Origin of the sequence: Pseudomonas sp. FP2294 (assembly GCF_030687625.1) — a bacterium.
In the GTDB taxonomy this organism is placed as follows: Bacteria; Pseudomonadota; Gammaproteobacteria; order Pseudomonadales; family Pseudomonadaceae; genus Aquipseudomonas; species Aquipseudomonas shahriarae.
The window spans coordinates 5,027,548-5,083,676 of sequence record NZ_CP117441.1 but is presented as its reverse complement, the minus strand read 5'-3'; the positions used below and the strand labels follow the sequence as shown (position 1 = coordinate 5,083,676).

The window sequence follows — 56,129 nt, the reverse complement described above, 5'->3', positions numbered from 1 at the left end:
ATGCGTTGGGCTTCGAGCAACAATTGCGCCCAGCGTTGCGCCGAGTGCCGTTGCAGGGCCTTGCTCATCAGGGGCTTGCGCTTGTCCCACACCGGCGGGCGGGCCTGGCTGAAGGCCTTGTCCAGAGGGGTGCCCTGGCTGTACTGCAGGGCGATATTGGCCAGCAAGCGCAGTTCCCGGGCCAGCGCCCAGAGAATCACCGGCGGCTCGACCCCTTCACCGCGCAGCCCTTCGAGCATGCGCAAGGCGTGGGCCGCATCACCGTTGAGGATTGCGTCCACCAGCCCGAATACGTCAAAGCGTGCGCTGTCGGCCACCGCGCCCTGCACGGTCTCGACGGTGATCTGGCCACCTTCGGCCATCAGCTTGAGCTTTTCGATTTCCTGGGCCGCCGCCAATAGGTTGCCTTCAACCCGGGCCGCGATCAGTTCGACCGCGTCCTGGCTGGCAGACAATCCGGCTTGCGACAGGCGTTGGCGAATCCATTGCGGCAACTGACTGCTGTCCACCGGCCAGATCTGGATGAACTGGGTCTGTGCCCCTTCCACCAGCGCCTTGCCCCATTTGGTTTTCTGCGCGCTGCCATCGAGCTTGGGCAGGCTGATCAGCAACAGCGTGTCCTCGGCGGGGCGGGCGCAGTATTCCATCAGGGCCGCCGCGCCTTTGTCGCCGGGCTTGCCCGAGGGCAGGCGCAGTTCCAGCAGGCGTTTTTCGGCAAACAGCGACATGCTGGCCCCGGCCTGGAGCAGGGTGCCCCAGTCGAAGCTGGCGTCGGCGCTGAACACCTGGCGTTCATCAAAGCCTTGCTGGCGCGCAGCCTGGCGAATGGTGTCGGCGGCTTCCTGGCACAACAGCGGATCATCGCCACTGACGATGTACACAGGCGCGAGGTTGCCTTGCAGGTGTTTGGCGAGTTGGGCGGGGGCGAGTTTCATAGGCTGGATGGACGGGGCGCATGACGCGCCCCGTCTGGTTTACTCGGCAGGGACTTCAACAGGCGATTGCTTGGGAATGCTGTTTTCATAGTCCTGCGCGGCTTTCAGCGCCTCGGCATCCGCCTTGGCCTTGGCGTCGGCAGTCTGCTGCAGGGCATCGAGCTGGGCCGGGCTGATCATCTGCAGGCGCAGGACCATACGCTGGACCAGGTCACGGCGCATTTCACTGAGCACCTGATTGACCTCAGTGTCGGAACCGACCAGGTTGTTGCCGTCATGCGTCACGACTTTCTGCACCTGCAGCTTGTCGCTGATCAGCGGCAACTGGTCGCGGCCCTGGATCTGGAAAAACAGCACGTTGCTCATCTCGATATCCGAAGAGCGGCCGGCACTGGCGTAGCTGAGGTTACGCTGGGTTTCTTTTTCGTCGACCAGTACCAGCTTGTAAGGCGCTCCGGTATAGACTTTGACGCCGCTGTTTTCCAGGGTTTGGCGCAGCTGGGTCACGGTTTCGCCATAGGCGTTGCGCGCGCTGACATCCAATTCCTTGATCGCCAGTTCCGTGGTGCCGGTGCCGCGCAGCTGGAAGCCGCAAGCGCTCAGCAGTACGGCAAGGCCCATAACCAGCAGGTTGCGTTTGATCATTTTATTGCTCCCCTTGAAACCATGTGGGCCTTATCGAGGCCCTGGAGGTTTTGTTCGGCGCCAGGGCTCTTGCCCTGGCGCCCGATCCGATTAGCTAGCGACGATATTGACCAGTTTACCGGGCACTACGATCACTTTGCGGATCGTCAGGCCTTCGGTGAAGCGCAACACGTTCTCATTGCTGCGCGCGGCAGCTTCGACTTCTTCACGGCTGGCGCTGGCAGGCATGTCGATCTGGCCGCGCAGTTTACCGTTGACCTGAATCACCAGTTGCAGCGTGTCCTGGACCAGGGCGCTGTCATCCGCGACCGGCCATGCAGCATCGATCACCGCGCCGCTGTGGCCCAACTGGCTCCACAGGTCGTGGCTGATGTGCGGGGTGATCGGCGCCAGCAGCAGGACGACTGCTTCCAGGCCTTCCTGCACCAGTGCACGATCCTGTTCGGTAGCCTGCGGGGCTTTTTCCAGCACGTTCATCAGCGTCATCACCTGGGCGATGGCGGTGTTGAATTTGTGGTGCTGGCCCACGTCCTGGCTGGCTTGCTTGATGGCCAGGTGGGTGCTGCGGCGAATGAGCTTCTGCTCGTCGCTCAACGACGCCACGTCCAGTTTGCCCGGCAAACCCTGGCTGATATGGCCATGGGCCAGGCGCCAGACGCGCTTGAGGAAGCGGTGCGAACCTTCGACGCCAGAGTCCGACCATTCGGCGCTCATATCGGGCGGCGAGGCGAACATCATGAACAGGCGGCAGGTGTCGGCGCCGAACTGGTCGATCATCGACTGCGGGTCGACGCCGTTGTTCTTCGACTTGGCCATCTTCTCGGTACCGCCGATTTCCACCGGCAGGCCGTCGGATTTCAACTTGGCACTGATCACCTTGGCTTTGCTGTCACGCTCCAACTCGACGTCCGCCGGGTTGAACCAGGTGTAGGCGCCATTGGCTTCGCGGCGATAGTAAGTCTCGGCGATCACCATGCCCTGGGTCAGCAGGTTCTTGAACGGCTCGTCGGAGCTGACCAGGCCTTCGTCACGCATCAGCTTGTGGAAGAAGCGCGCGTACAGCAGGTGCAGGATCGCGTGTTCGATACCACCGATGTACTGATCCACCGGCAACCAGTGGTCGGCTGCGGATTTTTCCACCAGGCCGCCTTCATAGTGCGGCGAGGCGTAGCGGGCGTAGTACCACGAGGACTCGACGAAGGTGTCCATGGTGTCGGTTTCACGCTTGGCAGGCTGGCCGCATTTCGGGCAGTTGCACTCGTAGAACTCGGGCATGCGCGCCAGCGGCGAACCGGCGCCGTCCGGCACCACGTCTTCGGGCAGGACGACCGGCAGTTGGTCTTCCGGCACCGGCACGTCACCACAGGTTTCGCAGTGGATGATCGGGATCGGGCAGCCCCAGTAGCGCTGGCGGCTGATGCCCCAGTCGCGCAGGCGGAACTGGGTACGCGAGGCGCCGAGGTTTTTCTTGATCAGGGCGACTTCAATGGCGTCGAAGGCACCTGCGAAGTCCAGGCCGTCGAACTCGCCGGAGTTGATCAGGGTGCCGTGTTCGCCGTAGGCGTCTTGCCATGGGGCCGGGTTGGTATCACCGGAACTGGTACGCACCACAGACTTGATCGGCAGGTTGTACTTGGTGGCGAATTCGAAATCGCGCTCGTCGTGAGCGGGCACTGCCATTACTGCACCATCGCCGTAGTGCATCAGCACATAGTTGGCGACCCAAACCGGCAGTTTTTCACCGGTCAGTGGGTGCTCGACGAACAGCCCGGTCGGCAGGCCTTTTTTCTCCTGGGTGGCGACGTCGGCTTCAGCCACGCTGCCGCCTTTGCATTCGGCGATAAAGGCCTGCAGCTCAGGGTTGTTCTGTGCAGCTTGGGTGGCCAGCGGGTGTTCGGCGGCCACGGCGACGTAGGTCGCGCCCATCAGGGTGTCCGGACGGGTGGTGAAAACTTTCAGAGCGCCCGTTTCACCGATGGAATCGACGTTGTACGGGAACTGCACTTCCATGCCCTTGGACTTGCCGATCCAGTTGCGCTGCATGGTCTTGACCTGTTCAGGCCAGCCCGGCAGGTCGTCTAGGCTCGACAAGAGTTCATCGGCGTAGGCGGTGATCTTGAAGTAGTACATCGGGATTTCGCGCTTTTCGATCAGCGCGCCGGAACGCCAGCCACGGCCGTCGATCACTTGCTCGTTGGCGAGGACGGTCTGGTCGATCGGGTCCCAGTTCACGGTGCCGCTTTTTTTGTAGATCACGCCTTTTTCGAACAGGCGGGTGAACAGCCATTGTTCCCAGCGGTAGTAGTCCGGCTTGCAGGTGGTCACTTCGCGGGACCAGTCCACGGCCAGGCCCAGGCTGCGCAGCTGGGTCTTCATGTAGGCGATGTTCTCGTAGGTCCACTTGGCGGGCGCTACGTTGTTTTTCATCGCGGCGTTTTCCGCAGGCATGCCGAAGGCGTCCCAACCCATAGGTTGCAGGACGTTTTTGCCGAGCATGCGCTGGTAGCGGGAAATCACGTCGCCGATGGTGTAGTTACGCACATGCCCCATGTGTAGTTTGCCGCTGGGGTAAGGGAACATGGATAGGCAGTAGTAAGTCTCCTTGCCTGGCTGTTCACTGACTTCAAAGGACTTTTGCTCGTCCCAGAAAGTTTGGGCGGCATTTTCTATTTCACGGGGCTGATATTGTTCGTGCATGGCTACTTTTGAACTGAATAGGGGTGGCCTAATCCTCTTCGGTGCATTGTCCGGGTTGAGCGACACCAAAAAGCGGCGCGTCCGTGCCCAAACCCTGCGGGAAGTGGAGTTACAGGAAGCGCCGTAGCATACATGACCCCACTCTATCGAGGGAAACCCTGATTGCGCTGCGCAGGCCGTTGGTCGCGGCGCGCGGTTGGTTGCGTCAGCGCAGCTACGCTGTTTATTGGGGAGTGAGACTTATCTTTAATGAGGTGAGGGGATGGTTGATTTGCAGCGAATGAGAACGAAACCGGAAGTGTATGAAGGACTGATCGACCGCTTGGGTCGAGCACTGGACGCAGCAAGAACCGCAGGCCGATTGCGTGACGAACGGCCTGATGAGCTGGAACTGCGAGGCTTGAGCCCTGCAGAGTTTGAAGTGATCAAGGCCTACCTGGACTTGAACGCGCGCCCGATCCCGCAATGGGTGGCTCCTGTGCCAGCCAGGGAAGCGGTGCGATCGTCCAAGGTGGTATGGCTCAAGGACTTGTCGGCCGGCCGCGGCCCGGAAAAGCTGCGGTCTGTGCGATTCAAGTAACTTGATCAGCGTTATCCACCGCTGGTAAAGATTGTCGCTAAACCCCGTTACACCTTAGGCTTCGGGCATCTTTGGAGATGCTCGATGCCTATTCGTTATTTCATCAAACAATTATTGCTGCCGCCCGGCATTCTCTTGCTGCTGCTGGCCCTTGCCTGGTGGTTTCGCCGCACCCGTCCACGTTTGGCCGGCGTGTGCTTTGCCCTCGGGTTTGGCGGGATGTGGCTGATCAGCTTGCCGGTGATGGTGGAGTGGGGCGCACGCGCCTTGGAAACCGAGCCGCCATTGGCCGTGGAAGACTGGGCCAGCCTGGCAGAACGGGCCGATGCCATTGTGGTGCTGGGCTCGGGCCGCGAGCGCGGTGATCCGGCGTGGGGCGCCGATCAGCCGACCGGTATCGGCCTGGAGCGCCAGCGCTACGCGGCGCGATTGGCCAAGGCGTCCGGGCTGCCGGTACTGACCAGCGGCGGCCTGCACTACGGCACGCCGCCCAGCGAGGCGCAGTTGATGGCGGTGTCGATGCAACAAGACTTTGGCGTGGCCGTACGCTGGAAGGAAGAGCGCAGCCGCACCACCTGGGAAAATGCGCAGATGAGTGCCGAGATCCTGTTGCCCCAGGGCGTCAAGCGCGTGGTAGTCGTGACCCAGGCCTGGCATATGCCGCGTTCGGTGTGGAGCTTCGAGAAGGCCGGCTTTACCGTGGTGCCGGCGCCGGTCGGCTTCCTGGGGGTGGACAATGCCCGGCCGCTGGGCGGCTGGATGCCGGAATTCAAGTCGATCTGGCAGAGCGGGCAGTTGATCAATGAGGCGGTGGGGCAGGTAGGTTACCGCCTGTTCTATCGTTAACGCCGCAAATCAACATATGGGGCTTGTGTGGGAGCGGGCTTGCCCGCGATGGCGGTGGGTCAGTCACTAAAAATGCTGACTGATACACCGCCATCGCGGGCAAGCCCGCTCCCACAAAAAGCCCGCTGCCACATTGGGTCTTGGGTGTCTGTCAGACGGTCTTGGCCATGCGCCCGGCCAGCAGGGCCCAGCCAAACAGCCCCAGGCACAGGATGATCAGCGGCCACGAACGCCATTGCAGGTACGGCGTCAGGTTGTGCATCGGTACGACCTCGCCGTAGAGAATGCCGCGCTCGAACTGCGGGATCTGCTCGGTAATCTGCCCGAACGGGTTGATTAGGCCGGTCACGCCGTTGTTGGTGGCACGGATCATCCAGCGGCCGGCTTCGAGGGCGCGCATTTGGGCCATTTGCAGGTGCTGCAAGGGGCCGATGGAGGTGCCGAACCAGGTGTCATTGCTGATGGTCAGCAGTAAGTCGCTGCGGGCGGCGAGGCCGGCGGCGAACTCCGGATAGACCACTTCGTAGCAGATATACGGCGCGATCTGATAACCCTTGGCTTGCAGCATGGCCTGGTCCTCAGGCCCGCGGGCGAAGTCCGACATCGGCAGGTCGAAGAACGCGATCAGCCCGCGCAATACATCCTGCAGCGGTACGTACTCGCCAAAGGGCACCAGCTTCTGCTTCAAATAGGTGCCATCGCCTTGACCGACCACGGTGATGCCATTGAAGTAGCGCTTCTCATGGCGTACTTCCTGGCGGATCGGCACGCCGGTGATCATCGCCGCGTTCCGGTCGGCAGCGAATTTGCCCATCATCCCCAGGTAGCCCTCGACGGACTCCTTGAGCACCGGCACGGCGGTTTCCGGCCAGATCAGCAGGTCCACGCGCTTGGAGGCAAAACTCATGTCGCGGTACAGCGCCAGTTGCGCGTTGAGCTGGGCCGGGTCCCACTTCATGCTCTGCTCGACATTGCCCTGGATCGCCGCGACGGTCAGCGGTTCACCGGCGGGGCTGGTCCAGGCGTAGTGCTTGAGCCCCAGGCCAATGGCCCAGGGCGCAACCAGCAGCACCAGGCCTGCGCCGATAAACGCGTTGCGCCTGGCTGCCAGCAAACGCGGCAGGTTGACGAGCAGTGCCGCGCTCAAGGCCAGGGCAAACGAAATCAGCCACACCCCGCCCAGCGGCGCGAGCCCGGCCAGCGGGCCGTCGAGTTGACTGTAACCGGAGTACAACCAAGGGAAACCGGTGAGGAACCAGCCGCGAAACGCTTCCTGGCCCACCCATAGCGCGGCAAACGCCAGGGCATCGGCCAGCGGCGCTTCGTTACGGCGCAGCCAGCGCGCCCAGAGCCAGGCGGGCAGGGCAAAGAACAGCGCAATCGCGGCGGTGAACGCGAGCATCAACAGCCCGGCCAGCAACACCGACGCGCCGCCAAAGTGATGGATGCTGTAGTAGATCCAACTGGTGCCCGCGCCAAACAGGCCAAAGCCGAAACACCAGCCACGCCCGAAGGCCTGGCGGGGTGTCAGTTGGCGCATCCCGGCATAGAACACCCCGACCGCCACCAGCGCCAGCGGCCATATATCGAACGGCGCCAGCGCCAGGGTGGTGATAGCACCGGCCACCACGGCCAGCAGGTTACCGGGCCAGCCGGGTGCGGTGAGACGGCGCATATCAGTCCTTAGCGGGCAATAGGTGTCAGGCGGATCAGGTGGATGCGACGGCTATCGGCATTCAGGATGCGGAAGCGATAGGCGCCGATCTCGGTGGTTTCGTTACGCTTGGGCAAGTGACCAAACGCACTCATCACCAGGCCACCGACAGTGTCGAACTCATCGTCGGAGAATTCGCTGTCGAAGAACTCGTTGAAGTTCTCGATCGGCGTCAGCGCCTTGACCAGGAAGTCACCGCTGGGCAGCGGCTTGATGTAGCTGTCTTCTTCAACGTCGTGTTCGTCTTCGATATCGCCGACGATCTGTTCCAGCACGTCTTCGATGGTCACCAGGCCGGCGACACCGCCGTATTCGTCAATGACGATGGCCATGTGATTGTGGTTGGCGCGGAACTCGCGCAGCAGCACATTCAGGCGCTTGGATTCAGGCACGAAGGTCGCAGGACGCAGCAGGTCCTTGATGTTGAAGCTGTCGCCGTTCTCCTTGAGGATCAGCGGCAGCAGGTCCTTGGCCAGCAGGACACCCATGACGTCGTCATGGCTCTCGCCGATCACCGGGTAGCGCGAGTGCGCCGAGTCGATCACGGCCGGGAGGAATTCCCGTGGGGTCTGGGTCGCCTTGATGCTGATCATCTGCGAGCGCGGGACCATGATGTCCCGAACCTGCAGGTCAGCCACCTGGATGGCGCCTTCGACGATGGCCAGCGCTTCGCTGTCCAGCAACTTGTTCTGATGGGCCTCGCGCAGCAGCTCCAGCAGCTCCTGGCGGTTTTTCGGCTCGTGGGCAAAAGCCTGGGTCAGTTTACCCAGCCATGACTTTTGCCCGTTGCTCGATCGGTCTTCGCTCATAGCGATTACTCTAAATCCTTGATTGTTTCAGTTGAGTGTCGATTAGTGTTCGTCGTCTGCATAGGGGTCAGGATGACCCAACTCTGCAAGCAACGTTCGTTCCAGTGCTTCCATTTCTTCGGCTTCTTCATCATCTATATGGTCGTAACCCAACAGATGCAAGCAGCCGTGCATGACCAAGTGGGCCCAGTGGGCCTCCAGGGCCTTGCCTTGTTCCTTTGCTTCGCGCTCCACCACCGCGACGCAGATCACCAGGTCACCCAGCAGCGGGATATCCAGCAGTTCATCCGGCACATCGGCGGGGAACGACAGTACATTGGTCGCGTAGTCTTTCTGGCGCCAGGTGTGATTCAGCTCGCGGCCTTCAGGTTCGTCCACCAGACGGATGGTCAGTTCCGAGTCGGCGCTGCGCTGGCGCAGGGCCAGTGTGCACCATTGGCGGAACTGTTCTTCGCTGGGGGCTGGCGCTTCAGTGGCCAGTTGCAGATCAAGCTCAAGCATCGCGGCGGTTGTCCTTCGACAGCCCGTCGTCGCGGTGTTCGAAGCGCTCGTAGGCCTCGACAATGCGCTGTACCAGCGGGTGACGCACCACATCCTTGGGCATGAAGTGGGTAAAGCTGATCCCCGGCACGTCCTTGAGCACCTCGATCACCTGGCCCAGGCCCGACTTGGTGCCCTTGGGCAGGTCGACCTGGGTGATATCACCGGTGATCACAGCGGTGGAGCCGAAACCGATACGGGTCAGAAACATCTTCATCTGCTCGACCGTGGTGTTCTGGCTTTCGTCGAGGATGATGAAGCTGTTGTTCAACGTGCGACCGCGCATATAGGCCAGCGGGGCGATCTCGATCACCTGGCGCTCGATCAGCTTGGCCACATACTCGAAGCCGAGCATTTCATACAGCGCGTCGTACAGCGGGCGCAGGTACGGGTCGATCTTCTGGGCCAGGTCGCCGGGCAGAAAGCCCAGTTTCTCGCCAGCTTCCACCGCCGGGCGCACCAACAAGATGCGTCGCACCTGTTCGCGCTCCAGGGCGTCTACCGCACAGGCTACGGCCAGGTAGGTCTTGCCGGTACCGGCCGGGCCGATGCCGAAGTTGATGTCGTTGCCGAGGATTTCTTTGACATAGCGCTGCTGATTCAAGCCGCGCGGGCGAATCATGCCTTTTTTGGTACGCAGTGCCACGCTGGCTTCGGCCACCGGGTTGTTGGCCAGGTCTTCCACGGCGGATTCCTGCAGGTACAGATGTACGGTTTCCGGCGACAGCTCGCTACCCTTGGTTTCGCGGTAGAGGCGACGCAGCAGGTTTTCTGCAGACGTGGTGTTTTGGGGGTCGCCAATCAGCTCGAATTGATTTCCGCGGTTGCGGATCTCGATGCTCAGGCGTTGTTCGATCAGGCGCAGGTGCTCGTCGAACTGTCCGCACAGATTGGCGAAGCGACGAGCCTCAAACGGCTCGAGGAGGAAACGATGGGGTTCTGCTATGGGTGCGTTCAAGGTTGCTTTTAGCCGCCCTTTGGCTGTTTAGGTGAAATAGAGGATAACGCCAGCCGCCGGTGTGCGAAAGCACTTAAGTTATCGGAATGCTGCGCGGTTCCCATGTGGGAGCGGGCTTGCTCGCGAACGCGGTGTGTCAGTCAATGCATCTGTCACTGATCCACTGCCATCGCGAGCAAGCCCGCTCCCACATTTTGATCTCCACCAGTCAGGAGTATTGATGGGTTACTGGATCAGTGAGCCGCGCAGCGAGTGCGGTTGCGCCGCGTCGATGTGCACGTCGGCGAACTGGCCGATCAGCGTCGGGTTGTCGCAACGGAAATTGACGATCCGGTTGTTCTCGGTACGTCCCTGCAACTCGCCCGGGTCTTTCTTCGAGTAATCGGTGACCAGGATGCGCTGGGTCGAGCCGACCATTTGTCGGCTGATCTCGAAACCTTGCTGGTTGAGGCGATGCTGCAAGGCGTTGAGGCGCTCCTTTTTCAGCTCCTCCGGGGTCTCGTCGACCAGGTCGGCAGCCGGAGTGCCGGGGCGCTGGCTGTAGACGAAGGAGTAGGAGAAGTCGAAACCGACGTCTTCAATCAGCTTCATGGTCTGCTGGAAGTCCTTCTCGGTCTCGCCAGGGAAACCAACGATAAAGTCCGAACTGATGCAGATGCCCGGCACGGCGGCGCGCAGTTTGCGCAGCTTGGACTTGTACTCCAGGGCCGTGTGGTTGCGCTTCATCGCCGAGAGGATGCGGTCCGAGCCCGATTGCACCGGCAAATGCAGGTGCTTGACCAGCTCCGGCACTTCGGCGTGGGCCTGGATCAGGCTGTCGGAGAACTCCAGCGGGTGCGAGGTGGTGTAGCGAATCCGCTCGATACCGTCTACCGCCGCGACCACGCGAATCAGCTCGGCCAGGTCCGCCAGGCGCCCATCGTGGGTCTGGCCGCGATAGCCGTTGACGTTCTGCCCCAGCAGGGTCACTTCACGCACGCCGTTTTCGGCCAGGTGGATGATTTCCGCCAGCACATCGTCGAACGGTCGGCTGACTTCTTCGCCCCGGGTATAAGGCACCACGCAGAAGGTGCAGTACTTGCTGCAACCTTCCATCACCGACACATAGGCGCTCGGGCCGTCGATGCGTGGCTCGGGCAAGTGGTCGAACTTTTCGATTTCCGGGAACGAGACGTCCACCTGCGGCAACTTGGTGATACGCGCAGCGTCGATCATTTCCGGCAGGCGGTGCAGGGTCTGCGGGCCGAAGACCACGTCGACATAGGGTGCGCGGTCGCGAATGGCCGCGCCTTCCTGGCTGGCCACGCAACCACCGACGGCGATCACCATGTCCGGGTTGGCCAGTTTCAGTTCACGCCAGCGGCCCAGCTGCGAGTAGACCCGATCCTGGGCCCGTTCGCGGATCGAGCAGGTATTGAGCAGGATCACGTCGGCATCTTCGGCGCGAGCCGTGACTTCCAGGGCCTGATGTTCACCCAGCAGATCGACCATGCGCGAGCTGTCGTACTCGTTCATCTGGCAACCGTGGGTTTCGATGTAAAGCTTCTTGGCCATGGGAATCGTCAACTGGTGGTAAAGAACCGCGCATTATAGGGGGCATGCCCATTGGTTCCTAGCACTGTGCATCGGGTGCCATGCTATAGTTCGCGCCCTCATTTATATCCGCCGATGTGCTGCCCGCCCCCCATGACCAAACGTGAAGCTCCAATCTACAAGGTGATTTTCCTTAACCAGGGCCAGGTGTTCGAAATGTACGCCAAACAGATCTATCAAAGTGATCTGTGGGGCTTCCTGGAAGTGGAAGAGTTCGTCTTTGGCGAGCGCACGCAGCTGGTCGTCGATCCGGGCGAGGAAAAGCTCAAGGCCCAGTTCGAAGGCGTGGTGCGCAGTTTTGTGCCGATGCATTCGATTGTGCGCATCGACGAAGTCGAGCGCCTGGGCACGCCCAAGATCAGCGAGGCGCGGGGTGTGAGCAATGTCATGCCGTTTCCGATGCCGATGCCGGAAAAGTAGAACGCTGGGCTCCAGACCCTGATTTGTAGGATTGTTCTGATAGTTATCTGTCACGTATTGACTGAGTGATAGAAAAATATCAGTTTGTGCTCATGCGCAGAGGACGCCATGAACACACCTATAAAAACACGCCTCCAACAGCAGCTGTCATCCAGATCGCCTTCCTATCGCGCGCTGGCGGCTTATATTTTGTCGAACTTGAGGGATCTGCCCTTCGAGAACTCGGCGATGGTGGCGCAGAAGCTTGCCATCAGTGAGTCCACCGTTGGCCGCTTCTGTCGCGCCGTGGGCTACAAGCATTTCAAAGACCTCAAGAACGAACTCAAGGATGACTTGGGCGATAGCCCCTGGTTGATCGGCGACCGGCTGCGCGCTTTCCAGCAGGAGGGTTCTGATAGCCAGCGTTCGTTGGCCCGCAGCCTGGAGTTGGAAATCGCGGCCCTGGTGCGGGTTTATGAATACACCCGTACCGTTCCCTGGCAGGCAGTGACCAGCAGGCTTGCGCAAACACCGCAGATTTTTGTCGCCGGTTTCGGGACTGAGCGCGGTACCGCCTGTTCCATGGCTCATATGCTGCAGTATCTGCGCCGTGGCGTGCATCTGCTGGATGGCGCCTCCGGTCATTTCGGCGAGGTATTGCTCGCTTCCCCGGCCGGTTCGATGCTGATTGTCTATGAAGCGCGACGTTATTCGCGCCAATCACTGCTGTTATGTCGCGAGGCTCGCAGCCGCAATATTCCCGTCACGCTGATTACCGATAACTTTTGCGAGTGGGCCGAGCAAAATGCCGACGAGGTATTCCGGGTGTCCACGGAGCTTGAGCTGCTATGGGACTCGACGTCGACCATGTTGTCCCTGACCCATTTGTTGATTAACGATATGTCGAAAAAGCTCGGTCCAGAGATGGAAGAGTATTTGCGTTCAATCGCACAGTTGCATCAAACATTTGTAGGTTATGTACAAAGTTGAACCTGCGTTGCAATTCGACTGTTAACGCACGACTGATTTTTATATAGCTCTTTGAGCCTTTATCAACGGACTTATTCGTTCGGGAGTAGCCCTGTGCGCGATCCTCGGTATGACATTCTTTTTGAATCAGTTCAAATAGGACCGGTTCGCACCCGTAACCGCTTTTATCAAGTGCCTCATTGCAACGGTATGGGGCATGTGCACCCCTCCGCCATGGCGAGTATGCGTGGCATCAAGGCCCAGGGAGGATGGGGCGTAGTTTGTACGGAGGAGTGCGAGATCAGCCCATACAGCGAGTTTTCTCCTTATATAGAAGCACGGTTGTGGGACGAGCGAGATATACCGGCGCTGGCGCGCATGTGTGAGGCGGTCCACCAGCACGGTTCACTGGCAGGCGTTGAACTGGCGTTCAATGGCTACTCCGCGCCGAATCGCTACAGCCGCGAAGTGCCGTGGGCCCCCTCTGACACTCCAGTGCGAGGGTATGACCCGGTCCAGGCGCGGGCCATGAGTCTTGCGGATATCAGGCAACTGCGTCAGATGCATCGGGCGGCCGCCTTGCGGGCGCGCTCGGCGGGTTTCGATATCGTCTATGTGTACGCCGGCCACGATCTGGGCTTGCCGTTTCATTTTCTGACACCGCGCAACAACCGTCGTACCGATGAGTACGGAGGGGTGTTGGAGAATCGCGTGCGCTTGTTGCGCGAGTTGATTGAAGACACTCGGGACGCGGTGGGCGACCGGTGTGCGGTCGCTGTGCGGTTGGCGGTGGATGAGCAGATCGCCGCTGGCCTGTCCCACGAAGGGGAGGGGGCCGAAATCTTCACCATGCTGGCTGACTTGCCAGACCTGTGGGATATCAATGTGGCCGACTGGTCGAACGACAGCATGACCTCGCGTTTTGCCAGCGAAGGTTATCAAGAGACCTTTTTATCCGGGCTGAAGGCGTTGACCAGCAAACCGCTGGTGGGTGTGGGGCGTTTTACCTCGCCGGATACCATGGTTTCCCTGGTCAGACGTGGCGTGCTGGACCTGATCGGTGCTGCCCGCCCGTCGATTGCCGACCCGTTCCTGCCCAAGAAGATTGAAGAAGGGCGGATGGATGAGATCCGCGAATGCATTGGCTGCAATGTCTGCGTCAGTGGCGACCACACCAGTACGCCCTTGCGATGCACGCAGAACCCGACCATGGGCGAAGAATGGCGGCGGGGCTGGCACCCCGAGTCGGTGAGCCCTGCACGCAGCTCAAGCCGCGCCCTGGTGGTCGGTGCAGGGCCCGCCGGGCTTGAATGTGCGCGTGTGCTGGGCGCGCGCGGCATGGAGGTCGCCTTGGTGGAGAGCTCGCGGACCCTGGGCGGGCGTGTGGCGCTTGAGTCAAAATTGCCCGGGTTGTCGAGTTGGTCGCGGGTGATCGACTATCGGCTGGATGCCCTGAGCCGCATGGACAGGGTGCAGATCTATCGGCAAAGCCCCCTGGAGGCTCAAGACGTACTGGACTTCGCCGCCGCGCACGTTTTTATTGCGACCGGCGCTCGCTGGCGTCGTGATGGCCTGGGCAGGGCGCTGCGTCAGGCCTTGCCCGGACTGGAAAGCCTGCCGATCCTGACCCCGGATGATGTGATGGGCGGTGCGCTTGCCCCTTCGCCAGTGCTGTTGTTCGACGACGATCATTACTACATGGGCAGCGTGCTGGCCGAGCGGTTGGTGGCCCAGGGCGTGGAGGTTGTCTTCGTCACCCCGGCAGCGGATGTTGCGGCCTGGACCCATAACACCCTTGAACAACATCGCATCCAGCGTCGCCTGCTGGAACTGGATGTCACCATCATCGCTTCCCACTCGCTGATGACGGTGACGTCTGATGGTGTGATTGCCAGCTGTGTCTATACCGGTCGGCCTCGTGTGATTGCTGTGGCCTCGCTGTTACTGGTGACGTCCCGCGAGCCCGAGCAGGCTTTGTTCCGGGCGCTCGACCGGCCTGACGAAGAGTTGCGAGAAGCCGGTATCCAGACTCTGCTCCCGATAGGTGACTGCCTGGCGCCGGGGACCATAGCGGCGGCGGTGTATGGCGGTCATCGCCAGGCGCGAGAATTTGACGCCCCTGCCGGCTCATTATTCATGCGTCGAGAAATTACATGTCTGGAGGTTATGTAGCGTTCTGTTGTTCTACAAATAACGAGGAATAAAACAATGAAAAAAATAGTCCTGATGTTATCGCTGTCTATTATTTTTTTATTCAATGGTTCGGTACTTGCCAAAAACTACGAAGTTATTCGCTTTGGCGTTGACCCCAACTACGCGCCCTTTGCCTATAAAGACAACACCGGTCAACTGGTCGGTTTTGAAGTTGATATCGGCAACGCTATCTGTGCACACCTGGATGTCCGTTGCCAGTGGGTCGAGATTGACTACGACGCTATGATCCCAAGCCTCAAGGCCGGGAAGATCGACGCCATACTGGCCTCGATGAGCATTACTGCCGCACGTCTGAAGGTGATTGATTTCACTTCCGAAGTGTTCTCCAGCCCGACTGCCATGGTGTACAGGCAAGGTACCCGCCTGGAGGCGCCCAGCGGTCAATCTGTCGGCTATTTGCAAGGCTCCATCCAGGAGGTCTATGCCAAGCAAGTGCTGGCCAAGGCGGGCATGAAGGTGGTGGCCTATCCCGACCAGGAGCAAGTCTATGCCGATCTGATAACGGGGCGTTTGCAGGCTTCGCTACAAGACGCACAGCAAGCCCGCAGCGGATTTTTACGCTCGCCCCGTGGTGCCGGTTTTGTCCTTGGTCCTGTGATTGAAAGCGAATTGATGCCAGCAAAAAGTGCCATCGGTCTCGCCAAGGGCAACGCCGCCTTGAAAGGCATGCTGGACCAGGGGTTGGCGGCGCTGCACACGGATGGCACCTATGCCCGCCTGCAAGACCAGTACTTCGACGGCATGGACATGTTCAGCGGCAATTGACCGCTCTTTATCAAGTAAGGAGCGGGCACTTATGTTTGAACCATTATTGCCGGTCGCCGCGCACTTCATTACGAGCCTGCTGGGCTATGGCCCCCTGTTGCTGCAAGGCATCTGGCTCACACTCAAGCTGGCGTTGTTATCCCTGCTGCTGGGGCTGGTCTTTGGCTTGATCGGGGCGTGCGCGAAACTGTCCAGAGTGTGGGGCTGGCGCTTCTCGGCCCAGCTTTACACCACGCTTATCCGAGGGGTGCCGGATTTACTGCTGATGCTGCTGATTTTCTATGGTCTACAAACCGGGCTGAGTCGCCTGACAAACGCCTTGGAATGGGCCTACATAGAAATCGACCCGTTTAGCGCGGGGGTTATTACCCTGGGGTTTGTCTATGGGGCTTACTTTACCGAGACGTTCCGTGGGGCCTTGCTGGCGGTACCCGGTGGGCAAGCGAATGCTGCCAAGGCATTGGGCCTGACTCCCTGGCAGGGCTTTGTGTATGTGGTGTTCCCGCAGATGATGCGGTTCGCTTTGCCAGGCCTTGGGAATAACTGGATGGTCTTGCTCAAGGCCACGGCGCTGGTATCGATCATTGGCTTGGCCGATCTGGTGAAGGTGGCGCAAATGGCGGGCAAGGGCAGTCAGCAGCTCTTGGGTTTTCTGCTGTTTGCGGCGCTGATCTATCTCTTGCTGAGCAGTGTGTCCAACGCGCTGTTGCGTTGGCTTGAGCGCCGTTACAGCAGCGAGAGCCGGCTATGATCGAGCTGATCCAGGAGTACTGGCGACCCTTTCTCTACTCCGACGGCGAACAGCTCACTGGGCTGGCGATGACCTTGTGGTTGACCAGCCTGTCGCTATGCCTGGGATTCATCGCGGCGCTGCCCTTGTCCATTGCCCGGGTTGCATGCCGGCGGCGGCTGCGCTGGCCGGTGCAATGCTTCACGTACCTGTTTCGTGGTTCGCCGCTCTATATCCAGTTATTGATCTGTTACACCGGCATTTACAGTATTGCTGCAGTACGCGAACAGCCATTGCTGGATGCTTTTTTTCGCGACGCGCTCAATTGCACCGTACTGGCCTTTGCCCTCAATACCTGTGCCTACACCACCGAAATATTCGCCGGGGCCATTCGCGCCATGCCCCGTGGCGAAGTCGAGGCCGCTCGAGCCCTGGGGTTTGGCGGCTGGAAGCTCTACGTTTACCTGGTCATGCCCGCCGTGGTGCGTCGTTCATTGCCCTACTACAGCAATGAAGTGATTTTCATGCTGCATTCTACGACGCTGGCCTTTACGGCCACGGTTGCGGACCTTCTGAAAGTGGCGCGGGATGCGAGTTCCACGACGTTCCTTACGTTTGAGTCCTTTGCCATTGCCGCGCTCCTTTACCTGTTGACCACGTTTGCCCTGGTGGGGCTGTTCCGCCTGGCGGAGCGGCGCTGGTTGAGCTTTTTGGGACCCGGCCGATAGGAGGTCGATATGCAAATAGAACGACATGAACTGTTGGCGGCGGTGCCGGGCATGTCCCGGCAGATTTACAGCTTTCATTACGGACCGCCGGCGTCCTGCGGAAAAATCTATATCCAATCTTCCCTGCACGCCGATGAGTTGCCGGGCATGTTGGTGCTCTGGCATCTCAAGCAACGGCTGGCCGCCCTTGAGGCATCGGGCGCGCTGCGTCGACACATTGTGTTGGTACCCGTCGCCAACCCGTTGGGTTTGGAGCAGGTGTTGATGGACGTGCCCCAGGGGCGCTTCGATAACGAAAGCCGGGAGAACTTCAATCGGTTTTTCCTCGACCTCAGTCAGCAGGTGGGCGATGAAGTGGGCGCGAAACTGACCGATGACCCTGTCCGCAACCTGCATCTGATCCGCGCAAGCCTGAAAGCCGTCCTGGCCCGTCAGGTCCCCACGACGCAACTGCAATCCCTGCGCCTGACCTTGCAAACCCTCGCCTGTGACGCGGATATGGTGCTGGACCTGCATTGCGACTTCGAAGCGGTGCAGCACCTGTACCTGGCGCCGGACTTCTGGCCACAAGTCGAGCCTCTGGCGCGCTACCTGGGTGCCGAAGCCTGTTTCATGGCGCACGAGGCGGGGGGGCAATCGTTCGACGAGTGTTTCACACTGTTCTGGAGGCAGATGCAGGCGCGCTTTGCCGGACGTATTCAGCCGCCGGGCTTCGCGGTAACCGTGGAGTTGCGCGGTGTGGCCGATGTGGATCACGGGCTGGCGCGCCGGGACAGCCAGGCGCTGATTGATTACCTGACCTATATAGGAGCCATTGAGGGCTTGGTACCGCAACTGCCCCCTCTGCTTAACCCACCCACACCGCTGGCGGGGGTGGAGCCGATAGTGAGTCTGGCGCCTGGGCTGATCGTGTTTTGCGCCAGGGTTGGCGACGCCCTACAGGAGGGGCAGCGGGTCGCCGAGATCATTGATCCGATCACCGACCGCTCGACACCGGTGGTCTGTGCTCATGGGGGGATGTTGTATGTGCGCTCGTTACGGCGGATGGCGACGGCGGGTATGACGATTGCCCATGTCGCGGGTGTCAGGGCCTATCGACAGGGCGACCTGTTATCGCCTTGACAGGTCAGGGCAGCGGCGAAAAGGGCGAACGCCCATCCGCACTCTGCAATTCCTGCAGGTAATTGCGGAAAATCTGCCCCAGCACCTGGGTCGCCACTTCCAGCTCATCGCGCTGCATGTGCTCGGCCACTTCGTCTGCGGTGTCGAGGGCATCTTCGGCGCCGTTGACCGCCGCCATCTTCAGCACGATATACGCCTGCACGTTGTTGGCCGGCACGCCTTCGCCATGGAAGAACATGCTGCCCAGCTTGAATTGCGCCTGGGCATGACCCTGCAGCGAGGCTTTTTCGAAGAAGCTCAAGGCTTTGTTCAGGTCGCGGGCAGGGTTTTTGTCGTCGTAGAAGAATTCGCCCAACTCGTATTGCGCCTGCGCATCCCCGCCATCGGCCAGGGTTTGGCAGGCGCTCAGCGCCTCGGCCTGGCTGTCGGACTGAGTATTGAGGGTGCAACGACCCATCGCTGGGATCAACAACGAGTTGCCGCCCGCTTGTGCATGTGCAAGCAGCGGTTGAAGGAGCAACAGGCAGCCCAGAACCAGGGTGCGGCCGGTGCGTTTCATGGGAATCGACTTACCTCTGACGGGGCGCGTGGAGCCACGTGGGGATCCAATAAGCGCGCATTATGAAATAAGCAGGCCTCTGCTTACAAAGTCTTTACTCGTTTTTCTGCTGCGTGGGCAAGTTATCTGCCGGATTGCAGGTGTTTTCTCGAAAAAACGAGGAAATTTCTGTAAGCAAGGTAACAAATCTGACGCCGCCAGGGGCGACGTCAGGTTATGGCTGTCTTACTTCAGTGCGGCGAAGGCGCGCTCGGCAGCATCCAGGGTCAGTTTCAGCTCGGCGTCGCCATGGGCGATGGAGGTGAAGCCGGCTTCAAAGGCACTTGGTGCCAGGTACACGCCACCTTCGAGCATCAGGTGGAAGAAACGCTTGAACAGGTTGGCATCGCTGCCCATCACATCGTCAAAGGTCACGATGTCGTCGGCACCGCTGAAATACAGGCCGAACATGCCACCGGCCTGGGTCGTGACGAACGGGATACCCGCTGCATCGGCGCGTTGTTGCAGGCCGTCCAGCAAACGCGTGGTGTAGTCGCTCAGCTCGGCATGGAAGCCAGGGCGGCTGATCAGGCGCAGGGTGGTCAGGCCGGCGGCCATGGCCAGCGGGTTACCGGACAGGGTGCCGGCCTGGTAGACCGGGCCCAGCGGCGCGATGTGCTGCATGATCTCGCGCTTGCCGCCGAAGCAGCCTACCGGCATGCCGCCGCCGATGATTTTGCCGAAGGTGCTCAGGTCCGGCGTTACGCCGTAGTGAGCCTGGGCGCCGCCGAGGGCAACGCGAAAGCCGGTCATCACTTCGTCGAAGATCAATACCACACCGTGTTTATCGCACTGCTCACGCAAGCCTTCGAGGAACCCCGGGGCCGGCGGTACACAGTTCATGTTGCCCGCCACCGGCTCGACGATGATGCACGCCACCTCCTGACCGACTTCGCTGAGCATTTGCTCGACGGCGCCGATGTCGTTGAACGGCAAGGTCAGGGTGTGCTTGGCAAACGCAGCTGGCACACCAGCCGAACTCGGAACGCCCTGGGTCAGCAGGCCGGAGCCGGCCTTGACCAGCAGGCTGTCGGAGTGGCCGTGGTAGCAGCCTTCGAACTTGATGATGCTGTCACGGCCGGTGAACCCACGGGCCAGGCGAATCGCGCTCATGGTCGCTTCGGTGCCGGAGCTGACCATGCGCACCATCTCCATCGACGGCACGATCGAGCACACCAGGTCGGCCATTTCGGTTTCCATGGCGGTGGGCGCGCCGTAGGAGAGGCCGTGCTCCAACTGCTTGCGCACTGCGTCCAGCACGTCGGGGTGGCTGTGGCCGAGGATCATCGGGCCCCAGGAACCCACGTAGTCCACATAGCGCTTGTCATCTTCGTCGGTGACGTAGGCGCCTTCGGCGTGCTTGAAGAACAACGGCGTGCCGCCGACGCTCTTGAACGCACGCACGGGGGAGTTCACACCGCCGGGGATGTGTTTCTGGGCATTGGCAAACAACGTTTCGGAACGAGACATAGGCAGGCTCTCTGAATTCAGGATTTGAGGAGTTCGTTGAAGGCGCGGGCGCGGCGCGTCACGTCCTGGGGGCTGTCGGCACCGAACAGGCCGTGGACCACTGCCAGCAGGTCGGCACCGTGCTCCACCAGGGGCGCGGCGTTTTCCAGGGTGATGCCGCCGATCACGCAGATCGGCACCTGCAGGCGCGCGCGGGCCTGGGCCAGCATTTCAACGGTGGCTGCGGGTGCACCGGGTTTGGTCGTGGAGTTGAAGAAGCGGCCAAAGGCAACATAGCTGGCACCTTCGCGCGCAGCCTGTTCGGCCAGTTCGATCTGACTGTGGCAGGTGGAGCCGATAATGGCATTGCGCCCGAGTAACGCCCGGGCCGGTGTCAGCGGGCCGTCGGTCTGCCCCAGGTGAACGCCGACGCCCAGGCGCGCGGCCAGTTCGGCATCGTCATTGATGATCAGATGGGTCTTGTAGCGCGAGCACAGTTCACGCAGAGCCTCGGCTTCGCGCAGGCGACGGGCCTCGTCGCTGCTCTTGTCGCGGTATTGCAGCAAGGTCACGCCGCCTTCCAGCGCGGCCTCGACGTAGGACAGGAACTTACCGGCCAATAGTTGGCTGTCGGTAATGGCGTACAGGCCACGTAGTTTCATCGAGCAGGCCCCTTGATATTACGAACAGAAATCCAATGGCAGGCGACGCGGCACAAATTGCCCCTGGCCCAGTTGTTCGGCGTCCCGCAGGGTGCGCCAGGTGTAATTGAGTGCCGACTCCACGGCGCTGGCCAGGCTTTGACCCTGGGCCAGGCGGCCGGCCAGGGCGCTGGCCAGAGTGCAACCGGAGCCGTGATAGCTGCCGGGCAGGCGCTGGCAGGTAAACGTGTGGCGTGTGCCGTCGCGGCTGTAGAGGCGATTGTGCACCTCATGCTCGTCGCCATGGCCGCCGGTGATCAACAGGTGCTTGATAAACGGCAGCAGTTTCTCGGCGCATTCATCCGCCGTGCCGTTGGGCAGTTCGGCGAGGATGCGCGCCTCAGGCAGGTTGGGCGTGGCAATCAGCGACAAGGGCAACAGCCGCTCGCGCATCGCATAGCCGACCTCGTCCTTGCCCAGGCTACCGCCGCCGCCGGCGCGTAGCACCGGGTCGCAGACCACCGGCAGGTGCGGGTGCTGCTGGAGCAGTTCGACCACGGTATCGACCATCACCGTGGACCCGAGCATGCCCAGCTTGACCGCCGCGACTTCGGAGTCACCGAGCACGGCGTTGGCCTGGGCCAATACCCACTCGCGGTCGAGCACGCGGAAATCGCTGACATTCACGGTGTTCTGCACGGTCAGCGCGGTCACGGCCGGGGCCGCATGACAGCCCTGGGCGAGCAGGGCTTCGATATCTGCCTGCAAGCCGGCGCCACCACTGGGATCATGGCCGGAGAGACAGAGGACAACGGGGCGAGAGCTGTAGATATTCATGGTGCGCGAGCTTACCACCAAACGCTTTTTGCGTGGCTGTCGGGCAGTGCTGGTATTTGACGCCGAAACACACTGGTAAATGGCTATAGGCCATCATCCATTTCTAGCAATTAGTGCGCTGAAAGGCCCGGTCTAGAGCCTTTCAAAAAATTATTTCAATGGTGTCTTTTGGCCTTTACCGGCTATGCTAGAGTGGATCCAAACAACTTAAATGTATCGCCGGTGTACGTCATCTCAAAAGGAATGGGGGGCTTTTGACATAACCGGACAGGCCACGCTGGGGCTCTATGCGCTATTTGCTGATGTTTCTCTTGTGCGGGCTGCCGATGCTGGCCGGCGCCGTCGAGTTCAATGAAACCACCCGAAGTCTTCCCCTGGGCCGGGTCATGCAAGTACTCGAAGATCCAAGCGGCAATCTCACCATCGCCGAGGCCCGTTCAGCGGCACTCGCCAGTCGCTACACCCCGCACGATAAAGACACCCTGAATGCCGGCTACTCGCGCTCCGCGTTCTGGCTCAAGGTCGACCTGCATTACCTGCCCAAGGATCCCGACGCCCTGCGCACCTGGCTGCTGGAGCTGGCCTATCCGCCCCTTGATCATCTTGAGTTGTACCTGCCCGAGGGTGACGGCGACTATCGCCTGGCCGGGCGCACCGGGGATGCATTGCCCTTTGCCAGCCGTGAGATTCGCCAGAACAATTACCTGTTCACCGTCGACTTCAGTGCGGGCGAGCAGAAAACCCTCTATCTGCGCCTGCAAAGCGAGGGTTCGATCCAGGCGCCGCTGACCCTGTGGTCGAGCACCGCCTACCTGGAAGATCAGCCGCTGCGCCTGTATGTGCTGGGCCTGATCTACGGTGTGCTGCTGGGCATGCTGGTGTACAACCTGTTTATCTACCTCAGCGTGCGCGATACCAGTTACCTCTATTACATCCTCTATATCGCCTCGTTCGGCATGTACCAGCTCTCGGTGAATGGCGCGGCCGTGGAGTATTTCTGGCCCGACAACCCCTGGTGGGCGAATGCGGCGACGCCGTTCCTGATCGGCGCCTCCGCGTTGTTCGGCAGCCTGTTTGCCCGCAGCTTCCTGCACACTGCCCTCTACAGCCGCTGGCTGGACCGGGTGCTGCTGGTGCTGGTGGGGACGGGGGCGGTGGTGATGGTGTTGTCGCTGATGACCAGCTACGCCCTGGCCCTGCGCCTGGCGACCGCGCTGGCCCTGGTTTTCACCGTGACCATCTTTGTCGCCGGGATCAAGGCCTGGTGCTGTGGCCAGCGTGTGGCGCGGTATTTCATCATCGCCTGGTCGGCGTTCCTGATCGGCGGGGTGATCAACACGCTGATGGTGCTGGGCTACCTGCCCAATGTGTTTCTCACCATGTACTCCAGTCAGATTGGCTCGGCCATTGAAGTCGCCTTGTTGTCCCTGGCGCTGGCCGACCGGATCAACGCGATGCGCGAACAGCAGGCGCAAATCCTGTTTGATGCCAGTCAGAAACTGGAAGTGCTCAACCAGCAACTGGCCCACAGCAACCAGTTGAAAGACGAATTCCTCGCGACCCTGACCCATGAACTGCGCACCCCGATGAACGGGGTGATTGGGTCGTTGGAACTGATGCAGACCGAGCCTCTGGCCGGCGACCTGGCGCAGTACCAGCAAACCGCCGCCGGCTCTGCGCGGGACATGATGCGCATGGTCAATGGCATCCTCACCCTCACCGAGTTGCAAGCCGGTCGCCTCACTGTGCAACCGCAGGTATTCAGCCTGCGCGGGGTACTCGATACCTTGCGTCAGCAGTTCCTGGGCAATGCCCAGAGCAAGGGGTTGGCGTTCTCCATCGACGTGGCGAGTGAGTTGCCGGATCGCCTGGACGGCGATGCAGGCAAATTGATGCAGTGCCTGGAATGCCTGCTGGATAACGCCTTCAAGTTCACCCACGACGGTGCGGTGCGCGTGCGCGTAGTGGGCCTGCCCCAGGCGGATGGCCATTTGCATCTGACGTTTATCGTTAGCGACTCCGGGATTGGCTTTGCGCAACTGGATGAGGCGACCCTGTATCAGCGCTTCTTCCAGGTGGACGGCTCGACCACTCGCGAATATGGCGGCCTGGGCATTGGCCTGGCGATCTGCCGGCAGTTGATCGAGTTGCTCGGCGGGCGCCTGACCCATCATTCCGAACCGCGTAAGGGCAGCCGATTCCAGCTGGAGGTGGCCGTTATCGCGGTGCCGCCGGAGCCGGCCCGGGCCGTGGACCTGCACCGCGCACCACAAGACTGCACGGTATTGCTGGTGGAGGACAATTGCGTCACCCAGTTGGTCTTGCGTGGCATGTTGCTCAAGCTCGGTTACCGGGTGAAAGTCGCGGACAGTGGCCCCACGGCCCTGGCGATGCTGCAGGAGGGGGCGTTTGATGCGGTGTTGCTGGATGTGCCCGAAGATGGCTTCTCCCTGTGCTGCCAGATCCGGGCCTTGCCAGGGTGCGGCGAGCTGCCGGTGATCGCCCTGAGCGACGCCCTGCAAGGCAGCGCCCGCCAGCATTGTCACGGCGTCGGCCCGACCGAGCAGTTGCTCAAGCCGGTGCGTTTCGAGCTGTTGCAAGCCGTGTTGCAGCGCCGCCTGCTGTGCCCGTTAGAGGGTGAAAGCGCCGGCAGTTAGGCGCTTATGCCACTTTTTTAAGCGCAGTGACGATGCTTAACTGAATTCAAGGCCTCAATCAACGCGGCCTTTTATCAGGAGGCCCGTCATGAATCTGCACCAGTTCGCCGAAACCCACGACGTTACCAACCAGCCACCGTCACTCGATGGCGCCAATTTGTATCGCCTCGACCTGCCCTTGCAGGAGTGGTCGCGGCGCTTTGGGGCAGGCTGGGCCGAGGCCCGCATCGACGCCTACGGCGCCTTGGCGGGTGGGCCACTGATGGCGGCGGGGTTCCTGGCGAATCAGAACAAGCCGGTGTTCAACAGCCATGATCGCTATGGTCACCGCATTGATCTGGTGGAGTTTCATCCGGCCTATCACGAACTGATGCGCACCGCCGTCGAGCATGGCCTGCCTTCGCTGCCCTGGGCCCATCCCCAGGCGGGTGCCCATGTCGCCCGCGCGGCCATGACCTACCTGCATAGCCAGGCCGAAGCTGGCACGGGGTGCCCGCTGACCATGACCTTCGCCTGCGTGCCGGCCCTGCGCCTGCAGCCGGATCTGGCTGACACCTGGCTGCCGAAAATCCTCAACACTGAATACGACCCGCGCAATGTCGGCATCGCCCATAAAGCCGGCGCAACCATCGGCATGGCCATGACCGAGAAACAGGGCGGCACCGATGTCCGGGCCAATACCACCCGCGCCTACCCCGTGGGCGCCGGCGGCCCAGGCCAACCCTATGAGCTGGTGGGCCATAAGTGGTTCTGTTCGGCGCCGATGTGCGACGCCTTCCTGACCCTGGCCCAGACTGACAAGGGTTTGACCTGTTTCCTACTGCCCCGGCAGCGCCCGGACGATACGCGTAACCAGTTCTATATCCAGCGCCTGAAAAACAAGCTCGGCAACTGCTCCAACGCTTCCAGCGAAGTCGAATTCCGTGGCGCCCTGGCGTGGATGGTCGGCGAAGAAGGCCGTGGCGTACCGACCATTATCGAGATGGTGGCCATGACCCGTTTCGACTGCATGGTTGGCTCCAGTTCCTTGATGCGTCAGGCGCTGACCCAGGCCAGCCATCATTGCGCCCATCGTTTGGTCGGTGGCCGCGTGCTCAGTGAACAGCCGTTGATGCAGAACGTGCTGGCGGACCTGGCCCTGGAAAGTGAAGCGGCCCTGGCCTTGAGCCTGCGCATGGGCCGGGCGCTGGACCATCTGGCCGATGAGCAGGAAGCCAAGTTCGCGCGGCTGGTGACGGCGGTGGGCAAGTATTGGATCTGCAAGCGTGCGCCGGCGATGATCAACGAAGCCGCCGAATGCATGGGCGGCGCCGGCTATGTCGAGGACAGCATCCTGCCGCGCCTGTACCGTGAGGCGCCGGTCAATTCGACGTGGGAAGGTTCCGGCAACGTGCAATGCCTGGACGTGCTGCGGGCCTTGTCGAAAGAGCCCGGTGTGCTGGAGACATTGTTTGTCGAACTGGGCGATGGGCATGGCGAAAAACGCCTAGCCCGACATATCGAGCAATTGAAGTCGGCGTTTATGGACACCCAGGATATCCAGTACCGGGCGCGGCAGTTGACCGAGGATATTGCCGTGGCCCTGCAGGCCAAATTGCTGCTGGAGGCGGGCAATGCCAGTGTCAGCGATGGGTTTATAGCCAGCCGCTTGGGCGAGTCGTCGGGACGGGTATATGGCACCTTGCCACGAGGTGTGGATGTACAGGCCATCGTCGCCCGCTCAACTCCGTCTCTCTGAATAAAACCGGTAAAAAATCTGGGAGCTGGCTTGCCTGCGATGGCAGCGGGTCAGCCACCTCTATATTGGCTGACCCGCTGCCATCGCAGGCAAGCCAGCTCCTACAGCGGTTGCATTGATCTTCAGTGGGCATTCCAATTCAGAGTTTGCGTCTGGCAGCGATGCAGGCAAGATGACCTCCTGCATGTAAGAAAACAGGAAGCCTACCGTGACCGAAGCTTTTGTTGTCGTTCAAACCGCCGAAGAGGCCGTGGACCGGCTGGCGGCTCTGCATGAGCGTGCTACCGGCGCGCTCAACCAGGCCCTCAAGCAATACCTCAAGGATCGCGTCGAGCCCGACGCCGCACAGCGTGCTCTGTTTCGCTATCCGGAACTGCGCCTGACCTACCACTGCCACGGCGAAGTCCCACAGACCACCCGCGCGTATGCCAAGGTGCAGTTGCCGGGCACTTACAGCGTCACCGTCACCCATCCGTCAGCGTTTCGCAAATACCTGCTGGAACAACTGGTGCCGCTGATGCACGACTTCACCGTGACGGTGGAAGTGGGCGTCAGCCAGCAGAACATCCCTTATCCGTACGTGGTCGAGCAGGGCGATGAACTGGCCGGCTCCGGTGTAACGGCCGCGACCCTGGCACGGGTGTTCCCCAGCACCGACCTGTCTGCCGCCACCGATGGCATCGCCGATGGCCTGTATGACTGGGAAAACACCGACCCACTGCCCCTGGCACTGTTCGATGCGGCCCGCGTGGACTTTTCCCTGCGTCGCCTGGTGCACTACACCGGCAGCGACTGGCGCCATGTGCAGCCATGGATTCTGCTGACCAACTACCACCGCTATGTCGACCAGTTCATCGTCCATGGCTTGGAACAGTTGCGCAGCGACCCACGCTTTATCCGCATGGTGTTGCCGGGCAATGTGATCATCGAAAAAGGCATGGACCATGGTGAAGCGTCTGCCATCGCCGCAGGCGTGGTCTGGCACCGTTATCAGATGCCGGCCTACCACTTGCAGGCCAGTGACGGCCACGGCGTGACCCTGGTCAACATCGGTGTCGGCCCGTCCAACGCCAAGAACATCACCGACCACCTGGCGGTGTTGCGTCCCCATTGCTGGCTGATGATTGGCCACTGTGGTGGCCTGCGCCAATCCCAGACCATCGGTGACTATGTGCTGGCCCACGCTTATATGCGGCGCGACGGCATTCTCGACCGCGTGGTGCCGCCGAACATTCCGATCCCGGCCCTGGCCGAAGTGCAGATGGCATTGCAACAAGCGGCGGCTAACGTCACGGGCGAGAAGGGCGAGCAACTGAAAAAGCGCCTGCGCACCGGTACCGTGTTGACCTACGACGATCGCAACTGGGAACTGCGCTGGGCCCAGGAGCGGCCGCTGATCAACCTGTCCCGCGCCGTGGCCGTGGATATGGAGAGCGGCACCATCGCCGCGCAAGGCTACCGTTTGCGGGTGCCTTACGGCACATTGCTGTGCGTGTCGGATAAGCCGTTGCACAGTGAAATCAAGTTGCCAGGTTCGGCCAACGCGTTCTATGAACGGGCTGTGAGCCAGCACTTGAAGATCGGTATCGAGGCAGTGGACTTGTTGCGCACCGAGCTCAACTCGTTGCACTCGCGCAAGCTGCGCAGCTTTGACGAGCCGCCGTTCCGCTAAATAGCGGGGTGGTTATTTAACGGTCAGGCCACTAGCATGGTCGGTCCTGACCGTTAGATGTTCCATTGCCATGTCCCGTCCTGCCCGCCCTGACTCGCGCCGCCCTGGCGTGAAACCTCCCCATGCCGCTGCTCGCCGTGTCGCCAAGGCGCCGCCGGCCGAGCCGAAGCTGATCCTGTTCAATAAACCTTTTGATGTGCTGACCCAGTTCAGTGACGAAGGCGGTCGCGCCACGCTCAAGGATTTTATTGATATCCCGGGCATCTACCCGGCTGGGCGCCTGGACCGGGACAGTGAAGGCCTGTTGCTGCTGACCAACGATGGCCAGTTACAGGCGCGGATTGCCGACCCCAAGCACAAACTGGCGAAAACCTATTGGGTGCAGGTGGAGGGCGAGCCCACCGAGGAGCATCTGCAACGTCTGCGCGCCGGTGTGGAGTTGAACGATGGCATGACCTTGCCGGCTGAAGCCCGGCGACTGGACGAGCCGGTACTCTGGCCGCGCAACCCGCCGGTACGTTTTCGTAAAAACATCCCGACCTATTGGCTGGAGCTGGTGATTCGCGAGGGGCGCAACCGTCAAGTACGGCGCATGACCGCCGCCGTGGGCTTGCCGACCTTGCGTCTGGTGCGGGTGAAAATCGGCGACTGGTCGATTGAAGGCCTGGGCCAAGGCCAGTACCGCGAAGTGCCGGCGCGCTTATAAAGCCCCGGACTCAATCAGGCCGATCACCACGCTCTTGATGATAAACGCGGCCACGCCCAGGCCCAGCACGAAGAACAGAATCAGCGAGCCAAAGCGCCCGGCCTTGGATTTCTTCGCCAGGTCCCAGACGATAAAGCCCATGAAAATGATCAGGATGGTGACCAGGCCGGTCATCATCCACTCTTCAAACAGCACGGGGTCAATCGAATTCATTGGGCAGTTTCCGACAAAGGCAGGCGCGGAGTATAAGGCAAGGGGGCAGGTTCAAAGTTGACCTGCGTCGGTGCGTCGCACCCTGATGTCATTGCCTGAACATGGGCAAAAAGTGGCAGCTGGCTTGCCTGCGATAGCGGTGTGCCTGCAAGACCGCTATCGCGGGCAAGCCCGCTCCCACATGGGATGGGTGGGGCGTCTTAGGTCCGCAGGTGAGTCAACGGTAACTCCGTGCTGTTGAGCACCTGGTTCAGCACAAAGCTGGAGCGCACGCTGGTCACGCCCTCAATCCGGGTCAGGTGCCCCAGCAGCAGTTTTTGATAGTGGTCCATATCCGGCACCACCACCTTCAGCTGATAGTCGGCATCCATCCCGGTGACCAGGCTGCATTCCAACACTTGCGGCAAGGTGCGGATCGCCGCTTCAAAGTTCTCGAAACGTTCGGGCGTGTGTCGGTCCATGCCGATCAACACGTAGGCCGTGAGGCTCAGGCCCAGCATCTTGCGGTCGAGCAGGGCGACCTGGCGTGAGATGTAGCCGTCGTCCTCCAATTGCTTGACCCGGCGTGAGCAGGGTGACGGTGACAGGCCGATCCGCTCGGCCAGCTCCTGGTTGGAGATCCTCGCGTCGCGCTGTAATTCCGCCAAAATACTCAGGTCGTATCGGTCAAGTTTGCTCATGGGGCTGGCCTTTGTCGTAACTATTGCTGCGAATTATCTATCCAGGGTTAAAAATTGCGCAAGCACTGTTTATTGACGCAATCTTCGCAATCATCTGTCGGGCCCTCACGCCTATGATTACCAACAGAATCACTGCCCGGACATAGAGTCCACAGCAGCCCGCCCAATCAGGCCGGCTGCGGCCCGCCAACCCCACCGGGTTGTGCCGGCCCCCGGGCTGCACACTGTCCACAAGACGGCGTGAGGTGAGCCAACGTCATAAGCGTTGAGCCAGGACGAAGTTCTCAAGGGGCGACCGACGGGTCGCCCCTTTTCTTTTGCCGGCGAAAATTGTGCTGGTGACTGATAACCTGTCGCAGAACCGGGCCCGGCTTTTCCAGTCTCATGCACAGGCCCTAATCCGCAGTGAGGAATAGCATGAAGCGCATCTGGCGTTTGGCAGGTGTAGGTGTGTTGATGGTCACCTTGGGCACGCAGGTGATGGCCGACGAACGAGACAACGCACCCCGCCAGGGGCAAGGCCCGCAGGGCGGTGGTGGACCGCATGAGCGGGGGCCGGAACACAGCCAGCCGCGCCCGCAAAACCAACCGGTAGAGCGCGCCGGCCAGAACGGCCAGTGGCAGGCTCGCCCTCAAGGTAATGAAGCGCCGCGCCCGGCACCGCAGGCGGGGAGCAATCTGCCGATCCAGGGCCGGCCCGATTCCGTGGGCCAGACCCAGGAGCCGCGCCAGGGCAACTACCGTGACATTCCCCGGCGCAATGATGGCAACCCGCATTGGCAAACCGGTGGCCCTGGCTCGCGGCCTGGCTACAACGGCCACCCCAATGATAACCGCTGGCCAGGCCGCCCCGACGGCCATGGCAACGGCTGGGGCCCCGGCCCGCAGTATCGGCCCGGCTACACGGTGGACCGCTTCCCCGACCGCAATTACCGTGTGCCCTATCGCGGCCAGGATTACTTTTTCTCGGGCGGCTATTGGTACCGGCCCCAGGGCCCGCGCTACGTCGTAGTCACGCCACCCTATGGGATCCGCGTGCATTACCTGCCGGACTATGCGCGGGAAGTGTGGGTCGGCAGTGCGCTGTTTTTCCTCGCCGCTGGCGCCTATTACAGCTACGAGACCAGCACCCAGCAGTACGTGGTGGTGCAACCGCCGGTGGCCATGCCGCCGCAGCCGACGCCCCAGGGCAACGGGTATGACGTGGTGGCCTATCCCGCCAATGGCCAATCTCCCGCCCAGGTGCAGCAGGACGGTTACGATTGCTATCGCTGGGCGGTGCAGCAAAGCGGCTTCGACCCCCAGACCGTCACCTACGCGCCTGCGCCGGCGGTGGTGCAAACCTACCGCCAGGCCCAGGGCAACTGCCTGAGCAGTCGCGGGTACCAGGTGACCTACTAGGCCTTGCTGCCCGTGACCACTTCCTGCGGGTCGGCGTGCACCAGCACCTCGGCCCGTGGGTAGGCCTGATGGATGGCATCGGCGGCCTGGTCGCTGATGCCATGGGCTACCGACAAGCTCAACTCCCCCGGCAACTCCAGATGCAACTGCACAAACCAGTGGTTGCCGGAAATCCGCGTGCGCAAATCATGGGCACCCAGTACGCCGGGCACGCTACAGGCCAGTTCCAGCATGTGCTGGCTGACGTCTGCCGGCAGTTCTTCGTCCATCAGCACGGCAAAGCTTTCCCGGGCGATCTGGATCGCGCTCCACAAGATGTACAGGGCGATCGCCAGGCCAAACCAGGCATCGACCTGATGCCAGCCGAAGGCCGCCAGCACCAGCGCCAATAGAATGCTGCCATTGAGCAGCAAGTCGGAACGGTAGTGCAGCGAGTCGGCGCGCACCGCGTTCGAGCCGGTTTCGCGGATCACCCGGTGTTGCACGGCCAGCAGCGCCACGGTCAGCACCAGCGACATCACAATCACTGCAATACTCAGCCAGGGCGCGCCCACGGGTTCCGGGTGCTGCAGGCGTTGGTACGCCTGGAAGGCGATCAATACCGCGCTGCCGGCGATAAACAGCGCCTGGGCCATGCCCGCCAGGGATTCCGCCTTGCCATGTCCGTAGCGGTGATCATCATCCGCCGGGCGCAGCGCGTAGTGCACCGCCAGCAGGTTGAGCAGTGACGTCACGCCGTCGAGCAGCGAATCGGTCAGCCCGGCCAACATGCTCACCGAACCACTGAACCACCAGGCGATGGCTTTGCCGATAATCAGAATACTGGCCACGCCGACCGAGGCGCGGGTGGCCAGGCGCAATAGCCGGGCGTGTTCGGTGCTGGTGTTCATGGGGCAATCAGGTCCTTACGCAGCAGGTTGCAGGCCGAGGGACGCGAGTTGTTGCACGCTGCCCTTGAACTGGATCAGGCGCGGGTCGTCCAGCGGCAGGTTGCGGCCGGTTTCGTGCTCGATGATGGTTTGCAGCTTGGTGTTATCCACCTTGCCGTCGGCGCCGATGGCTTCTTGCAGTTTTTCGGGGGCCACTTGTGCGGTTTTGCCGGGCTCGAAGTAAATTGCGCCGGTGGCGAAGTCCACGCCAAAGGCGATCAGGCCGGGGATCACATAAAACAGCAGGCCGACCGCGTCGAGCACGGCAATTGCCGGGTCGATCTTGCCGTCGATCTGGCCACGGCGATCAGGATAGAAAATCGAACCGCAGGCCGTCAGCTGGCTCAACAGGGTGACGGCCAGAACACCGCCGATGACACGGGAAGCAATACGCATGAGACTCTCCTGAACACTTGTAGGGTGTGACTATAAAGCAGATCTACCAGGTGCCACCCCTCTAATGTGGGAGCCCTTCCAAAGGGACATGGCCGCGCCTGAGAGAGCACCGATATCCAGCCGTTCGCCGTTATACTCGCCGCTCTGCTTTGGAGCCAGTATGAATTCGTTGCCAATCGATGATGTTTTACCCGCCTTGCGTGAAGCCTTGGCGACGCGCCATGAAGCCGTGCTCGAAGCACCGCCCGGCGCCGGTAAGACCACGCGGGTGCCGTTGGCGCTGTTGCACGAAACCTGGCTGGCCGGGCAAACCATCCTGATGCTTGAGCCCCGCCGGCTCGCCGCCCGCGCCGCAGCCGAACGCCTGGCCAGTGAGCTGGGGGAAAAGGTCGGGGAAACCGTCGGCTACCGGATCCGCCTGGACAGCAAGGTCGGCCCCAACACCCGTATTGAAGTGGTCACCGAAGGCATCCTCACCCGGCGCCTGCAGGATGACCCGGCACTGGATGGCGTGGGTCTGCTGATCTTCGACGAATTCCACGAGCGTAGCCTCGACGCCGACCTGGCGCTGGCCCTGAGCCTCAATGGCCGCGAGCTGTTTCGCGATGAACAACCGCTGAAAATCCTGCTGATGTCCGCCACCCTTGAAGGTGAACGCCTGTCGGGGCTGCTCGACGACGCGCCGATCCTGCGCAGTGAAGGGCGCATGTACCCGGTGCAGATGCGCTGGGGGCGGCCGTTCCAGCCTGGGGAATTTATCGAGCCGCGGTTGGTGCAGACCATTCTTGAAGCCCTGCACGACGAAACCGGCAGCGTGCTGGTGTTCCTGCCGGGGCAGGCGGAGATTCGCCGGGTCCATCAACAGTTGGCGGATGCCCTCGGTGAGCGCGGCGATGTGCTGCTGTGCCCGCTGCATGGCGAGCTTGACCTGGCAGCGCAGCGAGCGGCCATCGACCCGGCGCCGGCGGGCAAGCGCAAGGTGGTACTGGCCACTAACATTGCCGAGACCAGCCTGACCATCAATGGCGTGCGGGTGGTGATCGACGCCGGGCTGGCGCGGGTTCCGCGTTTCGACCCCGGCAGCGGCATGAGCCGTCTCGACACCCAGCGCATCTCCCGCGCCAGCGCCACCCAGCGTGCCGGCCGGGCCGGGCGGCTGGAGCCGGGCGTGTGCTATCGGTTGTGGTCCGAGGACCAGCATGAAGGGCTGGCGGCCTATGGCAGCGCGGAAATTCTCTCGGCAGACCTGGCCGGCCTGGCCCTGCAACTGGCGCGCTGGGGCGTGACGCCAGCACAATTGGTGTGGCTCGATGTGCCACCCACTGCCGCTTATGCCCAGGCCCAGGACTTGCTCGAACGCCTGGGGGCGCTCAAGGACGCGACCTTGACCCCCCACGGACAGAAAATGGCCAGCCTGCCGGCGCACCCGCGTATCGCCCATTTGTTGTTGCGCGGCCAGGACTTGGGGCTGGCGAACATGGCGTGTGATGTCGCCGCGCTGCTGGGCGAGCGCGACATCTTGCGCGGTGCCGGTGCGGATGTGCACAGTCGCCTGGCCTTGTTGTCCGGCGAGGAACGCGCCCGTGGTACTCAAGGCGGCGTACAGCGGGCCCGGCAATTGGCCCGGCAATATCGCGGCTATCTAAGAGGCAAGGCCGAACAGCCGGTGGCTGATCCCGATCACCCGCGCTGGCTGGGGGCGCTGCTGGCGCTGGCCTACCCGGACCGGGTGGCCCAACAACGCCGTGCGGGCGGTGCCGAATATCGTCTGGCCAATGGGCGCGCCGCGCTGTTTGCCGAAGCTGACAGCCTGATGAAGCAGCCGTGGCTGGTCATCGCCGACCTGGGCAGCCGCCAGGGCCAGCGTGAAGAGCGGATTTACCTGGCTGCAGACTTCGACCCGACGCTGTTCGACTCGGTATTGGCCGAACAGGTGCGCTCTTTCGACCAGCTGGATTGGGACGAGCGCGAAGGCGTGTTGCGTGCCGAACGCCAGCGCAAGGTCGGTGAACTGGTACTCAGCCGCGAGCCGCTGACCGGCCTGGACGAGTCCGCCCGCAGCCAGGCGCTTGTCAACCTGGTGCGGCGCAAAGGCCTGGAACTGCTGCCCTGGACCCCGGAGCTGCGCCAGTGGCAGGCCCGTGTCATGCTGCTGCGCCAACTGGACTCCGGCAAGCCCGGCGAATGGCCCGACGTCAGTGACAGCGCGTTGCTCGCCAGCCTGGAACATTGGCTGATGCCGTACCTGGGCAAGGTCTCGCGCTTGAGCCATTTCGCCAACCTGGATCTTTCCAGCTTCCTGCATAATCTGCTGCCCTGGCCGCTGCCCCAGCGCCTGGATGAACTGGCGCCCCATCATTTGAAGGTGCCTTCGGGCTCATCGGTACGCCTGGACTATAGCGAGCATCCGCCGATTCTCGCGGTGCGCCTGCAGGAACTGTTTGGCCTGGCCGATACCCCGCGCATCGCCGGTGGACGGCAGGTGGTGAAGTTGCACTTGTTATCGCCAGCGCGGCGTCCGGTGCAGGTGACCCAGGATCTGGCGAACTTCTGGCGCAGTACTTACGCCGAGGTGAAGAAGGATCTGAAGGGGCGGTATCCCAAGCATTACTGGCCCGATGACCCGTTGGTGGCAGAAGCGACCGCGCGGATCAAACCGCGCAAGTAATCATGCTTAATATCTGAATGTAGGAGCTGGCTGGCCTGCGATAGCGGTCTGTCCGCCAGAACCTGGCCAGCTGACCCAGCGCTATCGCAGGCAAGCCAGCTCCTACACCAACCCTATTCCACATCGGGTTGTGTCCTGTGGGCTATTGCGCGGCGGGCAGCAGGAACCGTGCAATCACCGGCAAATGATTGGAGATACGCAATGTATCGTCCTGCCGCACCCGCGCTTCAACCTTCTTCAACCTCGGGCTATAGAACAGATAATCCACCGTACGGTCCGGCCCATCGAGGCCCGGGTCATTGGGGAAGTGGGTCAGCCACTGGGCGCGGTCGATCCCGCTGGATTGACTGTTGCTGGGGACCATCGGGTATTTATCCCACAACAGATGCAGCTCACTGTCCGGCGAATACTGCCCGCGTCTGTCGGCGTCCAGGCGCAGGAACTGCCCCAGGGGCAACAGATTGAAATCCCCGCCAATCAGCCACGGCGTGCCCCGGCTTTCGAATTTATCCAGCAGCTTGATGGTCGCCTCGACCTGCTCGCGCACCGCGCTGTGGCCGGGGGCGGCGTTGTCCAGGCGGGTGTTGAGCACCGCCAGTTGGCCGCCGTCGCTCAACGGCAGGTAACTGAGCAGCAGCGCGGGCTTGGGTTGGAACTGACGGCTGATCAGGTTGGCCGGGGCCACCGGCAGTTGCAGGCGTTCGGCATGTTCGATCTGGTAGCGGCTGAGGGTCACCAGCTTGCGGCCGACACTGCCGAAGATATGCCGGTCGGGCACAAAGTCGGCTTTCCAGTCGAAGGCCTCGACGCTGCACGGGTAGAGGTCCACCAGCCGCTCCTGAAGCAGCGCCAGTTGGTCCTGGTAGTGGGATGGCTTGGCGCCTTCGTCCAGTTCCTGCAGCAACAGTACGTCCGGTTGCTCGTCACGGATCACCCGCGCCACTTCGTCCAGGCTGGAGGCCATGTCTTCAGGGGTGGGGCGCTCGTCCGGGCCACTGCCGTCGGGGGTGTCGTACCAGAACACATAGTTCTTGCCCGCCAGGTATTGCACGTTCCAGGTCATCACCTTGAGTGCCTGGCCGGGCAGCAGCGTCGGCGCACGCGGGGCCACGCAGCTGACGGGTAGGGTCTGTTTGTCGGCGGGGCGCCAGGTCAGGCTGTAGATCAGGGCCGTCAGCAAGCCTGCGAGGATCAGCAGGCCTACCAGGGTTTTACGCAGTAAACGGGTCATCGGCTCGCCTTATGGCGCTGCGGGACAGGCCCCGAGCATACCCGACCGGTGGCCGGGAGCCCAGGGAGCACGTTAGCGAGCGTCGGCATCACCGGCGATCAGCATGAACAGGCGGAACAGCACTACGCTGGTAAACAGCTGCAAGAAGCTATGGGCACTGTCGATCAGCACCGCCAGCAGCGGGTTCTGCGGGTCGGGCCAGGCTGCGACGCTGGCACCCTTGAGCAGCCACAGTGGGGTCATCACGCACAACAGGCAGATCAGGATGCGCAGAAAATGCCCACGGGTCAGACGGAAACTTTCCTTCATCGCCGCCAGCGCGGGCATTCCGCGCAGCACCAGCAAGTACTCGGCGAAGGCCAGGGTGACCATCAGCCACAGCCCCGGCAGGAAGTACAACGACAGCCCCAGCAGGATCAGCAGGGTGCTCATGGCCGTCAGCAACGCGTAGCGTGGCCACAAGGTCAGCGCCATGGCCAGCACGGCGGCGGTGCGCGGCGACTCGCCACGGCTGCGGGCGTCGAGAAACAGGATCAGGGCGGCGGTGTACAGCGGATACACCAGCAAACCCACGATCATGCTGTAGCCGGTAAACGCCTCCGGGCCCAGGGTGCGATCAAGCACTTGTTGCAGCACGGCCTCCAGGATCACCAAGGGCAGGCACAACTGCACGATGGCGCCCAGGTTGCGCTGGAAAAAGTAGAAAGAGTCGCGCAGAACGGTCAACGGATTCATCAAAGTCATCACAGGCGGAAAAAGCAGCGGACACTTTAACCGATCACCGACAAACGTAAACCTTGGGTAAAGATCATTGAAACGCTGCGGGCCAGCCCCATTACTGGTGGCGTACCTTGCCCATTGCGGGCGGGACGCAGATTTTTACCGGCAATCTAACGAGGTCGCCATGAACAGCGAAGAGCAAACCCTGATCGACGGACTGTTTTCACGGTTGCAGCAAGCCGAAACGGACTCAGCCCCCCGCGACGCCCAGGCAGAAGCGCGGATCAAGGAGCACATCACTCGCCAACCGGCCGCCGGGTATTTCATGACCCAGGCGATTCTGGTGCAGGAAGCCGCGATCAAAAGCCTGGATGCGCAGAACAAGCAGCAGGCGCAACAGATCCAGCAATTGCAGGATGAACTGCAACGGGCCAAGACAACGCAGCCGGCCACCAGCGGTGGTGGGTTCCTGTCGAGCATCTTTGGCGGCAGCTCCCGCGAGCCGCAGCCTGCGCCGAGCGCGCCGGCCTCTGGCGCGGGTGGTTGGCGCGAGCCGACTCGGCCCGGCTTCAGCGCGCCGACGCCGCAACAGAGCTTTGGCACCCCACAACAGAACTATCAGCAACCCCAGCAGGCGGCGCCCGCAGGTGGTGGTTTTCTCGGTGGCGCCCTGAAAACCGCCGCCGGGGTGGCCGGGGGTGTGATGCTGGCCCAAGGTATCAGCAGCCTGTTCAGCCACAACCAGCAGCCGCAGGTGGTGGAAGAGATCGTTCGCGAAGAGCCGGCGCCTGCCAGTGACAACGGCGGCTGGGGCAATGACGAGCAGCGTTTCGCTGACAATGACAGCGCCGACAGCGGTTATGCCGACGATTCTTCCTTCTTTGGCGACGACGACTCCTTCGTCTGACACCCACTGAACCGGGGCGCGCTGTCGCCCCGGTCTGATTTTTCTCGGAAACCTCCTCTTGGCTGGCATACTGACGACCTTTGCGGGCCATCACGTCCGCCAGTGCGATGAGGATATACGGTGAAAAAAATTGCAGTGTTCGCCGATGTGCAGAACCTCTATTACACCGTGCGCCAGGCCTATGGCTGCCACTTCAACTACGCCGCCCTGTGGGCCGATATCAGCCAGCGCGGGCAGATCGTCGAGGCGTACGCCTATGCCATCGACCGTGGCGACAGCAAGCAGCAGCAATTCCAGCAGATCCTGCGCAACCTGGGCTTTACCGTGAAGCTCAAACCGTACATCCAGCGCAGCGATGGCTCGGCCAAGGGCGACTGGGACGTGGGTATCACCATCGACATCATGGACGCCGCCGCCCATGTCGACGAAGTGGTACTGGCCTCGGGTGATGGCGATTTCGATATGTTGCTCGACCGCATCATCCATAAACATGGCGTCGAAGCCGTGGCCTACGGCGTGCCGGGGCTGACGGCCAATTCGTTGATCCGCGCGGCCAGTCGCTACGTGCCTATCGAAGGCGCGTTGTTGCTCAAATAGATTTTCAGATGGGGTTGGAACAGGTTTGGAACGTATAGCGGTCATCGACTTTGAAACCACCGGCATCTCGCCGAGCAGCAGTTGCCGGGCCACGGAAATCGCCGTGGTCATCCTGGAGCAGGGCCAGATCGTGGACCGCTACCAGAGCCTGATGAACGCCGGTGTGCGCGTGCCGGGGTTTATCGAGCAGCTGACCGGCATCAGCAATGCCATGCTGCGCAGCGCGCCGCCGGCCGAGCGGGTGATGAACGAGGTCAATGAATTTGTTGGCACCACGCCGCTACTGGCGCACAACGCCGCGTTCGACCAGAAGTTCTGGGACTTCGAACTGGGCCTGATCCGCCGCACCCGCCTGCAAAAATTCGCCTGCTCGCTGCTCCTGGCCCGCCGGCTGATGCCCACGGCGCCCAACCACAAACTCGGCACCCTGACGTCTTATGCGCAATTGCCCCACACCGGCAAGGCTCACCGGGCGATGGCGGATGCTGAAATGGCGGCCAACCTCACCGCCCACCTGGCCCAGGAACTGCGCCGCACCCACGGCTTGCGCGAGTTGACCCATGATCTGCTGTGCAGCCTGCAAAAAGTGCCGGCAGCGAAGATCAATGACCATCTGAAGAAACATCGCGGGTTCTGATCCCGATTCTCAGAACGATAAAGAGCAAAATGTGGGCGTCGGGTGTGGGTAGGCCAGTTGGTGTATTCGTGGCTGATACACCGCTATCGCAGGCAAGCCAGCTCCCACATGGGATCGCATCCAGCCCAAGCAATCGGGTTAGCTGTGGGGCCGGGTGTGCTCGCGATGGTGGTGTGTCAGTTGAGATATTTTGGCCTGATACACCGCTATCGCAGGCAAGCCAGCTCCCACATGGGATCGCATCCAGCCCGGGCAATCGGGTTAGCTGTGGGGCCGGGTGTGCTCGCGATGGTGGTGTGTCAGTTGAGATATTTTGGCCTGATACACCGCTATCGCAGGCAAGCCAGCTCCCACATGGGATCGCATCCAGTCCGGGCAATCGGGTCAACTGTGGGAGCCGGGCTTGCCCGCGATAGCGCTCGCTCAGGCGCCGCCATTCTTTCCCTCCAAATACCCCAACGGCAACCGCCGCTCTACGGCGCTCGACAAGATGATCGAGGTTTTGCTGAACCCGAATTTCGCCACCCTGTTGATCAGGCTTTCCAGTTCCGGCATCGAACCCACCGCCGCCTGCATGATCACGCACGGGTCGCCGGTGACCCGATGGCATTCGGTCAGTTCGGGGATTTCTGCCAGCGCGTCGTAGACTTTCTGGCTGCCGTTTTTGGTCAAGCGCAGTTCAATCGTGCACTGGATCGGCAGGCCGATCTTGGACAGGTCGACCTTGGCCTGGTAACCGGTGATCACTCCGCTGGCCTCCAGCTTGGCCACGCGTTCAGCCACGGCGGGGGCGGAGAGGTTTACGGTGCGGGCCAGTTGCGCGTAAGTGGCGCGCCCATCCTTGAGCAGGGCGCTGAGGAGCATGCGATCGTATTTGTCCATGAATAAGGCTCTGGCAATGGCGGGCTTTCGAATACAAGGCTTATAGCCCTGATAACCATGATTTGAAAAGTGTATGGGCGCTTTAAACAGGTTTTGTAACTTATGTTTACTGGTGTGGATTTCTAAAATAACGATTCCTTGTCCTGCTGCAGAGCTGCCCATGCCTGGCCCACGTCGTTTTCCCTTACCGTTGATCGCAGCTTTTTTTGCGCTGTATGTGATTTGGGGGTCTACCTACCTGGTGATCCGTATTGGCGTGGAGTACTGGCCGCCGCTGATGTTGGCGGGGATTCGCTTCTGTACTGCGGGGGCGCTGATGTATGGCTACCTGCGCTGGCGCGGGGTGCCGGCACCGACCTGGGCGCAGTGGAAAGCCGCGGGCATGATCGGCATCTTGCTGCTGACCTTCGGTAATGGCGCAGTGAGTGTGGCTGAACACAGCGGCGTGACTTCAGGTGTCGCTGCGCTGGCCGTGGCGACGGTGCCGTTGTTTACCTTGCTCTGTGGATATTTCTGGGGCGCGCGTAATACCCGTCTGGAGTGGGCCGGGGTGATTCTGGGGATGATCGGCATTGCCATGCTCAATATGGGCTCCAACCTGCAATCGAGCCCGTTGGGCGCGGGGCTGCTGTTGTTTGCCGCCGCTTCCTGGGCTTTTGGTTCGGTATGGAGCCGGCACTTGCCGTTGCCCCAGGGCGCTATGGCCAGCGCCGCCGAAATGCTGATCGCCGGGGTGGTGCTGTTGATCGGCAGTGCACTCAAAGGCGAGCACCTGCAAGCGATGCCTCCGGTGGAAGGCTGGCTGGCCCTGGCTTACCTGACCGTGTTTGGTTCGATCATCGCCTTCAACGCTTATATGTACCTGCTCAAGCACGTGCGTCCGGCAGCGGCCACCAGCTATGCCTACGTCAACCCGGCGGTGGCGGTGTTGCTGGGCATCGTGTTTGTCGGCGAGACCATTGGCCTGGAAGAAGCCCTGGCGATGTTGGTGATTATCAGCGCCGTGTTGTTGATCAGCCTGCCCCAGTGGCGCAAGCCGAAGCCGGAAATAAGGTAAACTGCCGCGCATTACGCCCTTGCGCTGAATTTTTCCTACGGTAAACACATGACTTTCGCCACACTTGGCCTGATCGAACCCTTGCTGCGCGCCCTTGAGGCGCTTGGCTACCAGACCCCGACGCCGGTGCAGGCGCAAGCCATTCCGGCGGTGCTGGCCGGTCGCGACCTGATGGCTGCGGCCCAGACCGGCACCGGCAAGACCGCCGGCTTCGCCGTGCCGCTCCTGCAACGGTTGACCATGGAAGGGCCAAAAGTCACCGCCAACTCGGTGCGTGCGCTGATCCTGTGCCCGACCCGCGAGCTGGCCGAGCAGGTTCACGCCAGCGTCGCCCAGTACGCCGAGCACCTGCCGTTGACCACCTACGCGGTGTATGGCGGCGTCAGCATCAACCCGCAAATGATGAAGCTGCGCAAGGGGGTCGACGTGCTGGTGGCCACCCCTGGCCGCCTGATCGACCTGTTCCGCCAGAACGCGCTGAAGCTCAATCAGCTGCAAACCCTGGTGCTGGATGAAGCCGACCGCATGCTCGACCTGGGTTTTTCCGAAGAGCTGGCGAACATTTACCGCATGCTGCCGAAAAAGCGTCAGACCCTGCTGTTTTCCGCGACCTTCTCCGATGACATCCGCCTGCTGGCCGGGCAGATGCTTATTGACCCGCTGAGCATCGAAGTCAGCCCGCGCAACGTCGCTGCCAACACCGTCAAGCAATGGGTGGTGCCGGTGGACAAGAAGCGCAAGGCGGAGCTGTTTGTGCATCTGATGCGCAAGGGCAAGTGGAAGCAGGTGCTGGTGTTCGCCAAGACCCGCAACGGTGTGGATGCATTGGTAGACAAGCTACAAGGCCTGGGGATCAATGCCGACGGCATCCACGGCGACAAGCCACAAGCCACGCGCCAGCGGGCACTGGACCGTTTCAAGGCCAGCGAGGTGCAGATCCTGGTGGCCACTGATGTGGCGGCCCGTGGCCTGGATATCGAAGATTTGCCGATGGTGGTCAACTTTGACCTGCCCATCGTTGCCGAGGACTACATCCACCGTATCGGCCGTACCGGCCGGGCCGGCAACACCGGCGAGGCGATTTCCCTGGTGTGTGCCGACGAAGTGAACATGCTCTCGGCCATCGAGATGCTGACCCGCCAGACCCTGACCCGCAAAATGGAACAGGATTTCGAACCGGAGCACCGCGTGCCCGACACTGATGCCAGCGGGCAGGTGGTGAAGAAGCCGAAAAAACCGAAGAAGCCTAAGACGTCTGGTGGTGGCGGTAAGCGCAACCTGGGCAAGTGGGTCGAAAGCGGGGAAGTGGCGGCGGAGCCGTCGATCAAGCCGGTGCGCAAAGTGCCTGTGTTTAATACCGGGCCGCGTAAGAAGAAGTAACTTCTTTGGCGTCTGTCAGGGCCTCATCGCAGGCAAGCAGCTCCCACATTTGAATGTGTTCACAGATCAAAATGTGGGAGCTGGCTTGCCTGCGAAGGCGGACCTGAGCTGCCCGCAACTATCGGCGCTGGAGCCACTCCAGCATGCCACGCCCCGCCATCCGCCCACTGGCAAAACACCCCGTCAGTAAATACCCACCTGTCGGTGCCTCCCAGTCCAGCATCTCCCCGGCACAAAATACCCCCGGTAGCTGCGTGAGCATCAAGCGCTCATCCAGCGCTTCAAACGGTACGCCGCCGGCGGTACTGATGGCTTCATCCATCGGCCGGGTTTTTACCAGCGTCAGTGGCAGTGCCTTGATATCCACAGCCAACTGCGCCGGATCATTGAAGTGACCTGTGGGCGCCAACTCGCGTAACAGTGCAGCCTTTACCCCATCCAGGCCCAACTGACTGTGCAAATGCTTGCTCATCGAGCGTGAGCCACGGGGCTTGGCCAATGCGGCCTGCACCTTGTCCAGCGGCTTGCCCGGCAGCAGGTCGATGTGCACGGTGGCTGAACCGTCACGGTTGATCGCTTCGCGAATCGGCGCCGACAGTGCGTAGATCAGACTGCCTTCGATACCGGTCGCGGTGATCACGCATTCGCCCAGGCGGGGTTTGTCATCCGCCAACCCTATGGCGACGTTTTTCAGCGGCGCGCCGGCGAACTTGCTCACCATTAATTCGCTCCAGGCTGACACCTCGAAGCCGCAGTTGCTGGGCTGCAGCGGGGTGCAGGGCACGCCTTGGTGTTCCAGCAATTTGAGCCAGGCACCGTCCGAGCCCAGGCGCGACCAACTGCCGCCACCGAGGGCCAGCAGTACGGCATCGCTGTGGACAGTCTTGTCGCCCTCCGGGCTGTGGATAATTAAGCCGCCGTCGGCATTCCAGCCCTGCCAGCGATGCCGGGTGTGGATAACTACCCCCTGGTCGCGCAGGCGCTTGAGCCAGGCGCGCAGCAGGGGGGCGGCTTTCATGTCGGTAGGAAACACACGGCCGGAGCTGCCGACAAAGGTTTCGATGCCCAAGCCATGAATCCATTCGCACAACGCCTCGGCACCAAACTGGCGCAGCAAGGGGGCAATGTCCGACGCGCGTTCGGCGTAGCGTGAAAGAAATGCCGGGTAGGCTTCGGAGTGGGTGATATTCATGCCGCCCACGCCCGCCAGCAGGAACTTGCGCCCCACCGATGGCATGCCGTCATACAGGTCCACCCGGACCCCGGCCTGGCTCAGGACTTCGGCAGCCATCAGCCCGGCGGGGCCGCCGCCGATGATCGTGACGTGAAAAGGCTGGGCTGGGATCTGAGGCATGGGGGTGACTGCGGTTCGGCGAAGTAGGGCGAGCATTCTACCCGAGGACCGCGAAACTGCCTGATCAAAAAACGTACACCTTCCTACATGCTATGTGGTGCCTGCCTTGCAGGCGGTTACGCTCAAGTTATCCACAGGCCGTTCCACAGGCATTGTGGGTAACGCCCAGGTTTCAATGACAACCTGATGACGTCCACACCCGCTGCGCACTGTGGTGCAGGATGCCGTGGCGCCGGGCCAGGGCGTGGCGGTCCTTGCTGTAGCCGCCACCGATCACGCCCACCACCGGGATATCGCGGCCCAGGCAATGGCGCATCACGCTTTCGTCACGGGCGGCGACGCCTGCGTCTGTCAGCTTGAGGTAGCCGAGGGCGTCGTCCTTATGCACATCGACGCCCGCGTCATACAGCACCAGGTCGGGCTGATACAGCGGCAGCAGGTAGTTGAGGGCATCGTCCACCACCGTGAGGTAGTCGGCGTCGCCCATGCCCATGGGCAGCGGGATATCCCAGTCGCTGGCGGCCTTGCGCGCCGGGAAGTTCTTTTCGCAGTGCAGGGACACGGTAATGGCGTCCGGTGTGTCATGGAGGATGCGCGCGGTACCGTCGCCTTGGTGCACGTCACAGTCGAAGATCAGCACCCGGTTGACTCGCCCACTGGCCAGTAGGAAATGGCTGATCACCGCCAGGTCATTGAAGATGCAAAAGCCCGCCGGGTAATCGTAATGGGCGTGGTGGGTGCCCCCCGCCAGGTGGCAGGCCAGGCCATGTTCCAGAGCCTGCTCGGCCGCCAGCAACGAGCCACCGACCGCGCGCACGGTGCGTCGGGCCAGGGCTTCGCTCCAGGGCAGGCCCAGGCGCCGCTGGTCTTCGCGGGACAACTCACCGCTCATATAACGTTCGATATAGCCAGGGTCATGGGCCAGGGCGAGCACTTGGGCCGGGCACAATTCGGGGCGCAGCAGTTGGCTGTCCTGGGTCAGGCCGCTGTCGACCAGGTGATCGCGCAGCAGCCGGAATTTATCCATGGGGAAGCGATGATCCGCCGGGAACTCGGGGCTGTAGTCGTCGTGGTAGATCAATGGCAAAGGCATGGCAATTTCTGACAGGAACCAACGACGGATCTTAACAGCGCTGTACACTCACGCACATGGCAAGGGAGGGGAACGATGGAGCCGATACTGCAGTTGGAAAGCGCGCGCCTGGTGTTGCGCCAATGGCGCGACAGCGATTTGCCGGAGTTTGCCCGGATGTGCGCCGACCCGCAGGTGATGCGCTATTTCCCGGCACCCCTGGACCGCTTGGAAAGCGCGGCATTGATCGGGCGAATACGTGGGCATTTTGCCGAGTATGGGTTTGGTGCGTGGGCCCTGGAGCGTAAGGACAGCGGCGAATTTATCGGCCTGACGGGATTGATGAATGTCGGCTTTGACGCCGACTTCACCCCGGCGGTGGAGATTGGCTGGCGCCTGGCCCGCGAGCACTGGGGCCTGGGTTTTGCCAGTGAAGCGGCCTGGACTGCATTGCGTTGTGGTTTTGACCGTTTGCAGTTGGAAGAAATAGTGGCCTTCACCACCGAGGCCAACCTGCCGTCGCAGAAAGTCATGCAGGCCATCGGTATGCATTACGATCCGGCGGCAGATTTTCAGCACCCCAGGCTCGCGGCGGACGATCCGCTGCGCCATCATGTGTTGTACCGCATCACCCGCGCCCAATGGTTGGATACGCTGCACGGATAGGCAGGCCGCCCGATGTTATTACCCGCCGCAGCCAAGACTGCGCGGTTTTGCTTTGTGTGAGGAGAGTTTGAATGAGCCAAGTGTTGGAAGATCTGGTCGACTTGCTGACCCTGGAACCGATTGAAGAAAACCTCTTCCGCGGCCGCAGCCAGGACTTGGGTTTTCGCCAACTGTTCGGCGGCCAGGTTTTGGGCCAGTCGCTGTCGGCAGCCAGCCAGACCGTCGAAGAAGCGCGGCATGTGCATTCGTTGCACGGCTATTTCCTGCGCCCAGGCGACGCTGGGCTGCCAGTGGTCTATCAAGTGGACCGGGTGCGCGATGGCGGCAGCTTCAGCACGCGCCGGGTGACGGCGATCCAGAAGGGCAACCCGATCTTCACCTGCAGCGCCTCGTTCCAGTACGACGAAGAAGGCTTCGAGCACCAGACCACCATGCCGGTGGTGGTGGGCCCGGAGAACCTGCCGTCGGAGCTGGAACTGACCCGGCAGCGTGCGCACCTGATCCCCGAGACCATGCGCGAAAAACTGCTGTGCCCCAAGCCGATTGAAGTGCGCCCGGTGACCGAAAAAGATCCGTACAACCCGCAGCCGTCCGACCCGGTCAAGTATGTGTGGTTTCGCGCCGATGGCGCCCTGGCCGATTTGCCGGCGCTGCATAAATATCTGCTGGCCTACGCCTCGGACTTCGGCCTGCTGACCACCTCGTTGCTGCCCCATGGCAAGACCGTGTGGCAGAAGGACATGCAAGTGGCCAGTCTTGACCATGCGCTGTGGTTCCACGCTGACCTGCGGGCCGATGACTGGTTGCTGTACGCCATGGACAGCCCATGGGCCGGCAATTCCCGCGGGTTCTCCCGTGGCAGCGTGTATAACCGCGCGGGCCAACTGGTGGCCTCGGTGACCCAGGAAGGCCTGATTCGCCATCGCAAGGATTGGGCATGAGCCTCACGGACGTAAAACACTGGGTGTTCGACATGGACGGCACCCTCACGGTGGCCGTGCATGATTTTGCGGCGATCCGCGTGGCCCTGGATATTCCGCCTGCCGATGACATCCTCACCCACCTGGCTGCGTTGCCAGCAGCGGAGGCGGCGGCCAAGCATGCCTGGTTGCTGGAGCATGAGCGCGAACTGGCGCTGGGCTCGGTAGCGGCCACGGGCGCGGTGGAGTTGGTGCGCGACCTGGCAGCACGGGGCTGTCGCCTGGGGATCCTGACGCGCAACGCCCAGGAGCTGGCGCACATCACCTTGAAAGCCATCGGCCTGGCGGACTGTTTTGCCGTGGAAGATGTGCTGGGCCGCGACGACGCCCCGCCCAAGCCTGATCCCGGTGGCCTGTTGAAACTGGCCCAGGCCTGGGATGTGGCGCCGGCCGAGATGGTCATGGTGGGCGACTATCGCTTCGACCTGGATTGCGGCCGGGCGGCGGGGACGCGGACGGTGCTGGTCAACCTGCCCGAAAACCCATGGCCGGAACTGGCAGATTGGCATGCGCAAGACTGCGCGGCATTGCGCCAGATGATCTAGCCCAGGCACCACGCATCACCGGTAGGAGCTGGCTTGGGTTTTCCCTGGGGGATTAGTGGAACAAGGCCTTCTGCCCCAGCGGCGAGGTAAACATCTTGTCGCCGTCATGCCCAACCCCAGGCACTTCAATCAACCTCTGGCTCAACTGCGGATGCCGCTGCTTGAGGTAGTCAAAGTAGTTATGCCCGCGAATCAGCCGATACGCGCCCTGGCTCTCGGCCGCGCAGCTCTTGTCCAGGGCCGGGTGGTTGGGGTCGGTGTCCTGCTGGCCCAGCAGGTAGGTGATATCCCGCGCGGCGTAGGCTTTTTCCAGTTGCTGGGGGCTTTGGCCGTTGGCGTAGGCCGGCAGTTTTTGCATGCCGTACTTCCAGTCATTGAACTGCGGGCAACTGCCCGGCGCTAACTGCACTGGGCGCTGCGGGCTGAAGTAGGCGTAGGACGATGGGTTGGCGATCACATAGCGCAGGCTGATGCCGGCGGCTTGCAGGGCCGGGTGATCATGGCCGGTCAGGGCAAAGCGCTGTACCACCTGGCCGCCACCGGAATGCCCGGCGACCACTATTTCCTTGAGGGCCGGGAACAGTTGGCGGTTGCCCAGGTGCTTGATGATCTGGTCCAGGGCGCCGTAGGAACTGATCTGGCCATGACCGATTGACGAATCGCCCGCCATCCATCCATTGCCGTGCCAGCGCAGTACGCTGTCGCCCAGGTGATGGCGCTGGATATCGGCATCGTTGAGAAACTGCGGTGCGATCACCAGGGTGTTGGCGCCTTGCCCCGCGTGGGCGGCGGCATCTTCGGCGCTTTTGAGGTAGGTCTGGGCGTTGCGCAGGCGCCCATGCACGATGATCAGCGCCCGAGTGATCTGCGGTAGTGGCTGGCGCCAGTCCTGGCTAAGGCCCAGGCTCAGGTCGCCGGCTTGCAGGGAGAAACGCTCGGGGCTGACAACCTTGACCGCCTGCCCGGCGGCGAAGGGGGTGGTGGCGCAACCGATCATCAACCCCAGCAGCCATCCGGCTCGTTTACTCATTTACAGACTCTTGGCCGAAAAGGTATCGCATTGGCTGATCTGGCCCTGGGCAAACCCGGTCTTGAACCAGCGAACCCGCTGTTGCGACGTGCCGTGGGTGAACGAGTCGGGAACCACACGGCCCTGGCCCTGTTGCTGCAAGCGGTCGTCGCCGATGGCGTTGGCGGCGTTCAGCGCTTCTTCGATATCGCCCGGTTCCAGCCAGTTCAGGCGCTTTTGCGCGCGGTTGGCCCAGACCCCGGCGAAACAGTCGGCTTGCAGTTCCTGGCGGACCAGCAGGCCACCATCGCCCTGCATCTGCCGGCCTTGCTGGCGTGCGACCTGGATTTTCGAGGAAATGCCCAGCAGGGTTTGCACGTGGTGGCCGACTTCGTGGGCGATCACATAGGCCTGGGCAAAGTCGCCGGCCGCCTGGAAGCGCTGGGACATTTCGCGGAAGAAATCCAGGTCCAGGTAGACCTGCTGGTCGGCCGGGCAATAGAACGGGCCGCTGGCGGAGGTCGCGCCACCGCAGGCAGAATTCACCCGGCCACGGAACAGGATCAGCTTGGGGTTCTTGTAAGTCAGGCCGTTTTCCTGGAACACCTGGCCAAAGGTGTCTTCGGTGTCGCCCAGCACGGCGCGTACGAAATCTGCCTGCTCATCATTGGCGGGCGGCGCCTGGCGTGTTTGCGGGCTGACCGAAGGGGCCTGTTCAGTCATCTGGCCGCTCAGTTGCCCGAGGATCTGCATCGGGTCCTGGCCGGTGAGCAGGCCGATGCCGACGATCAGCACAATGGCGGTCAGGCTCAGGCCCTTGCCACCCCCAAAACGCATGCCGCCGCCACCGCCGCCGCCGTCATTGCGCGCGTCGACCACGTTGTCGCTGCGTCGACCCTTTTTCCATAGCATGGGGCAATCCTCTTGATGATCGTGTTGTTAGCGCCGTGATTGAGTATGGCCGTTATTCGCGGCAATACCCTTCGCCCGTATTGACCACCAGGCAATCTTTTTTATCAGCCAGCCATTTCAAACCGGTGGCGGCGCCGTCGCCGGCACGCAGTATTTGCGGGCCGTCCGGGCGGTTGAAGGTGATGCCGTCTTCGCTGGCCTGGCCCTTGAAGGTGCCGGAGGCGTCGGCATCGAGGCCGTACTGCATGCTCAGCAAGTAATGCCCGCGGCCGATGCTGTCGTCCTTGCTGACGGTCAGGTGCAGGCCTTCGACGCCGACCCACTTGCCGACCCATTTGTCGGTGGGCAGGGTCTCCGGGACCAGGGTCGCTTGTACGGAAGGCGGCGCCGGCTTGGGCGGCTCGGGTGTTTTATCGCAGGCACTGAGCAGGGCGAGGGTCGAGAGAATAAACAGTGTTTTTTTCATAATGGATTGGCCTTGATTAAAAAAAGCGCAATGGCTGGCTGGCGTGCAGCGTTGGACTGGGTTTAGGCGATTTAGTGCGCTGATCGCCCGCTGTTTGGTTATGCTCTTGAGACCGATGCACCACCCGCTCTAGATTAGCGCGTTGAGTGCCACTGCTTGCGGCGGTCATTTCAGCCTGTCACGCACGAGAATTCAATGACCCTCAGCACTCCTCTTTCCGGCGTCAACCATCCCTTCAAGGGCATCGTGCTGATTGTGCTGGCGACGTTTCTGTTTTCCAGCCATGACGCGTTGTCCAAATACCTCGCCGGCTTTTACCCCATCGTGATGGTGGTATGGGCCCGGTACATGGTGCATACGTTGCTGATGGCGGGGATTTTCCTGCCGCAATCGGGCTTGCGTGTACTGCGCAGCAAGCGCCCGTTGTTGCAGGTGGCCAGGGCGTTGTGCCTGCTGGGCACCAGCCTGTTTTTTACCGCTGCCCTGCATTACATCCCGCTGGCCGAAGCCACCGCAGTGAACTTCCTCGCGCCGATCCTGGTGACGGCCCTGTCGGTGCCGCTGCTGGGCGAGCATGTGACGCGGGGCCAGTGGCTGGCGGTGATCTGCGGGTTTGTCGGGGTGATCATCATTGTGCACCCGGGCGGTGAGCTGTTCACCCCGGCGGTGTTGTTGCCATTGGTCTCGGCGTTGTTCTTCTGTTTCTACCAACTGCTGACCCGCATCCTCAGCCAGTACGACAGCCCGACCACCAGCAACTTCTTCGCCGGCCTGTGCAACACCCTGGTGATGAGCGCGCTGGTGCCGTTCTTCTGGCAGGTACCGACCCTGGGCCATGGCCTGTTGATGCTGGCACTGGGCACCTGTGGGATGACCGCGCACTTGATGCTGACCCAGGCCTTCCGCTTCGCTGCACCGGCGTTACTGGCACCGTTCGGCTATTGCCAGATCGTGTTTGCGGGGCTGTTGGGCTGGCTGGTGTTCAATCACACCCCGGACCTGACCACGGTGGTCGGGATCGGGGTGATCTGCCTGAGTGGCTTGGCCGCTGCCTGGCAGCAGCGGCGGCGTTGAGTCACACCGCGACGGTGGGGATCTTGCGCGGCGCCATGAAGTACATCCAGGTCAGGGCGATGAAGTACATCGCCGGGATCAGGGTGAACAGCACGGTGTAGTTGTTATTGGTCACGGTCAGGATATGGCCGACGATCTGCGTCATAAACATCCCGCCGATAGCCGCGCACATCCCGCCAAAGCCAAATACCGTGCTCATCATGTGCTTGGGGGTGTAGTCCATCACCAGGCTCCAGATATTGGCGGTCCAGGCCTGGTGCGCGCCGATGGCCAGGGAGATGGCAAACACTGCGACCCACAGCTGGCTGGAGCCGGCGGCCATGATCACGCCGACGATGCAGCAGGCAAACAGCAGCATCGACAGCAGGCGCGCCTTGATCGGCTGCATGCCGCGTCCGATCAGGAACGAGGACAGAATCCCGCCGCCCACACTGCCGAAGTCTGCCGTCAGGTAAATGATGATCAGCGGGATACCCATCTGGGTCACGTTGATCCCCAGGCTGTATTGCTGGTTGAGGAACGGCGGCAGCCAGTAGAGGTAGAACCAGAACACCGGGGCGGTCAGGGCGTAGGCAATGGCGAAGGCCCAGGTGCCACGCATGCGCAGGATACGGCTGAAGGGCACGCGGGGTTGTTCGGGCTCGACTTCCTGTTGCACGTAGTCCAGTTCCGACTGTTTTACGCTCGGATGGTCTTCGGGGTTGTAGTACTTCAGGCCCCAGAACACCAGCCAGATCCCACCCAGGGCAGCCATGCATAAAAATGCAGCCTGCCAGCCCCACACATGCAGCACCAGTGGCAACAGCATTGGCGTGAGCATGGCGCCGACGTTGGTGCCGGCGTTGAAGATCCCGGTAGCCACCGCGCGCTCGCCGGCGGGGAACCACAGGCGGGTAGTCTTGACGCAGGCGGGGTAGTTGGCCGCTTCGGTGAGGCCGAGGATAAAGCGGCAGACCATAAAGCCCACCGCCGAAGTCGCCAGGCCGTGGGCGCCGGTGGCGATGCTCCACAGCAGCACCGCGCAGAAGAACACACGCTTGACGCCGACGCGGTCGATCAGCCGGCCTTGCAGCACAAAACCAATGGCATAACCGACCTGGAACCAGAAGTTGATGTTGGCGTAGTCCATCGCCGTCCAGCTCATCTCTTTGGCCAGGATCGGTTGCATCACGCCCAGAGCGGCGCGGTCGATGTAGTTCAAGGTGGTGGCGAAAAACACCAGGGCCAACATGCCCCAGCGGGTTTTGCCGACGGCGAGGGCGCCGCGAATCTTGTCGCCAATGGCCGCTTGCGGGTTGCCAGGGCGCGGGGCCACGGCGGAATTTTGCGAAGGCATGAGAGGTACCCGTTTTTTGAAATTTTTATGGTGTGTTCTGGGTCTTGATCACAGGTTTGCGCCTTAAAAAAAGCGGCCCTGGATGCGCATTCGATGGTGCGCAGTGGCTAAAAAATCGTCAATTCGCCAATCGCCATTGTGTTCGATAATCGCCCGAAAAACTAACTGATTGGTACATTTTGAATTGCTGCTTTATCGCGCGCGGCCAATAATTTGCTGCAAACAAGACCACCCATCATTGCCGGGAGTCACCCCATGCAACGTTCCATCGCCACTGTTTCCCTGAGCGGCACCCTGCCGGAAAAGCTCGAAGCCATTGCTGCGGCCGGGTTCGATGGGGTGGAAATCTTCGAGAACGACTTGCTGTATTACGACGGCAGCCCGCGTGAAGTGCGGCAGATGTGTGCCGATCTGGGCATTGCCATCACGTTGTTCCAGCCGTTTCGTGATTTTGAAGGATGTCGCCGCGACCGCCTGGCGCGCAACCTGGAACGGGCCGAACGCAAATTCGACCTGATGCAGGAACTGGGCACCGACCTGGTGCTGGTGTGCAGCAATGCTTCTGCCGATTCCACGGGCGAACATTCGATCCTGCGCGATGACCTCAGCCTGTTGGCCGAACACGCCGGGCGCCGTGGCTTGCGCATTGGCTATGAAGCCCTGGCCTGGGGGCGGCACGTCAACACCTGGCAACAGGTCTGGCAACTGGTGCACGAGATTGAGCACCCCAGCCTCGGGGTGTTGCTGGACAGTTTTCATACCTTGTCGCTCAAGGGTGATCCGACGGCTATCGCCCAGATCCCTGGCGACAAGATCTTCTTTGTGCAAATGGCCGACGCGCCGCTGCTGGCCATGGACGTGCTGGAGTGGAGCCGGCACTTTCGCTGCTTCCCCGGCCAGGGCGAGTTCGACCTGCCGGGTTTTCTCGCGCCGATCATCCAGAGTGGCTACACCGGGCCGCTGTCCCTGGAGATTTTCAACGATGGCTTTCGCGCCGCACCCACCCGGGCCAACGCGGCGGATGGTTTGCGCTCGTTGCTGTACCTGGAAGAGAAGACCCGCCAACGCCTGCAGCAACAGGCCGCGCCGCTGGATATCCTGTTTGAGACCCCGGCTGCCAGCGAGTACGACGGCATCGAATTCCTCGAGTTTGCGGTGGATGAAAACCTCGGCGCCCGCCTGACCCAATGGCTGCAACGCCTGGGCTTCGTCAAGGCCGGGCAGCACCGTTCCAAGAGCGTGAGCCTGCTGCGCCAGGGCGATATCAACCTGATCCTCAACTGCGAGCCGTACTCCTTTGCCCACAACTTTTTCGAGGCCCATGGCCCGTCGTTGTGCGCCACGGCGATTCGCGTCAAGGACAGTGCCAAGGCCCTGGAACGGGCGGTGGCCTACAAGGGCCAACCCTATCGCGGGCTGGTCGGGCCCAATGAGCTGGAGCTGGCGGCGGTACGCGCGCCGGATGGCAGCCTGATCTACCTGGTGGACCAGCACGCCGGCGGGATCTACCACACTGATTTCAACCTGCAGGCCGCCAGCACCGGCGGCGGCGGGCTGCTGCGCATCGACCATATGGCCATGGCCCTGCCGGCCGACAGCCTCGACAGTTGGGTGCTGTTCTACAAGAGCCTGCTGGATTTCGAGGCCGACGATGAGGTGGTGTTGCCGGACCCCTACGGCCTGGTCAAGAGCCGGGCGCTGCGCAGCCGTTGCAGTTCGATCCGCTTGCCGCTGAATATTTCCGAGAACCGCAACACGGCGATTTCCCACGCGTTATCCAGCTACCGTGGCTCGGGCGTGCATCACATTGCCTTCGATTGCGCGGATATTTTCGCCGAGGTCAGCCGGGCCAAGGAGGTGGGCGTGCCGCTGCTGGATATCCCACTCAATTACTACGATGACCTGGCGGCGCGTTTTGATTTCGACGATCAGTTCCTCAGCGAGCTGGCGTACTACAACGTGTTGTACGACCGTGATGCCCAGGGCGGTGAGCTGTTTCACGTGTACACCGAACCCTTTGAAGGGCGGTTTTTCTTCGAGATTATCCAGCGCAAGAACGGTTACGCCGGCTATGGCGCCGCGAATGTGGCGGTACGCCTGGCGGCGATGGCCAAGTCGCGCAGTGGGGCAGTGCGCCAGGCCAGGCTGTAGGGCGTTGCCGCTTCCTTCGTACGGCATGGCAGCCCATAATCACGGCCTGCATAAATGGCCGTGAGCGCACCATGACCCCGACCTCCGAACTGCCCGACGTCTCCCTGGCGCCGCGCAAGAGCCGCAAGAACAACCCGGAAAAGACCCGCGAGAACATTCTGCAAGAAGCCATTGTCGAGTTCGTGCAGCAGGGGCTTTCGGGGGCGCGGGTGGATGCCATCGCTGAGCGCATCCACACCTCCAAGCGCATGATCTATTACTACTTCGGCAGTAAGGAACAGCTGTACGTCGAGGTCCTGGAAAAGCTCTACGGGGATATCCGCAACACCGAAACCCGGATGAACCTCACTGAACTGGAACCCCGTGAAGCAATCCGGCGCCTGGTGGAATTCACCTTCGACCACCACGACCAGAATGTGGATTTTGTGCGGATTGTCAGCATCGAGAACATTCACAACGCCGAGTATGTGAAACAGTCGGATGCGATCAAGGCGATGAACAGCAATATCCTTGAAGCACTGGGCGCGACCTTGCGCCGGGGCGCGGAGCTGGGGGTGTTCCGCGCTGGGCTGGAGCCGCTGGATGTGCATTTGCTGATCAACTCGTTCAGCTTTTACCGGGTATCCAACCGGCATACCTTCAGTGAGATTTTTCAGATCGAATTGTCGGATGAAGCAATCAAGCAGCGGCATCGGGCGATGATCTGCGAGTCGGTGCTGCGTTACCTGCAAGCCTGATTTCCCCACCGAACTCAATGTGGGGCGAGTCAGCTCCCACATTAGGATCCGGTTTCTACAGTGAAGTATTCATGCTCTGGAAATGAGCGAGCATCCTTTGTGCATCTGCTTTCTCACCACTGAACAACTCGAACGCCTTCACCGCCTGGAACACCGCCATATTCCCCCCATCCAGGGTGCGGCAACCCAGCGCCCGGGCGTTGCGTAGCAGCTCGGTTTCCAGCGGGAAATAGACGATCTCCGCGACCCACAAATCCGCGCGCAACAATGCTGCTGGCACGGGCATCCCCGGTAGCTTGGCCATGCCCATGGGCGTGGTGTTGACCAGGCCGTCAGCCGCCGCCATCGCGCGACCCAGGTCGCTGCCGGCACACGCTCGGTCAGGGCCAAAGTGTTGGTTGAGGTTGGCGGCCAGGCTTTGGGCGCGGTCGTGATCCATATCGAAAATACTCAACTGGCCGACACCTTCGGCCAACAGCGCGTGGGCCACCGCCGCGCCTGCGCCACCGGCGCCCATCTGCACCACGCGTTGGCGCGCAGCGTCATGCAGGCCACGGCGAAACCCTTCGGCAAAACCCAGGCAGTCGGTGTTGTGACCGATGCGCTTGCCATCGCGCCAGACCACGGTGTTGACCGCGCCGATGCCCCGGGCTTCGGGCGACAGCTCATCGAGCAACGGCAGGATCGCTTGCTTGCATGGGTAGGTGATGTTCAATCCGGTGAAGTTCATCTGTTCGGCGGCCTTGAGCAGATCGGGCAGGGCGCTGCTGTCCAGTTGCAGCGGGTCCAGGTCGATCAGGCGATACAAGTAGCGCAGACCCTGGGCATCGCCTTCCTGCTCATGCAGGGCCGGCGTGCGGGACGCCTGGATGCCGGCGCCGATCAGCCCGGCAAGAATACGCGGTTTCATTTGAGCTCCCGGCTGAAATGCTCGAGGGCCAGGTGATAACCGTGGCTGCCAAACCCGGCGAGCACGGCCTTGGCAATGGGCGAGACGAAAGAGTGATGACGGAACGGTTCGCGGGCATGCACGTTGGACAAATGCACTTCGATCACCGGCAGTTCACTGGCCACCAGGGCGTCGCGAATGGCCACCGAGGTATGGGTCCAGGCCGCCGGGTTGATCACAATGCCCGCACAACGAGCGCGGGCGCCATGGATCCAGTCCAGCAACTCGCCTTCGTGGTTGGTCTGGCGAAATTCCAGTTTCAGCCCGAACTGTTCGGCGCTACGCCCGCATAGGGCGGCGACGTCAGCCAGGGTCTCGTGGCCATAGGTGGCCGGTTCGCGGGTGCCGAGCAGGTTCAGGTTGGGGCCGTTGAGGACCAGCACAATAGGCGGCATGGGGGTGTCTCCACTGTTGTTTTTATGGATGGAGACAAAATGTACTGAATGGTTAATTTGGTCAATTGGCCAAGCGCGGTGCTGCAGATAACCGTTCGATTATCGAACGGTGAATGCAGCCTGTCGGGACTGTCCAAGAGTTGATGTCAATTGGAAACCATTCTCGACAAAACTTAAGATGCCCGCCTGTTTGCTTTACATCCCCCGGGATCCGCAGCACCGCGCTCAAGGGCCAGGTCACTG

Annotated in this window: 53 protein-coding genes (1 of these 53 running past the window's edge); 26 read left to right on the top strand and 27 right to left on the bottom strand. The window is 61.7% G+C overall.

Going from position 1 to position 56,129, the window contains the following annotated elements; translation table 11 throughout:
* The 3 genes from holA to leuS form a co-directional block, all read right to left on the bottom strand.
* Nucleotides 1-935, bottom strand: partial view of a DNA polymerase III subunit delta gene (gene holA / locus PSH73_RS22860; protein WP_057960696.1) — the 5' portion only. It extends 103 nt beyond the left edge of the window; 935 of the gene's 1,038 nt are visible here — the first part of the coding sequence; the start codon lies at nucleotides 933-935; its stop codon lies off the left edge, out of view.
* Between the two features lie 39 nt (nucleotides 936-974).
* On the bottom strand, nucleotides 975-1,580 hold the full coding sequence (gene lptE, locus PSH73_RS22855; protein ID WP_169989729.1) for an LPS assembly lipoprotein LptE: 606 nt from the start codon (nucleotides 1,578-1,580) through the stop codon (nucleotides 975-977).
* A 90-nt stretch (nucleotides 1,581-1,670) separates the two neighbouring features.
* A complete protein-coding gene (leuS, locus tag PSH73_RS22850; protein ID WP_169989728.1) occupies nucleotides 1,671-4,277 on the bottom strand; it encodes a leucine--tRNA ligase in 2,607 nt (868 codons plus the stop codon).
* Nucleotides 4,278-4,539: 262 nt separating this feature from the next.
* On the opposite strand from leuS, the gene PSH73_RS22845 reads away from it, so the two are divergent.
* Both PSH73_RS22845 and PSH73_RS22840 read left to right on the top strand, forming a co-directional pair.
* A complete protein-coding gene (locus PSH73_RS22845) occupies nucleotides 4,540-4,857 on the top strand; it encodes a hypothetical protein (protein ID WP_128592774.1) in 318 nt (105 codons plus the stop codon).
* A gap of 84 nt (nucleotides 4,858-4,941) precedes the next feature.
* Nucleotides 4,942-5,703 carry a YdcF family protein gene (locus PSH73_RS22840; protein ID WP_057439012.1) on the top strand — a complete coding sequence of 254 codons (762 nt, stop codon included), beginning with the start codon at nucleotides 4,942-4,944 and terminating at the stop codon, nucleotides 5,701-5,703.
* A 151-nt stretch (nucleotides 5,704-5,854) separates the two neighbouring features.
* On the opposite strand, the gene lnt is transcribed toward PSH73_RS22840, so the two are convergent.
* The 5 genes from lnt to miaB form a co-directional block, all read right to left on the bottom strand.
* The gene (lnt, locus tag PSH73_RS22835) at nucleotides 5,855-7,378 is read right to left on the bottom strand and encodes an apolipoprotein N-acyltransferase (RefSeq protein ID WP_057960692.1); all 1,524 of its coding nucleotides are present in this window, start codon (nucleotides 7,376-7,378) and stop codon (nucleotides 5,855-5,857) included.
* A gap of 8 nt (nucleotides 7,379-7,386) precedes the next feature.
* Nucleotides 7,387-8,226, bottom strand: coding sequence for an HlyC/CorC family transporter (locus tag PSH73_RS22830; RefSeq protein ID WP_005791724.1), 840 nt, complete (start codon nucleotides 8,224-8,226; stop codon nucleotides 7,387-7,389).
* A 42-nt stretch (nucleotides 8,227-8,268) separates the two neighbouring features.
* Nucleotides 8,269-8,727 (bottom strand): rRNA maturation RNase YbeY, encoded by a 459-nt coding sequence (gene ybeY, locus PSH73_RS22825; protein WP_057960691.1) that lies wholly within the window; start codon nucleotides 8,725-8,727, stop codon nucleotides 8,269-8,271.
* Nucleotides 8,720-9,724 (bottom strand): PhoH family protein, encoded by a 1,005-nt coding sequence (locus PSH73_RS22820; RefSeq protein ID WP_200659146.1) that lies wholly within the window; start codon nucleotides 9,722-9,724, stop codon nucleotides 8,720-8,722. The genes ybeY and PSH73_RS22820 overlap by 8 nt, the downstream gene beginning before the upstream one ends.
* A gap of 225 nt (nucleotides 9,725-9,949) precedes the next feature.
* Complete coding sequence (miaB, locus tag PSH73_RS22815; protein WP_057439015.1) at nucleotides 9,950-11,278, bottom strand: tRNA (N6-isopentenyl adenosine(37)-C2)-methylthiotransferase MiaB; 1,329 nt, start codon at nucleotides 11,276-11,278, stop codon at nucleotides 9,950-9,952.
* Nucleotides 11,279-11,410: 132 nt separating this feature from the next.
* On the opposite strand from miaB, the gene PSH73_RS22810 reads away from it, so the two are divergent.
* The 7 genes from PSH73_RS22810 (at nucleotide 11,411) to PSH73_RS22780 (ending at nucleotide 18,244) form a co-directional block, all read left to right on the top strand.
* Complete coding sequence (locus tag PSH73_RS22810) at nucleotides 11,411-11,737, top strand: DUF1820 family protein (RefSeq protein ID WP_003236992.1); 327 nt, start codon at nucleotides 11,411-11,413, stop codon at nucleotides 11,735-11,737.
* Nucleotides 11,738-11,845: 108 nt separating this feature from the next.
* Nucleotides 11,846-12,706 carry a MurR/RpiR family transcriptional regulator gene (locus tag PSH73_RS22805; RefSeq protein WP_120734194.1) on the top strand — a complete coding sequence of 287 codons (861 nt, stop codon included), beginning with the start codon at nucleotides 11,846-11,848 and terminating at the stop codon, nucleotides 12,704-12,706.
* Nucleotides 12,707-12,799: 93 nt separating this feature from the next.
* Complete coding sequence (locus tag PSH73_RS22800; protein ID WP_120734193.1) at nucleotides 12,800-14,857, top strand: FAD-dependent oxidoreductase; 2,058 nt, start codon at nucleotides 12,800-12,802, stop codon at nucleotides 14,855-14,857.
* Nucleotides 14,858-14,893: 36 nt separating this feature from the next.
* The gene (locus tag PSH73_RS22795) at nucleotides 14,894-15,664 is read left to right on the top strand and encodes a transporter substrate-binding domain-containing protein (protein WP_057960688.1); all 771 of its coding nucleotides are present in this window, start codon (nucleotides 14,894-14,896) and stop codon (nucleotides 15,662-15,664) included.
* Nucleotides 15,665-15,695: 31 nt separating this feature from the next.
* Nucleotides 15,696-16,415 (top strand): ABC transporter permease, encoded by a 720-nt coding sequence (locus PSH73_RS22790; protein WP_200659145.1) that lies wholly within the window; start codon nucleotides 15,696-15,698, stop codon nucleotides 16,413-16,415.
* Nucleotides 16,412-17,122, top strand: coding sequence for an ABC transporter permease (locus tag PSH73_RS22785; RefSeq protein ID WP_169989726.1), 711 nt, complete (start codon nucleotides 16,412-16,414; stop codon nucleotides 17,120-17,122). Before PSH73_RS22790 ends, PSH73_RS22785 begins: the two co-directional genes overlap by 4 nt.
* Nucleotides 17,123-17,131: 9 nt before the next feature.
* Nucleotides 17,132-18,244 (top strand): succinylglutamate desuccinylase/aspartoacylase family protein, encoded by a 1,113-nt coding sequence (locus tag PSH73_RS22780; protein ID WP_198817854.1) that lies wholly within the window; start codon nucleotides 17,132-17,134, stop codon nucleotides 18,242-18,244.
* Nucleotides 18,245-18,248: 4 nt separating this feature from the next.
* On the opposite strand, the gene PSH73_RS22775 is transcribed toward PSH73_RS22780, so the two are convergent.
* From PSH73_RS22775 to PSH73_RS22760, 4 genes are all read right to left on the bottom strand, one after another.
* Nucleotides 18,249-18,803: a tetratricopeptide repeat protein gene (locus PSH73_RS22775; RefSeq protein WP_057439017.1), complete on the bottom strand. Its 555-nt coding sequence runs from the start codon at nucleotides 18,801-18,803 to the stop codon at nucleotides 18,249-18,251.
* Nucleotides 18,804-19,028: 225 nt separating this feature from the next.
* Nucleotides 19,029-20,312 (bottom strand): glutamate-1-semialdehyde 2,1-aminomutase, encoded by a 1,284-nt coding sequence (gene hemL, locus PSH73_RS22770; RefSeq protein ID WP_120734191.1) that lies wholly within the window; start codon nucleotides 20,310-20,312, stop codon nucleotides 19,029-19,031.
* A 17-nt stretch (nucleotides 20,313-20,329) separates the two neighbouring features.
* A complete protein-coding gene (gene thiE / locus PSH73_RS22765) occupies nucleotides 20,330-20,953 on the bottom strand; it encodes a thiamine phosphate synthase (RefSeq protein WP_057439019.1) in 624 nt (207 codons plus the stop codon).
* A gap of 18 nt (nucleotides 20,954-20,971) precedes the next feature.
* A complete protein-coding gene (locus PSH73_RS22760; protein ID WP_120734190.1) occupies nucleotides 20,972-21,769 on the bottom strand; it encodes a hydroxymethylpyrimidine/phosphomethylpyrimidine kinase in 798 nt (265 codons plus the stop codon).
* Nucleotides 21,770-22,056: 287 nt separating this feature from the next.
* Here PSH73_RS22760 and PSH73_RS22755 point away from each other — a divergent pair, with 287 nt between their 5' ends.
* The 4 genes from PSH73_RS22755 (at nucleotide 22,057) to PSH73_RS22740 (ending at nucleotide 28,542) form a co-directional block, all read left to right on the top strand.
* Nucleotides 22,057-24,426: a 7TM diverse intracellular signaling domain-containing protein gene (locus PSH73_RS22755; protein WP_198799917.1), complete on the top strand. Its 2,370-nt coding sequence runs from the start codon at nucleotides 22,057-22,059 to the stop codon at nucleotides 24,424-24,426.
* 88 nt (nucleotides 24,427-24,514) lie between these two features.
* Complete coding sequence (locus PSH73_RS22750; protein ID WP_305461393.1) at nucleotides 24,515-26,164, top strand: acyl-CoA dehydrogenase family protein; 1,650 nt, start codon at nucleotides 24,515-24,517, stop codon at nucleotides 26,162-26,164.
* Nucleotides 26,165-26,372: 208 nt separating this feature from the next.
* The gene (gene amn / locus PSH73_RS22745) at nucleotides 26,373-27,836 is read left to right on the top strand and encodes an AMP nucleosidase (protein WP_057960680.1); all 1,464 of its coding nucleotides are present in this window, start codon (nucleotides 26,373-26,375) and stop codon (nucleotides 27,834-27,836) included.
* A 70-nt stretch (nucleotides 27,837-27,906) separates the two neighbouring features.
* Complete coding sequence (locus PSH73_RS22740; protein ID WP_057960679.1) at nucleotides 27,907-28,542, top strand: pseudouridine synthase; 636 nt, start codon at nucleotides 27,907-27,909, stop codon at nucleotides 28,540-28,542.
* Here the strand turns inward: PSH73_RS22740 and PSH73_RS22735 are convergent.
* Both PSH73_RS22735 and PSH73_RS22730 read right to left on the bottom strand, forming a co-directional pair.
* On the bottom strand, nucleotides 28,537-28,746 hold the full coding sequence (locus tag PSH73_RS22735; RefSeq protein WP_057439039.1) for a DUF2788 domain-containing protein: 210 nt from the start codon (nucleotides 28,744-28,746) through the stop codon (nucleotides 28,537-28,539). The genes PSH73_RS22740 and PSH73_RS22735 overlap by 6 nt on opposite strands.
* A 209-nt stretch (nucleotides 28,747-28,955) precedes the next feature.
* On the bottom strand, nucleotides 28,956-29,435 hold the full coding sequence (locus tag PSH73_RS22730; protein WP_003176264.1) for an Lrp/AsnC family transcriptional regulator: 480 nt from the start codon (nucleotides 29,433-29,435) through the stop codon (nucleotides 28,956-28,958).
* A gap of 417 nt (nucleotides 29,436-29,852) precedes the next feature.
* Here PSH73_RS22730 and PSH73_RS22725 point away from each other — a divergent pair, with 417 nt between their 5' ends.
* Entirely contained in the window at nucleotides 29,853-30,836 is a 984-nt protein-coding gene (locus PSH73_RS22725) for a DUF6515 family protein (RefSeq protein WP_057960678.1), read from the top strand.
* Here the strand turns inward: PSH73_RS22725 and PSH73_RS22720 are convergent.
* On the bottom strand, nucleotides 30,833-31,726 hold the full coding sequence (locus PSH73_RS22720; protein WP_057439024.1) for a cation diffusion facilitator family transporter: 894 nt from the start codon (nucleotides 31,724-31,726) through the stop codon (nucleotides 30,833-30,835). The two genes, PSH73_RS22725 and PSH73_RS22720, sit on opposite strands and share 4 nt — an antisense overlap.
* Nucleotides 31,727-31,741: 15 nt before the next feature.
* A complete protein-coding gene (locus tag PSH73_RS22715) occupies nucleotides 31,742-32,161 on the bottom strand; it encodes a hypothetical protein (protein ID WP_057439025.1) in 420 nt (139 codons plus the stop codon).
* 160 nt (nucleotides 32,162-32,321) lie between these two features.
* Between PSH73_RS22715 and hrpB the strand changes: the two genes are divergently transcribed.
* A complete protein-coding gene (hrpB, locus tag PSH73_RS22710; RefSeq protein WP_057960677.1) occupies nucleotides 32,322-34,829 on the top strand; it encodes an ATP-dependent helicase HrpB in 2,508 nt (835 codons plus the stop codon).
* Between the two features lie 142 nt (nucleotides 34,830-34,971).
* Here the strand turns inward: hrpB and PSH73_RS22705 are convergent, their stop codons facing one another.
* Nucleotides 34,972-36,060, bottom strand: a complete 1,089-nt coding sequence (locus PSH73_RS22705; protein ID WP_115129061.1) for an endonuclease/exonuclease/phosphatase family protein — start codon at nucleotides 36,058-36,060, stop codon at nucleotides 34,972-34,974.
* Nucleotides 36,061-36,132: 72 nt separating this feature from the next.
* Complete coding sequence (locus tag PSH73_RS22700) at nucleotides 36,133-36,795, bottom strand: YciC family protein (RefSeq protein ID WP_198830281.1); 663 nt, start codon at nucleotides 36,793-36,795, stop codon at nucleotides 36,133-36,135.
* A 169-nt stretch (nucleotides 36,796-36,964) separates the two neighbouring features.
* Between PSH73_RS22700 and PSH73_RS22695 the strand changes: the two genes are divergently transcribed.
* The 3 genes from PSH73_RS22695 to PSH73_RS22685 all read left to right on the top strand — a co-directional run bounded on the left by PSH73_RS22695 (nucleotide 36,965) and on the right by PSH73_RS22685 (nucleotide 38,921).
* A complete protein-coding gene (locus PSH73_RS22695; RefSeq protein ID WP_128592781.1) occupies nucleotides 36,965-37,687 on the top strand; it encodes a DUF2076 domain-containing protein in 723 nt (240 codons plus the stop codon).
* Nucleotides 37,688-37,807: 120 nt separating this feature from the next.
* Nucleotides 37,808-38,284 carry an NYN domain-containing protein gene (locus tag PSH73_RS22690; protein WP_032861784.1) on the top strand — a complete coding sequence of 159 codons (477 nt, stop codon included), beginning with the start codon at nucleotides 37,808-37,810 and terminating at the stop codon, nucleotides 38,282-38,284.
* A 25-nt stretch (nucleotides 38,285-38,309) separates the two neighbouring features.
* The gene (locus tag PSH73_RS22685) at nucleotides 38,310-38,921 is read left to right on the top strand and encodes a PolC-type DNA polymerase III (RefSeq protein ID WP_057441176.1); all 612 of its coding nucleotides are present in this window, start codon (nucleotides 38,310-38,312) and stop codon (nucleotides 38,919-38,921) included.
* 423 nt (nucleotides 38,922-39,344) lie between these two features.
* On the opposite strand, the gene PSH73_RS22680 is transcribed toward PSH73_RS22685, so the two are convergent.
* On the bottom strand, nucleotides 39,345-39,803 hold the full coding sequence (locus PSH73_RS22680; RefSeq protein WP_057958359.1) for an Lrp/AsnC family transcriptional regulator: 459 nt from the start codon (nucleotides 39,801-39,803) through the stop codon (nucleotides 39,345-39,347).
* A gap of 160 nt (nucleotides 39,804-39,963) precedes the next feature.
* On the opposite strand from PSH73_RS22680, the gene yedA reads away from it, so the two are divergent.
* Entirely contained in the window at nucleotides 39,964-40,860 is an 897-nt protein-coding gene (gene yedA, locus PSH73_RS22675; RefSeq protein WP_057958360.1) for a drug/metabolite exporter YedA, read from the top strand.
* A gap of 48 nt (nucleotides 40,861-40,908) precedes the next feature.
* Complete coding sequence (locus PSH73_RS22670; protein ID WP_057958361.1) at nucleotides 40,909-42,240, top strand: DEAD/DEAH box helicase; 1,332 nt, start codon at nucleotides 40,909-40,911, stop codon at nucleotides 42,238-42,240.
* Nucleotides 42,241-42,358: 118 nt separating this feature from the next.
* Here the strand turns inward: PSH73_RS22670 and PSH73_RS22665 are convergent, their stop codons facing one another.
* Nucleotides 42,359-43,594, bottom strand: coding sequence for a TIGR03862 family flavoprotein (locus PSH73_RS22665; RefSeq protein WP_305461389.1), 1,236 nt, complete (start codon nucleotides 43,592-43,594; stop codon nucleotides 42,359-42,361).
* A 172-nt stretch (nucleotides 43,595-43,766) separates the two neighbouring features.
* Nucleotides 43,767-44,687 (bottom strand): histone deacetylase, encoded by a 921-nt coding sequence (locus tag PSH73_RS22660; RefSeq protein ID WP_057444410.1) that lies wholly within the window; start codon nucleotides 44,685-44,687, stop codon nucleotides 43,767-43,769.
* A 75-nt stretch (nucleotides 44,688-44,762) separates the two neighbouring features.
* Between PSH73_RS22660 and PSH73_RS22655 the strand changes: the two genes are divergently transcribed.
* From PSH73_RS22655 to PSH73_RS22645, 3 genes are all read left to right on the top strand, one after another.
* Nucleotides 44,763-45,332 carry a GNAT family N-acetyltransferase gene (locus tag PSH73_RS22655; RefSeq protein ID WP_057958363.1) on the top strand — a complete coding sequence of 190 codons (570 nt, stop codon included), beginning with the start codon at nucleotides 44,763-44,765 and terminating at the stop codon, nucleotides 45,330-45,332.
* Nucleotides 45,333-45,403: 71 nt separating this feature from the next.
* The gene (tesB, locus tag PSH73_RS22650) at nucleotides 45,404-46,273 is read left to right on the top strand and encodes an acyl-CoA thioesterase II (RefSeq protein ID WP_057441166.1); all 870 of its coding nucleotides are present in this window, start codon (nucleotides 45,404-45,406) and stop codon (nucleotides 46,271-46,273) included.
* Nucleotides 46,270-46,857 (top strand): HAD family hydrolase, encoded by a 588-nt coding sequence (locus tag PSH73_RS22645; protein WP_057958364.1) that lies wholly within the window; start codon nucleotides 46,270-46,272, stop codon nucleotides 46,855-46,857. The genes tesB and PSH73_RS22645 overlap by 4 nt, the downstream gene beginning before the upstream one ends.
* A gap of 52 nt (nucleotides 46,858-46,909) precedes the next feature.
* Here the strand turns inward: PSH73_RS22645 and PSH73_RS22640 are convergent, their stop codons facing one another.
* The 3 genes from PSH73_RS22640 to PSH73_RS22630 are packed head-to-tail and all read right to left on the bottom strand — an operon-like array spanning nucleotide 46,910 to nucleotide 49,244.
* Nucleotides 46,910-47,887 carry an alpha/beta hydrolase gene (locus PSH73_RS22640; protein WP_057958365.1) on the bottom strand — a complete coding sequence of 326 codons (978 nt, stop codon included), beginning with the start codon at nucleotides 47,885-47,887 and terminating at the stop codon, nucleotides 46,910-46,912.
* Nucleotides 47,888-48,778 carry a neutral zinc metallopeptidase gene (locus PSH73_RS22635; protein WP_057441162.1) on the bottom strand — a complete coding sequence of 297 codons (891 nt, stop codon included), beginning with the start codon at nucleotides 48,776-48,778 and terminating at the stop codon, nucleotides 47,888-47,890.
* A gap of 52 nt (nucleotides 48,779-48,830) precedes the next feature.
* Nucleotides 48,831-49,244, bottom strand: coding sequence for a hypothetical protein (locus tag PSH73_RS22630; protein WP_057958367.1), 414 nt, complete (start codon nucleotides 49,242-49,244; stop codon nucleotides 48,831-48,833).
* A gap of 195 nt (nucleotides 49,245-49,439) precedes the next feature.
* Here PSH73_RS22630 and PSH73_RS22625 point away from each other — a divergent pair, with 195 nt between their 5' ends.
* A complete protein-coding gene (locus PSH73_RS22625) occupies nucleotides 49,440-50,318 on the top strand; it encodes a DMT family transporter (RefSeq protein ID WP_057441158.1) in 879 nt (292 codons plus the stop codon).
* 1 nt (nucleotide 50,319) lies between these two features.
* Here PSH73_RS22625 and PSH73_RS22620 read toward each other — a convergent pair whose 3' ends face one another.
* Entirely contained in the window at nucleotides 50,320-51,654 is a 1,335-nt protein-coding gene (locus PSH73_RS22620) for an MFS transporter (protein ID WP_057441156.1), read from the bottom strand.
* Between the two features lie 255 nt (nucleotides 51,655-51,909).
* Between PSH73_RS22620 and quiC the strand changes: the two genes are divergently transcribed.
* Complete coding sequence (gene quiC / locus PSH73_RS22615) at nucleotides 51,910-53,805, top strand: 3-dehydroshikimate dehydratase QuiC (RefSeq protein ID WP_305461385.1); 1,896 nt, start codon at nucleotides 51,910-51,912, stop codon at nucleotides 53,803-53,805.
* A gap of 71 nt (nucleotides 53,806-53,876) precedes the next feature.
* On the top strand, nucleotides 53,877-54,542 hold the full coding sequence (locus tag PSH73_RS22610) for a TetR/AcrR family transcriptional regulator (protein WP_057444392.1): 666 nt from the start codon (nucleotides 53,877-53,879) through the stop codon (nucleotides 54,540-54,542).
* Nucleotides 54,543-54,597: 55 nt separating this feature from the next.
* Here PSH73_RS22610 and PSH73_RS22605 read toward each other — a convergent pair whose 3' ends face one another.
* Nucleotides 54,598-55,452 (bottom strand): shikimate dehydrogenase, encoded by an 855-nt coding sequence (locus PSH73_RS22605; RefSeq protein WP_057958370.1) that lies wholly within the window; start codon nucleotides 55,450-55,452, stop codon nucleotides 54,598-54,600.
* Nucleotides 55,449-55,886 carry a type II 3-dehydroquinate dehydratase gene (gene aroQ, locus PSH73_RS22600; protein ID WP_032861827.1) on the bottom strand — a complete coding sequence of 146 codons (438 nt, stop codon included), beginning with the start codon at nucleotides 55,884-55,886 and terminating at the stop codon, nucleotides 55,449-55,451. Before aroQ ends, PSH73_RS22605 begins: the two co-directional genes overlap by 4 nt.
* Nucleotides 55,887-56,129 lie beyond the last annotated feature (243 nt).

Coding starts and splice junctions, on each gene's coding strand:
- PSH73_RS22725 (WP_057960678.1), top strand. CDS start 29,853: ATGAAGCGCATCTGGCGTTTGGCAGGTGTAGGTGTGTTGATGGTCACC.
- PSH73_RS22720 (WP_057439024.1), bottom strand. CDS start 31,726: ATGAACACCAGCACCGAACACGCCCGGCTATTGCGCCTGGCCACCCGC.
- PSH73_RS22660 (WP_057444410.1), bottom strand. CDS start 44,687: ATGCCTTTGCCATTGATCTACCACGACGACTACAGCCCCGAGTTCCCG.
- PSH73_RS22845 (WP_128592774.1), top strand. CDS start 4,540: ATGGTTGATTTGCAGCGAATGAGAACGAAACCGGAAGTGTATGAAGGA.
- PSH73_RS22620 (WP_057441156.1), bottom strand. CDS start 51,654: ATGCCTTCGCAAAATTCCGCCGTGGCCCCGCGCCCTGGCAACCCGCAA.
- PSH73_RS22680 (WP_057958359.1), bottom strand. CDS start 39,803: ATGGACAAATACGATCGCATGCTCCTCAGCGCCCTGCTCAAGGATGGG.
- PSH73_RS22655 (WP_057958363.1), top strand. CDS start 44,763: ATGGAGCCGATACTGCAGTTGGAAAGCGCGCGCCTGGTGTTGCGCCAA.
- PSH73_RS22840 (WP_057439012.1), top strand. CDS start 4,942: ATGCCTATTCGTTATTTCATCAAACAATTATTGCTGCCGCCCGGCATT.
- PSH73_RS22605 (WP_057958370.1), bottom strand. CDS start 55,452: ATGAAACCGCGTATTCTTGCCGGGCTGATCGGCGCCGGCATCCAGGCG.
- PSH73_RS22795 (WP_057960688.1), top strand. CDS start 14,894: ATGAAAAAAATAGTCCTGATGTTATCGCTGTCTATTATTTTTTTATTC.
- PSH73_RS22645 (WP_057958364.1), top strand. CDS start 46,270: ATGAGCCTCACGGACGTAAAACACTGGGTGTTCGACATGGACGGCACC.
- PSH73_RS22700 (WP_198830281.1), bottom strand. CDS start 36,795: ATGAATCCGTTGACCGTTCTGCGCGACTCTTTCTACTTTTTCCAGCGC.
- miaB (WP_057439015.1), bottom strand. CDS start 11,278: ATGGCCAAGAAGCTTTACATCGAAACCCACGGTTGCCAGATGAACGAG.
- PSH73_RS22810 (WP_003236992.1), top strand. CDS start 11,411: ATGACCAAACGTGAAGCTCCAATCTACAAGGTGATTTTCCTTAACCAG.
- PSH73_RS22730 (WP_003176264.1), bottom strand. CDS start 29,435: ATGAGCAAACTTGACCGATACGACCTGAGTATTTTGGCGGAATTACAG.
- yedA (WP_057958360.1), top strand. CDS start 39,964: ATGCCTGGCCCACGTCGTTTTCCCTTACCGTTGATCGCAGCTTTTTTT.
- PSH73_RS22785 (WP_169989726.1), top strand. CDS start 16,412: ATGATCGAGCTGATCCAGGAGTACTGGCGACCCTTTCTCTACTCCGAC.
- PSH73_RS22740 (WP_057960679.1), top strand. CDS start 27,907: ATGTCCCGTCCTGCCCGCCCTGACTCGCGCCGCCCTGGCGTGAAACCT.
- PSH73_RS22790 (WP_200659145.1), top strand. CDS start 15,696: ATGTTTGAACCATTATTGCCGGTCGCCGCGCACTTCATTACGAGCCTG.
- PSH73_RS22695 (WP_128592781.1), top strand. CDS start 36,965: ATGAACAGCGAAGAGCAAACCCTGATCGACGGACTGTTTTCACGGTTG.
- hrpB (WP_057960677.1), top strand. CDS start 32,322: ATGAATTCGTTGCCAATCGATGATGTTTTACCCGCCTTGCGTGAAGCC.
- PSH73_RS22635 (WP_057441162.1), bottom strand. CDS start 48,778: ATGCTATGGAAAAAGGGTCGACGCAGCGACAACGTGGTCGACGCGCGC.
- PSH73_RS22755 (WP_198799917.1), top strand. CDS start 22,057: ATGCGCTATTTGCTGATGTTTCTCTTGTGCGGGCTGCCGATGCTGGCC.
- PSH73_RS22630 (WP_057958367.1), bottom strand. CDS start 49,244: ATGAAAAAAACACTGTTTATTCTCTCGACCCTCGCCCTGCTCAGTGCC.
- PSH73_RS22780 (WP_198817854.1), top strand. CDS start 17,132: ATGCAAATAGAACGACATGAACTGTTGGCGGCGGTGCCGGGCATGTCC.
- PSH73_RS22705 (WP_115129061.1), bottom strand. CDS start 36,060: ATGACCCGTTTACTGCGTAAAACCCTGGTAGGCCTGCTGATCCTCGCA.
- PSH73_RS22775 (WP_057439017.1), bottom strand. CDS start 18,803: ATGAAACGCACCGGCCGCACCCTGGTTCTGGGCTGCCTGTTGCTCCTT.
- PSH73_RS22670 (WP_057958361.1), top strand. CDS start 40,909: ATGACTTTCGCCACACTTGGCCTGATCGAACCCTTGCTGCGCGCCCTT.
- PSH73_RS22665 (WP_305461389.1), bottom strand. CDS start 43,594: ATGCCTCAGATCCCAGCCCAGCCTTTTCACGTCACGATCATCGGCGGC.
- lptE (WP_169989729.1), bottom strand. CDS start 1,580: ATGATCAAACGCAACCTGCTGGTTATGGGCCTTGCCGTACTGCTGAGC.
- PSH73_RS22830 (WP_005791724.1), bottom strand. CDS start 8,226: ATGAGCGAAGACCGATCGAGCAACGGGCAAAAGTCATGGCTGGGTAAA.
- PSH73_RS22610 (WP_057444392.1), top strand. CDS start 53,877: ATGACCCCGACCTCCGAACTGCCCGACGTCTCCCTGGCGCCGCGCAAG.
- ybeY (WP_057960691.1), bottom strand. CDS start 8,727: ATGCTTGAGCTTGATCTGCAACTGGCCACTGAAGCGCCAGCCCCCAGC.
- PSH73_RS22805 (WP_120734194.1), top strand. CDS start 11,846: ATGAACACACCTATAAAAACACGCCTCCAACAGCAGCTGTCATCCAGA.
- PSH73_RS22760 (WP_120734190.1), bottom strand. CDS start 21,769: ATGAATATCTACAGCTCTCGCCCCGTTGTCCTCTGTCTCTCCGGCCAT.
- thiE (WP_057439019.1), bottom strand. CDS start 20,953: ATGAAACTACGTGGCCTGTACGCCATTACCGACAGCCAACTATTGGCC.
- lnt (WP_057960692.1), bottom strand. CDS start 7,378: ATGCGCCGTCTCACCGCACCCGGCTGGCCCGGTAACCTGCTGGCCGTG.
- aroQ (WP_032861827.1), bottom strand. CDS start 55,886: ATGCCGCCTATTGTGCTGGTCCTCAACGGCCCCAACCTGAACCTGCTC.
- PSH73_RS22715 (WP_057439025.1), bottom strand. CDS start 32,161: ATGCGTATTGCTTCCCGTGTCATCGGCGGTGTTCTGGCCGTCACCCTG.
- PSH73_RS22640 (WP_057958365.1), bottom strand. CDS start 47,887: ATGAGTAAACGAGCCGGATGGCTGCTGGGGTTGATGATCGGTTGCGCC.
- PSH73_RS22750 (WP_305461393.1), top strand. CDS start 24,515: ATGAATCTGCACCAGTTCGCCGAAACCCACGACGTTACCAACCAGCCA.
- hemL (WP_120734191.1), bottom strand. CDS start 20,312: ATGTCTCGTTCCGAAACGTTGTTTGCCAATGCCCAGAAACACATCCCC.
- quiC (WP_305461385.1), top strand. CDS start 51,910: ATGCAACGTTCCATCGCCACTGTTTCCCTGAGCGGCACCCTGCCGGAA.
- PSH73_RS22625 (WP_057441158.1), top strand. CDS start 49,440: ATGACCCTCAGCACTCCTCTTTCCGGCGTCAACCATCCCTTCAAGGGC.
- tesB (WP_057441166.1), top strand. CDS start 45,404: ATGAGCCAAGTGTTGGAAGATCTGGTCGACTTGCTGACCCTGGAACCG.
- leuS (WP_169989728.1), bottom strand. CDS start 4,277: ATGCACGAACAATATCAGCCCCGTGAAATAGAAAATGCCGCCCAAACT.